The organism is Streptomyces sp. TSRI0107 (assembly GCF_001905845.1).
Classification (GTDB): domain Bacteria; phylum Actinomycetota; class Actinomycetes; order Streptomycetales; family Streptomycetaceae; genus Streptomyces.
The window spans coordinates 170913-226604 of sequence record NZ_LIVZ01000001.1; the positions used below are offsets into that span (position 1 = coordinate 170913).

At 70.3% G+C, this 55692-nt stretch carries 52 protein-coding genes, 3 tRNA genes and 2 pseudogenes (1 of these 57 cut by a window edge); 33 read left to right on the forward strand and 24 right to left on the reverse strand.

Annotated features, from left to right (window positions below; genetic code table 11):
• Positions 1 to 465 carry the end of a GlxA family transcriptional regulator gene (locus AMK31_RS00705; RefSeq protein WP_073938288.1) on the forward strand. The gene continues 486 nt to the left of window position 1, outside the view, so the window shows 465 of its 951 coding nt (coding positions 487-951); its start codon lies off the left edge, out of view; it ends in the stop codon at positions 463 to 465.
• 55 nt (positions 466 to 520) lie between these two features.
• Here AMK31_RS00705 and AMK31_RS00710 read toward each other — a convergent pair whose 3' ends face one another.
• Positions 521 to 832 (reverse strand): hypothetical protein, encoded by a 312-nt coding sequence (locus tag AMK31_RS00710; protein ID WP_073938289.1) that lies wholly within the window; start codon positions 830 to 832, stop codon positions 521 to 523.
• A gap of 136 nt (positions 833 to 968) precedes the next feature.
• On the opposite strand from AMK31_RS00710, the gene AMK31_RS00715 reads away from it, so the two are divergent.
• The 4 genes from AMK31_RS00715 (at position 969) to AMK31_RS00730 (ending at position 4145) form a co-directional block, all read left to right on the forward strand.
• Positions 969 to 1397: an Hsp20/alpha crystallin family protein gene (locus AMK31_RS00715; protein ID WP_198948389.1), complete on the forward strand. Its 429-nt coding sequence runs from the start codon at positions 969 to 971 to the stop codon at positions 1395 to 1397.
• 134 nt (positions 1398 to 1531) lie between these two features.
• Positions 1532 to 1996 carry a DUF2267 domain-containing protein gene (locus AMK31_RS00720; protein ID WP_073938291.1) on the forward strand — a complete coding sequence of 155 codons (465 nt, stop codon included), beginning with the start codon at positions 1532 to 1534 and terminating at the stop codon, positions 1994 to 1996.
• A 156-nt stretch (positions 1997 to 2152) separates the two neighbouring features.
• Positions 2153 to 2356: a cold-shock protein gene (locus AMK31_RS00725; protein WP_007502648.1), complete on the forward strand. Its 204-nt coding sequence runs from the start codon at positions 2153 to 2155 to the stop codon at positions 2354 to 2356.
• Positions 2357 to 2444: 88 nt separating this feature from the next.
• Positions 2445 to 4145, forward strand: a complete 1701-nt coding sequence (locus AMK31_RS00730; RefSeq protein WP_073938292.1) for a DEAD/DEAH box helicase — start codon at positions 2445 to 2447, stop codon at positions 4143 to 4145.
• Here the strand turns inward: AMK31_RS00730 and AMK31_RS00735 are convergent.
• A complete protein-coding gene (locus AMK31_RS00735) occupies positions 4142 to 4624 on the reverse strand; it encodes a hypothetical protein (RefSeq protein WP_073938293.1) in 483 nt (160 codons plus the stop codon). The genes AMK31_RS00730 and AMK31_RS00735 overlap by 4 nt on opposite strands.
• 107 nt (positions 4625 to 4731) lie before the next feature.
• Between AMK31_RS00735 and AMK31_RS00740 the strand changes: the two genes are divergently transcribed.
• A complete protein-coding gene (locus tag AMK31_RS00740; protein ID WP_241842496.1) occupies positions 4732 to 5520 on the forward strand; it encodes an alpha/beta fold hydrolase in 789 nt (262 codons plus the stop codon).
• A gap of 12 nt (positions 5521 to 5532) precedes the next feature.
• Here the strand turns inward: AMK31_RS00740 and AMK31_RS00745 are convergent, their stop codons facing one another.
• Both AMK31_RS00745 and AMK31_RS00750 read right to left on the reverse strand, forming a co-directional pair.
• A complete protein-coding gene (locus tag AMK31_RS00745) occupies positions 5533 to 6084 on the reverse strand; it encodes a GNAT family N-acetyltransferase (protein WP_073938295.1) in 552 nt (183 codons plus the stop codon).
• Positions 6081 to 7346: a helix-turn-helix domain-containing protein gene (locus AMK31_RS00750; RefSeq protein WP_143204193.1), complete on the reverse strand. Its 1266-nt coding sequence runs from the start codon at positions 7344 to 7346 to the stop codon at positions 6081 to 6083. The genes AMK31_RS00745 and AMK31_RS00750 overlap by 4 nt, the downstream gene beginning before the upstream one ends.
• Before the next feature lie 178 nt (positions 7347 to 7524).
• On the opposite strand from AMK31_RS00750, the gene AMK31_RS00755 reads away from it, so the two are divergent.
• The 4 genes from AMK31_RS00755 to tgmC all read left to right on the forward strand — a co-directional run bounded on the left by AMK31_RS00755 (position 7525) and on the right by tgmC (position 10440).
• On the forward strand, positions 7525 to 7848 hold the full coding sequence (locus AMK31_RS00755) for a hypothetical protein (protein ID WP_143204194.1): 324 nt from the start codon (positions 7525 to 7527) through the stop codon (positions 7846 to 7848).
• A 156-nt stretch (positions 7849 to 8004) separates the two neighbouring features.
• Complete coding sequence (gene tgmA, locus AMK31_RS00760; protein ID WP_073938297.1) at positions 8005 to 8274, forward strand: putative ATP-grasp-modified RiPP; 270 nt, start codon at positions 8005 to 8007, stop codon at positions 8272 to 8274.
• 5 nt (positions 8275 to 8279) lie between these two features.
• Complete coding sequence (gene tgmB, locus AMK31_RS00765) at positions 8280 to 9242, forward strand: ATP-grasp ribosomal peptide maturase (protein WP_073938922.1); 963 nt, start codon at positions 8280 to 8282, stop codon at positions 9240 to 9242.
• A complete protein-coding gene (gene tgmC, locus AMK31_RS00770; protein WP_079186627.1) occupies positions 9232 to 10440 on the forward strand; it encodes an ATP-grasp peptide maturase system methyltransferase in 1209 nt (402 codons plus the stop codon). Before tgmB ends, tgmC begins: the two co-directional genes overlap by 11 nt.
• A gap of 303 nt (positions 10441 to 10743) precedes the next feature.
• Here tgmC and AMK31_RS41245 read toward each other — a convergent pair.
• Positions 10744 to 10901 (reverse strand): annotated as a pseudogene (locus tag AMK31_RS41245) (IS5/IS1182 family transposase); the annotation flags it as partial.
• Between the two features lie 194 nt (positions 10902 to 11095).
• On the opposite strand from AMK31_RS41245, the gene AMK31_RS00775 reads away from it, so the two are divergent.
• The 5 genes from AMK31_RS00775 to AMK31_RS00795 all read left to right on the forward strand — a co-directional run bounded on the left by AMK31_RS00775 (position 11096) and on the right by AMK31_RS00795 (position 19110).
• A complete protein-coding gene (locus tag AMK31_RS00775; RefSeq protein WP_073938298.1) occupies positions 11096 to 12625 on the forward strand; it encodes an ATP-binding protein in 1530 nt (509 codons plus the stop codon).
• Entirely contained in the window at positions 12625 to 13653 is a 1029-nt protein-coding gene (locus tag AMK31_RS00780; RefSeq protein WP_079186628.1) for a PD-(D/E)XK motif protein, read from the forward strand. Before AMK31_RS00775 ends, AMK31_RS00780 begins: the two co-directional genes overlap by 1 nt.
• 53 nt (positions 13654 to 13706) lie before the next feature.
• Positions 13707 to 16688: a Z1 domain-containing protein gene (locus AMK31_RS00785; protein ID WP_073938299.1), complete on the forward strand. Its 2982-nt coding sequence runs from the start codon at positions 13707 to 13709 to the stop codon at positions 16686 to 16688.
• A gap of 125 nt (positions 16689 to 16813) precedes the next feature.
• Positions 16814 to 17872 carry a DNA cytosine methyltransferase gene (locus AMK31_RS00790; protein ID WP_079186629.1) on the forward strand — a complete coding sequence of 353 codons (1059 nt, stop codon included), beginning with the start codon at positions 16814 to 16816 and terminating at the stop codon, positions 17870 to 17872.
• Positions 17873 to 17913: 41 nt separating this feature from the next.
• Positions 17914 to 19110, forward strand: coding sequence for a DNA cytosine methyltransferase (locus AMK31_RS00795; RefSeq protein WP_073938925.1), 1197 nt, complete (start codon positions 17914 to 17916; stop codon positions 19108 to 19110).
• A gap of 28 nt (positions 19111 to 19138) precedes the next feature.
• Here the strand turns inward: AMK31_RS00795 and AMK31_RS00800 are convergent, their stop codons facing one another.
• From AMK31_RS00800 to AMK31_RS00820, 5 genes are all read right to left on the reverse strand, one after another.
• Positions 19139 to 20077 carry a DUF6339 family protein gene (locus tag AMK31_RS00800; RefSeq protein WP_073938300.1) on the reverse strand — a complete coding sequence of 313 codons (939 nt, stop codon included), beginning with the start codon at positions 20075 to 20077 and terminating at the stop codon, positions 19139 to 19141.
• Between the two features lie 11 nt (positions 20078 to 20088).
• On the reverse strand, positions 20089 to 21066 hold the full coding sequence (locus tag AMK31_RS00805; protein WP_073938301.1) for a hypothetical protein: 978 nt from the start codon (positions 21064 to 21066) through the stop codon (positions 20089 to 20091).
• Positions 21063 to 23177, reverse strand: coding sequence for a helix-turn-helix domain-containing protein (locus AMK31_RS00810; protein ID WP_073938302.1), 2115 nt, complete (start codon positions 23175 to 23177; stop codon positions 21063 to 21065). Before AMK31_RS00810 ends, AMK31_RS00805 begins: the two co-directional genes overlap by 4 nt.
• Positions 23178 to 23315: 138 nt before the next feature.
• Entirely contained in the window at positions 23316 to 23708 is a 393-nt protein-coding gene (locus tag AMK31_RS00815) for a very short patch repair endonuclease (protein WP_198948391.1), read from the reverse strand.
• A 113-nt stretch (positions 23709 to 23821) separates the two neighbouring features.
• Complete coding sequence (locus tag AMK31_RS00820; RefSeq protein ID WP_073938304.1) at positions 23822 to 24838, reverse strand: hypothetical protein; 1017 nt, start codon at positions 24836 to 24838, stop codon at positions 23822 to 23824.
• A gap of 336 nt (positions 24839 to 25174) precedes the next feature.
• Between AMK31_RS00820 and AMK31_RS00825 the strand changes: the two genes are divergently transcribed.
• The 4 genes from AMK31_RS00825 (at position 25175) to AMK31_RS00840 (ending at position 28182) form a co-directional block, all read left to right on the forward strand.
• On the forward strand, positions 25175 to 25858 hold the full coding sequence (locus AMK31_RS00825; protein WP_198948392.1) for a DUF899 family protein: 684 nt from the start codon (positions 25175 to 25177) through the stop codon (positions 25856 to 25858).
• A 160-nt stretch (positions 25859 to 26018) separates the two neighbouring features.
• Positions 26019 to 26330, forward strand: coding sequence for a DUF6412 domain-containing protein (locus AMK31_RS00830; protein WP_073938305.1), 312 nt, complete (start codon positions 26019 to 26021; stop codon positions 26328 to 26330).
• Positions 26331 to 26455: 125 nt separating this feature from the next.
• Positions 26456 to 27175, forward strand: coding sequence for a YidC/Oxa1 family membrane protein insertase (locus AMK31_RS00835; protein WP_073938306.1), 720 nt, complete (start codon positions 26456 to 26458; stop codon positions 27173 to 27175).
• Between the two features lie 149 nt (positions 27176 to 27324).
• Complete coding sequence (locus AMK31_RS00840; protein WP_073938927.1) at positions 27325 to 28182, forward strand: fumarylacetoacetate hydrolase family protein; 858 nt, start codon at positions 27325 to 27327, stop codon at positions 28180 to 28182.
• Between the two features lie 32 nt (positions 28183 to 28214).
• On the opposite strand, the gene AMK31_RS00845 is transcribed toward AMK31_RS00840, so the two are convergent.
• The 3 genes from AMK31_RS00845 to AMK31_RS00855 all read right to left on the reverse strand — a co-directional run bounded on the left by AMK31_RS00845 (position 28215) and on the right by AMK31_RS00855 (position 30810).
• On the reverse strand, positions 28215 to 29090 hold the full coding sequence (locus AMK31_RS00845; protein ID WP_073938307.1) for an LLM class F420-dependent oxidoreductase: 876 nt from the start codon (positions 29088 to 29090) through the stop codon (positions 28215 to 28217).
• 98 nt (positions 29091 to 29188) lie between these two features.
• Positions 29189 to 29674, reverse strand: a complete 486-nt coding sequence (locus AMK31_RS00850; protein ID WP_073938928.1) for a heme-degrading domain-containing protein — start codon at positions 29672 to 29674, stop codon at positions 29189 to 29191.
• Between the two features lie 38 nt (positions 29675 to 29712).
• Positions 29713 to 30810 (reverse strand): Gfo/Idh/MocA family protein, encoded by a 1098-nt coding sequence (locus tag AMK31_RS00855; RefSeq protein WP_073938308.1) that lies wholly within the window; start codon positions 30808 to 30810, stop codon positions 29713 to 29715.
• A 47-nt stretch (positions 30811 to 30857) separates the two neighbouring features.
• Between AMK31_RS00855 and AMK31_RS00860 the strand changes: the two genes are divergently transcribed.
• The 7 genes and pseudogenes from AMK31_RS00860 to AMK31_RS00890 all read left to right on the forward strand — a co-directional run bounded on the left by AMK31_RS00860 (position 30858) and on the right by AMK31_RS00890 (position 37566).
• Positions 30858 to 32147: an ROK family transcriptional regulator gene (locus AMK31_RS00860; protein WP_073938309.1), complete on the forward strand. Its 1290-nt coding sequence runs from the start codon at positions 30858 to 30860 to the stop codon at positions 32145 to 32147.
• Between the two features lie 95 nt (positions 32148 to 32242).
• Positions 32243 to 33145 carry a hypothetical protein gene (locus tag AMK31_RS00865; protein ID WP_073938310.1) on the forward strand — a complete coding sequence of 301 codons (903 nt, stop codon included), beginning with the start codon at positions 32243 to 32245 and terminating at the stop codon, positions 33143 to 33145.
• A gap of 70 nt (positions 33146 to 33215) precedes the next feature.
• Positions 33216 to 33989: pseudogene (locus AMK31_RS00870) on the forward strand (2-aminoethylphosphonate ABC transporter substrate-binding protein); the annotation flags it as partial.
• Between the two features lie 156 nt (positions 33990 to 34145).
• Positions 34146 to 34925, forward strand: a complete 780-nt coding sequence (locus AMK31_RS00875) for an HAD-IIA family hydrolase (protein ID WP_073938929.1) — start codon at positions 34146 to 34148, stop codon at positions 34923 to 34925.
• 133 nt (positions 34926 to 35058) lie between these two features.
• A complete protein-coding gene (locus AMK31_RS42035) occupies positions 35059 to 35799 on the forward strand; it encodes a hypothetical protein (RefSeq protein ID WP_073938311.1) in 741 nt (246 codons plus the stop codon).
• An 8-nt stretch (positions 35800 to 35807) separates the two neighbouring features.
• Entirely contained in the window at positions 35808 to 36473 is a 666-nt protein-coding gene (locus AMK31_RS00885) for a class F sortase (RefSeq protein ID WP_073938930.1), read from the forward strand.
• 64 nt (positions 36474 to 36537) lie between these two features.
• Positions 36538 to 37566 carry a glycoside hydrolase family 6 protein gene (locus AMK31_RS00890; RefSeq protein ID WP_073938312.1) on the forward strand — a complete coding sequence of 343 codons (1029 nt, stop codon included), beginning with the start codon at positions 36538 to 36540 and terminating at the stop codon, positions 37564 to 37566.
• A 227-nt stretch (positions 37567 to 37793) separates the two neighbouring features.
• On the opposite strand, the gene AMK31_RS00900 is transcribed toward AMK31_RS00890, so the two are convergent.
• The 3 genes from AMK31_RS00900 to AMK31_RS00910 form a co-directional block, all read right to left on the reverse strand.
• Positions 37794 to 39731 carry a kelch motif-containing protein gene (locus AMK31_RS00900; protein ID WP_073938313.1) on the reverse strand — a complete coding sequence of 646 codons (1938 nt, stop codon included), beginning with the start codon at positions 39729 to 39731 and terminating at the stop codon, positions 37794 to 37796.
• Positions 39728 to 41788, reverse strand: coding sequence for a glycosyltransferase family 2 protein (locus AMK31_RS00905; RefSeq protein WP_073938314.1), 2061 nt, complete (start codon positions 41786 to 41788; stop codon positions 39728 to 39730). Before AMK31_RS00905 ends, AMK31_RS00900 begins: the two co-directional genes overlap by 4 nt.
• A gap of 568 nt (positions 41789 to 42356) precedes the next feature.
• Positions 42357 to 42430, reverse strand: a tRNA-Lys gene (locus tag AMK31_RS00910).
• 185 nt (positions 42431 to 42615) lie between these two features.
• On the opposite strand from AMK31_RS00910, the gene AMK31_RS00915 reads away from it, so the two are divergent.
• From AMK31_RS00915 to AMK31_RS00925, 3 genes are all read left to right on the forward strand, one after another.
• Entirely contained in the window at positions 42616 to 43899 is a 1284-nt protein-coding gene (locus tag AMK31_RS00915) for a peptidoglycan-binding protein (RefSeq protein ID WP_073938315.1), read from the forward strand.
• Between the two features lie 123 nt (positions 43900 to 44022).
• Positions 44023 to 45168: an SPFH domain-containing protein gene (locus AMK31_RS00920; protein ID WP_073938316.1), complete on the forward strand. Its 1146-nt coding sequence runs from the start codon at positions 44023 to 44025 to the stop codon at positions 45166 to 45168.
• A gap of 109 nt (positions 45169 to 45277) precedes the next feature.
• Positions 45278 to 45883, forward strand: a complete 606-nt coding sequence (locus AMK31_RS00925; RefSeq protein WP_073938317.1) for a lytic polysaccharide monooxygenase auxiliary activity family 9 protein — start codon at positions 45278 to 45280, stop codon at positions 45881 to 45883.
• Positions 45884 to 45944: 61 nt separating this feature from the next.
• On the opposite strand, the gene AMK31_RS00930 is transcribed toward AMK31_RS00925, so the two are convergent.
• The 7 genes from AMK31_RS00930 to AMK31_RS00960 form a co-directional block, all read right to left on the reverse strand.
• A tRNA-Lys gene (locus tag AMK31_RS00930) sits at positions 45945 to 46018 on the reverse strand.
• Between the two features lie 135 nt (positions 46019 to 46153).
• Positions 46154 to 46912, reverse strand: coding sequence for an IclR family transcriptional regulator (locus AMK31_RS00935; RefSeq protein ID WP_073938318.1), 759 nt, complete (start codon positions 46910 to 46912; stop codon positions 46154 to 46156).
• A gap of 167 nt (positions 46913 to 47079) precedes the next feature.
• Positions 47080 to 47898, reverse strand: coding sequence for an ectoine/hydroxyectoine ABC transporter ATP-binding protein EhuA (gene ehuA, locus AMK31_RS00940; RefSeq protein WP_073938319.1), 819 nt, complete (start codon positions 47896 to 47898; stop codon positions 47080 to 47082).
• A complete protein-coding gene (gene ehuD / locus AMK31_RS00945; protein WP_073938320.1) occupies positions 47888 to 48532 on the reverse strand; it encodes an ectoine/hydroxyectoine ABC transporter permease subunit EhuD in 645 nt (214 codons plus the stop codon). Before ehuD ends, ehuA begins: the two co-directional genes overlap by 11 nt.
• Complete coding sequence (gene ehuC / locus AMK31_RS00950) at positions 48529 to 49275, reverse strand: ectoine/hydroxyectoine ABC transporter permease subunit EhuC (protein WP_073938321.1); 747 nt, start codon at positions 49273 to 49275, stop codon at positions 48529 to 48531. Before ehuC ends, ehuD begins: the two co-directional genes overlap by 4 nt.
• Before the next feature lie 4 nt (positions 49276 to 49279).
• The gene (ehuB, locus tag AMK31_RS00955; protein WP_073938322.1) at positions 49280 to 50173 is read right to left on the reverse strand and encodes an ectoine/hydroxyectoine ABC transporter substrate-binding protein EhuB; all 894 of its coding nucleotides are present in this window, start codon (positions 50171 to 50173) and stop codon (positions 49280 to 49282) included.
• Between the two features lie 431 nt (positions 50174 to 50604).
• Positions 50605 to 51552: a D-2-hydroxyacid dehydrogenase gene (locus AMK31_RS00960; protein ID WP_073938323.1), complete on the reverse strand. Its 948-nt coding sequence runs from the start codon at positions 51550 to 51552 to the stop codon at positions 50605 to 50607.
• A gap of 401 nt (positions 51553 to 51953) precedes the next feature.
• Between AMK31_RS00960 and AMK31_RS00965 the strand changes: the two genes are divergently transcribed.
• The 4 genes from AMK31_RS00965 to AMK31_RS00980 all read left to right on the forward strand — a co-directional run bounded on the left by AMK31_RS00965 (position 51954) and on the right by AMK31_RS00980 (position 54006).
• Entirely contained in the window at positions 51954 to 52685 is a 732-nt protein-coding gene (locus tag AMK31_RS00965; protein ID WP_073938324.1) for a maleate cis-trans isomerase family protein, read from the forward strand.
• A gap of 112 nt (positions 52686 to 52797) precedes the next feature.
• Positions 52798 to 53160, forward strand: a complete 363-nt coding sequence (locus AMK31_RS00970; RefSeq protein ID WP_073938325.1) for a hypothetical protein — start codon at positions 52798 to 52800, stop codon at positions 53158 to 53160.
• Between the two features lie 179 nt (positions 53161 to 53339).
• Positions 53340 to 53942: a bifunctional DNA primase/polymerase gene (locus AMK31_RS00975; protein ID WP_073938326.1), complete on the forward strand. Its 603-nt coding sequence runs from the start codon at positions 53340 to 53342 to the stop codon at positions 53940 to 53942.
• A tRNA-Lys gene (locus AMK31_RS00980) sits at positions 53933 to 54006 on the forward strand. Before AMK31_RS00975 ends, AMK31_RS00980 begins: the two co-directional genes overlap by 10 nt.
• A 98-nt stretch (positions 54007 to 54104) precedes the next feature.
• Here AMK31_RS00980 and AMK31_RS00985 read toward each other — a convergent pair.
• Complete coding sequence (locus tag AMK31_RS00985) at positions 54105 to 55415, reverse strand: M6 family metalloprotease domain-containing protein (RefSeq protein ID WP_107468485.1); 1311 nt, start codon at positions 55413 to 55415, stop codon at positions 54105 to 54107.
• Positions 55416 to 55692: the final 277 nt, after the last annotated feature.

A 55692-nucleotide genomic window follows, 5' to 3' on the forward strand; every position in this document is an offset into this window, starting at 1 on the left:
ATGTGCCTGCACATGATCCGCACGGACCACGGCTCGGCGGTCGCCGCGCACGCCGCCCGGATGTCCGTGATGCCGCTGGAGCGGGAGGGCGGCCAGGCCCAGTTCATCGTCCACGACCGCCCGCCGGCCCCGTCCGGCGCCACGTTCGAGCCGCTGCTGAACTGGCTGGAGGACAACTGCGACAAGGATCTGACGCTGGAGGACATCGCGGGCCGGGCGGGCATGAGCACCCGCACCCTGAACCGCCGGTTCCGCGAACAGACCGGGACGACGCCGCTGCAGTGGCTGCACCGGGCGCGGGTGCGGCGGGCCCAGTACCTGCTGGAGACGACGTCCCACCCGGTGGAACGCATCGCCGCCCAGGCGGGCTTCGGCTCCCCGACGGCCTTCCGGGAACGCTTCCGGCGGGTGGTGGGGACGAGCCCGCAGGGGTACCGGAAGGCGTTCAGGTCAGGGTCGGTGTAAGGGGCCCTGCAAAGGCGCGGCGTCAGGCGGCCGCGCCACGCGTTCGCGTACGGGCTCAGCCCTGCCGGTCGGCGACAGCCCAGGAGGCGAGGGCGACGGCCCCGGCCACCCCGAACACGGCCGGCCAGGCGCCCACCTTCTTGGCCAGCGGATGCGAACCGGCGAAGGCGGCGACGTACGCGGCCGTCAGCGCGCCCGCGGCCTTCCCGCCCGCCCGCTGCCGCCACTGCTGCGCGGCCGCGGCCCCCGCGACGGCCAGCACGGCCCCGCCGAGCGGTCGCTTCCTGGTCCAGCGGGCGACGCCGTAGCCACCGACGAGCCCGGACGCGGCGATGAGGGAGCTGGGAACTCTGGAGAGGTCGGCCATGCTCCGACCCTAACGCGGGGGCGGGGAACGGGCCCGAACATGAGCCGAGGCTTGTCAAGTTTCCTCTCCGGAGTTATATAAAAAGTCGTAGGGCATCGCACACCACGGACAGCGCCTGCGAAAGGAGTGACCTGTGATGCTCATGCGTACCGACCCCTTCCGCGACCTCGACCGCCTCGCGCAGCAGGTGTTCGGCAGCACCGCCCGCCCGGCCGTGATGCCGATGGACGCCTACCGGTCCGGGGACGACTTCATCGTCCACTTCGACCTCCCCGGCATCGACCCCGAGACGATCGAGCTGGACGTCGAACGCAACGTCCTCAGCGTCCGCGCCGAGCGCCGCTCCCCGGCCCCCGAGGACGCGGAGCTGATCGCCGCCGAGCGCCCCACGGGCACCTTCACCCGTCAGCTCTTCCTCGGCGACACCCTCGACACGGAACGCATCGACGCCTCGTACGAGGCCGGCGTGCTGACGCTGCGCATCCCGGTGGCCGAGACGGCCAAGCCGCGCCGCATCCCGATCGCGGGCGGCGACGGCGGCGGTCGCAAGCAGCTGAGCGGCTGAGCGGCTGAGCACCACCACTCGCTGAGCGGCCGAGCTGCTGAGCGCCACCACTCACCGGAAACGTCCCGCGGGCCGCGGACACCGCACGCCCGCGGGACGGCGGAACCCAGCAGGACAGGAGGAACAACGCGACGATGACCGTGACGACGACACTGGACCGAACCACGCCCACCACCACCCTCGCCGCGGGCACGGACGGCTGGCCGGAGCTGATCGACGCGGTGCGGGAGGCGGGCCAGTACCCCACCCGGGCGGAAGCGGAACGCGTCACCCGTACGGTCCTCTCGGCCCTGGGCGGCCACGTCGTCGGAGAGGAACGGGTGGAGCTGGCCCGGGCCCTCCCCGCGGAGGCGGCCAGAGTGATCGCCGCCCAGATCCCGGCGACCCGTCCGCTGACCGCCGCGGAGTTCGTGGACTCGGTGGCCGCCCGCATCGAGGGCGCGACCCCCGCGACGGCCCGCTGGGACGTCAGCTCGGTCCTGAGCGTCCTGCCGCCCCTGATCGGCGACGACCTGCTGACCCGCATCCTGTCCGAACTCCCGCCGGGCTACGCCCTGCTGTTCGGCCGCCCGCAACTGACACCGGCGCGGCCTCGATGATCCCCCTCGGGCGGCCGACCTGTGCTACGGTCTTGGTGTTGCAGTTGTGGTACCCATGAACCTATGTGCGCCTGACGGGAATGTTTCTCCTTCGGGCGCATTATTTGTTTTCCGGGCATCTCCGGATGGGGCCTCTGCCTACAGAAGGAGAATGTCATGGCACAGGGAACCGTGAAGTGGTTCAACTCTGAAAAGGGCTTCGGGTTCATCGAGCAGGACGGCGGCGGCCCCGACGTCTTCGCCCACTACTCGAACATCGCGACCCAGGGCTTCCGCGAGCTCCAGGAAGGCCAGCGGGTCAGCTTCGACGTCACGCAGGGCCAGAAGGGCCCGCAGGCGGAGAACATCGTCCCCGCCTGATCGCCGGACGCGTATTCCGCTCACCGGGGTCCGCACCGTCATGGTGCGGACCCCGGTTTGTGCTGTTTCCAGGAAGGCAGATAACGGCATGTCCCGCAGACCCCAGAAGTCGAACCGGCGCGCCTCGTCACCCCCACCGTCCGCGTCGTCGCCGAGGGAGTTCCGGCTGCCGGAGGGCACGACACCCGCACTCCCCGCCGTCGAGGAGTTCGCCGCGCTCGACATGCCCGCGGGGCTGCTGCAGACCCTCACCGCGCAGGGCGTCACCACCCCGTTCCCCATCCAGGCCGCCACGCTGCCCAACTCCCTCGCCGGCCGCGACCTGCTCGGACGGGGGCGCACCGGTTCGGGCAAGACCCTCGCGTTCGGGCTGGCGCTCCTCGCCCGGACGGCCGGACTGCGCGCGGAACCCAAGGCACCCCTCGCGCTCGTGCTGGTGCCCACCCGTGAACTCGCCCAGCAGGTGACCGACGCGCTGACCCCCTACGCGACGGCGGTGAACGTCCGCCTGGCCACCGTGGTCGGCGGACTCTCCATCACCAAGCAGGCCGGTGCGCTCCGGCGCGGCACCGAGGTGCTGGTGGCGACCCCCGGCAGGCTCAACGACCTCGTGGAACGCGGGGACTGCGTACTGGACGACGTACGCATCACGGTGCTGGACGAGGCCGACCAGATGACCGACATGGGCTTCCTGCCGCAGATCACCAAGCTGATCCAGCGCGTACGGCCCGACGGCCAGCGCATGCTCTTCTCGGCCACCCTGGACCGCAACATCGACCGCCTGGTGCAGCGGTTCCTGACCGACCCCGTGGTGCACTCCGTGGACCCGTCGGCGGGAGCGGTGACCACCATGGAGCACCACGTGCTCCACGTGCAGGACGAGACCGACAAGAAGGCCGTCACCACGCGCATCGCCGCCCGTGACGGCCGGGTCATCCTCTTCCTCGACACCAAGAGGTCCGCCGACCGGCTCGCCAAGCGGCTCCTGGCCGTCGGCGTCCGCGCGGCGGCACTGCACGGAGGCCGCTCCCAGCCGCAGCGCAACCGCACCCTGGAGCAGTTCAAGAACGGCCAGGTCACCGCCCTGGTGGCGACGAACGTCGCGGCCCGGGGCATACACGTCGACGACCTCGACCTCGTCGTGAACGTCGATCCGCCCACCGACCACAAGGACTACCTCCACCGGGGCGGCCGCACGGCCCGCGCCGGCGGCTCCGGCAGCGTGGTCACCCTGGTCCTGCCCGACCAGAAGCGGGACGTCACCCGGCTCATGTCGGACGCCGGCATCCGCCCCCGGGCGACCCGCGTCGCGTCGAGCGACGCGGAACTGGCCACCATCACCGGCGCCCGCGAGCCCTCCGGCGTGGCCGTCACCATCGAGGTGCCCCAGCAGGCGACGACGCCGAAGGCGTCCCGCCCGGACGGGAAGCCCGGCGGCAAGCCCGGAAGGCGATCGGGCCGCCGACGCGGCAACGCCGAGGGGGCTGAGACCGCGTCACGTACCGCTACCCGGAAGACGGCAGGGGCGACGCCGTCCGGTGACTCACCCAGCCGCTCATCTGGCGGTACCTCCGCGACCGGCGGGCGCGGCTCTGCCCGTCGGACGGGGTCCGGCGGTGCAACGGGCGCCGCTTCCGCCGGCACGGGCGGCCGCGGTTCCGACCGCCGGTCCGGGGCCCGCGCGGCGAACGGCACCGCCTCCGGCAAGGCCGCCCGCGGATCCGCGCGCCGGAAGCCGGCCAACGGAGCCACGGGCGGCGCCACCGGTACCCGGGGCGGCACGCGCTAGGACTGCTGCCGATGCCGCTGCCGGGCCCGCAACTCCACCACGTACGCGGAGGAGACGGCACTCCCGGCAGCGGCGAGCCCGAACCCGAAGACGACGGGATTGACGTACCCGGGCACGTCGTCGGTGCGGTACGTCCCCCCGTCACCGGTCCCACACACGAACCCGAGCGGCAGCAACCGCACCTCGTAGTCGACGATGCCGGCGGCCGACTGCTGCCAGTCGTCCGTACGGCAGGGCCGCACCGGCGCGGAATCGGTGCCCCCGTCCTCCGCCTCCATCAGCGCCCCGGTGACCCCGAGAAGCCCCCACCCGTACATCCCGAAGGCGACAGCCGCGGCGACCCCGGCGAACCCACGCAACACGGCCGGGGTGTTCTCGGGCTGCATCCCACTGCCGGCGAGGGTCTGCCCGCCGTACCCGAGAAACCCGAAGACGGCGATCACGCAGACCACGACGAACAGCAGACTCAGCAGGAACATCCCCGGAGTCCAACAGCCCGCTCGCCTGGCGGCAGTGGCGGAACCCACACCTCCGGCAACAGAATCGCCACAGCACACACCAGCAACCCGGAGGAACGGAGGCGAAGTTGCCCCACCTCACGATGCCGGACGGCACCCGGATCGCCTACCGCACCCACACCCCGGCCGAGGCCACCCGCCCACCCGTACTCCTCCTCCACGGCCTGGCAGGCCACATGTCCGAATGGGCAGCCCTGACGGATCTCCTCCTACGGGACGGCCACACGGTCGTCGAGTACGACGCCAGAGGCCACGGCGCGAGCACCCGCCGCCCGCCCACCATGACCCGAGCGGCCTGCGTGGCGGACACGGCGACTCTGATCACGGAACTCTCCCTGCCCCCGGTGACCCTGATCGGCCAGTCCCTGGGCGGCCACACCGCCATGCTGACGGCAGCCACCCACCCCCACCTGGTCGCCTCCCTGATCCTCATCGAGGCCGGCCCGGGCGGCCCGAACCCCAGACTCCCGGAGGAGATCTCGGCCTGGCTGTCCACCTGGCCGACCCCCTTCAAGTCCCTTTCCGTAGCGGAAGCCTTCCTGGGCCACGAGGCCTGGGCGAGGGGCCTGGAACACCGGGAGGACGGCTGGCACCCCCGCTTCGACCCAGACCAGATGATCGCAGCGGTAGAGGAACTGGCCACCCACTCCTATTGGCAGGAATGGGCCCGGCTCACCTGCCCGACCCTCGCCATCCGAGGCGAGAACGGCACCATCCCGGCTGCTGAGTTCACGAAGATGAAGACCCACCGTCCTGCCACACAAACCACGGTGATCCCTGCGGCGGCCCATGACGTCCACTTGGACCAGCCGAGGCTTCTGTACGAGGCGATCGCGGAGTTCCTGCTCACCACATGAGCAGGGGCGAGTTCATCCCCTGCGCAGAGGCTCCCGCATCATCGATGCGAACACAGGCGAGTCGGCAAACGGCTGCTGCTCACCGATCTTCTCGTACCCCCACCGCTCGTAAACGGCCTGAACCTTCCCATCACCCGCCCTGGGATTGACCAGCAGAGTGACGCGCTCCTCACCCCTCCCGCCGAGAAGCTCCTCATGAATGCGGTGAGCGAGCCCGGTACCCCGCCATGCCCGCCGCACCACGATCTCGTTCAGCGCGAGTGTCCGCTTGCCAGTCTCGACGGTGTACCCCTCGGGCAACGGCCCCGTCATGGCCGACCACCAGCGCGTACCGACCCCGAGCGGGGTGGCGTACGCGAACCCGGCGGGCTCACCGCCGTCGTACGCGACGACCGCCTCCCACCCCGCCACCGCACTGTGCGCCGAAAGCCGCTCATCGAATCGCTCGGCGGAATAGAAGGGACCGACGAGACCGAAATCGCGCTGACGGACCTCGACGTGGATGTCCACGATGGTCTGCCGCACCGGGTCGACGTCGGTGTAGTGCCGCAGCTCCAGGTTCACAGAAGCTCCTTTTCAAACCATTCGCGGGTGGCGGGCGCATGAGGTGCGAGGGTGTGGAGCCGGTGACCGAAGGTGTTGAGGAGGCGGGCCGTGCGTCCGTGTCGTGCCGCGTCAGGGATCTTGTGCGCGGTGGCAACGGCGAGCTCAGGCTCCCGCTGGCCCAGCTGGGCATGGGCGAGGTAGGCCAGTGTGAGGGCGCGGTTGCGCTTCATGTCGGGCCGCAGCTTCGCAAGTGTGTGATGCGCATGCGCCTCCGCTTCCTCCCACAAGCCGAGTGCGGTCGTGGCGGTCAGAGCGAGCAGATGGAGCTCGGCGGAGTCGTAGAAGCTCAGCCACGCCGGACGCGGTGCTTCGGTGTCCGCGCGGCTCAGCGCCGTCTCGGCGAGGCCCAGACACCGCAGAGTCGCCTGGCGGTCGTGCAGGTCTGCGTGATGTACGGCTGTGCGGGCGTGGACGAGGGAGGCGTAGAGCGGGTCCCGAGCCGCCCTGGTCCGCTTCGCCGCCTCGTCGGCTGCGAGAGCGCTGGTGTACTGACCCATGTGCCGGTACAGCGCTCCGGCATGTCCCCAGACCCGAAACTGCATCGAAGTGTCTCCGGACAGGCCGGCCAGGGCGACCGCTTCGTTCAGGTGCCGCAGGGCCTGGTCGAGACGTCCGCCGTCGATGGCGGCCCACAGCGCCGAGCCGGTGAATGCCGCTGCCAACCCATAGAGCCGGCCGCGCACTCGCTGGGAGGCAGGCCTGGTCTTCTGAAGATGCAACGCCCGCTGAGCCCAGCCGATCGCATCCTGCTCGACCTGATGAGTGCCACCGGACTTGTTGTCGTCGGCGATGATCAGCGCGAATTGGGCGGCGAGCATATTGACGTCCGACTGACCCACCCTGCCGGAGGAGCCGGCGGCGCCAAGAGCGGCTGGGCTGAGAGCGGCGATGGATGTGGCGGTCAGGAAGCTTCGGCGGAGCACAGGCTCCTCCTTGGTCTGCTGAGCTCTGGACATCGGGTTGTCAACCGCGGATCGTGCATGAGGCACGAACCCCAGCTCCATAGCGGAACACCCGAATACCGCCTCCAGCGCCATACGTTGCCTGGCCTGCGGCCACCGGGTCTTTCCGGATGTGAGGTTGTGGATCGTACGGGCGGAGACGGTGCCGGGCTTGCCCGTGACCTGTTCGATCGCCCTGTTCATGGCCTCGGCTAATTCCTCCTGCGTGAGGCCGACTTCACGCATCCGTTTCGTGAGCTGCTGATTGCTGGCCGCCACGCTGTCCACCGTAACGGCGAGATGGGCTGCGCCTCCTCCGCCGAGCAAAGAGCGGGTCAGTTTTTCCGGTCGCGCGCGGGCGGCTCGGCGACGGAATTTCCTGCCGATCACAGCGTTGCTGCCCGTTCACTGTGTGTCACAGGACGAACGCGCACTCTGGAGCCCAGTTGTGGAGACGGTGACTCAACCGACCAATGCCCATCAGCCCGACCGTACGCACATCCTCGCCGAGATCCGCCCCATCACCCGCCCTCGCCTCGACGTCCCCTCGCTCCCCAGCACACTCCAGCGGACCGAGGCCGTCTCCGCCATCCTCCGTCGCCTCCTCGCGGAGTACCGGGACGACGAGCGGGAGGCGGTGCGGGTGATGCGGCGCCTGGGCACGCGGCTCCTCTCCGAGGGGCCGAAGGGCGAGGCGACCGCGTACTCCGCCTGGCAGCACCTCGTGAACCTCGCGCGCTGCACGGAAGCGTTCATCGACGTCGAGGCCCGTAGCCGGTGAAAGCCGGCTGCCCCGACTGCGAGGCACTTCGCGAAGAGCGCTCGCTTCAGCTTCGTACCGGCGAGGGCGACTTGGGTGACCTCCTGACGCGGGTGGCCTTGCACGAAGCGACTGCTCACCGAACACCGAACACCGAAACCGAATGAAGGAGAAGCAATGCCCGCACCGACCACCCCGGCCGACGACCTCACCCCCGTACGCCCGTGGGGCATCGGCCGCCTCGCCCCGTACCCCACGACGGTGAAGCTGCCGTACGCCTCCGTCACCATCGATCCGACCACCCAGATCGGCATCTTCCGAGACCACCACGGCGAGGTCGTCGACATGGGCAAACACGGCACCAGTTCGGGCACGGAAACCGCCACGGCCACGAACCTCGACTCCCAGCCCGACCAGGGCCACGACCAGGACAGTCAGCAGGACTGACGACCGTGACGGAGAAAGGACCCGTGTTGGTGGTCACCGAGCCGCACGACGTCACGGCGGACATGGTGATCAGCCACCTGAACCGACGCGCCGTACCGGTGGTCCGTTTCAACCCGGCCGACATCGGTGCCGCCCTGACGCTGACGGCACGCTTCGGAGACGGCTCGACCGGTCTGCTCCGTACGTCGTCACGAAGCGTCGACCTGGACGACGTACGAGCGATCTATTGGCGTCGCCCCATGTGGCCGGGCTTCGAGAGTCTGTCGGACGTCGACGCCCGCTTCGCCGCCGCCCAGGTCCGCCACGGCCTCGGCGGGGCCCTTTACGCCTTACGTGGCTGCCGTTGGGTGAACCATCCACTCAGGAACGCCGCGGCCGACTACAAACCGGTGCAACTCGAGGTCGCCTGCCGTCTTGGCTTTCGGGTGCCGCCGACGCTCGTGACCAACAACCTCGACCAAGCGCGTCAGTTCATCCATCAACACGGACAGGTCGTCCACAAGACGCTGCGTTGGACCTCGTACGAGCGAGACGGCGTCGGCCTCACATCCTGGGCCGAACCAGTCCGGGAGGAGGAACTGGACGACACGGTGAGCATCACCCCGCACCTCTTTCAGGCCCGCGTCGACAAGGTCGCGGATCTGCGGGTGCTGATCGTCGGGCGCCGCGTCTTCGCCGTACGCATCACGTGCGACCTCCTGGACTGGCGCAAGGACTACAGCAGCCACACGTACGACGTGGTACATCTGCCGGACCGCTTGGCGGGAGCCCTACGCACCTACCTGGACCACTACGGCCTCAGCTCCGGCTCCTTCGACCTCGCTGTGGACCGCGACGGCGAGCCCCACTGGCTGGAGCTGAACCCGAACGGTCAGTGGGGCTGGTTGGAGGAAAGGACCGGACTCGAGATGGCAGCCGCGTTCGCCGACCTGCTCGCCGAAGGAGAAGCCGATGCTGATGCCCGATAGCGCCCCACAGCGGCGCGCACTCGCCGACCGGCTGGAGGCGGCCGGCGCGCTGAAAGACCCGAGGCTGCGAGCGGCGGTGGAGTCCGTGCCGCGCGAACTGTTCCTCAACCCGGGCGTGTTCCTGCCCGCTGAAGGTGGCCGTTGGCGCCCGGTCACCGCTCTGGGAACAGCTCCCGAGGAGTGGCTGGACATCGCGTACATCGACCGATCACTGGCCACGCAACTGGACGGCCACCGGACCGCGGATCAGGTGGCCGAGCCCGTCACGGGCACACCCACGTCCTCCTCCACCACACCGGTCACCGTGCTCGGCATGATCGAGGACCTCGACCTGACCGACGGACAGAAGGTTCTGGAGATCGGCACCGGCACCGGCTACTCCACCGCCCTGCTCTGTCACCGCCTCGGCGAGGACAACGTCACCACGATCGAGCTCGACCCGCAGGTCGCGGCCCGCGCGGACGCGGCCCTGGAGGAGATCGGCTTCTCCACCTGGACGGTGACGGGCGACGGCCTCCTGGGCCACCCGCCCCGTGCCCCGTACGACCGCGTCATCGCCACCTGCGCGGTACGCCGCATCCCGTACACCTGGGTCCGCCAGACCAAGCCGGGCGGCATCATCCTGGCCACCCTCGGCTCCTGGCCCTACGGCACCGGCCTCGCCAAAGTCACGGTGAACGAGGACGGCACCGCCGAAGGCCGCATCATCGGCCGCTCCTCCTTCATGCAGGCCCGCTCACAAGCCACGACTCCCGTGTCCGGCGACCTCTCCGCCCGCACCGCCTACGCCGACACCGAACGCCCCACCAAGCTCCCGCCGACCCTGCTGGAGGACTGGATGCCGGCGTTCCTGGCCCAGCTGTCAGCGCCCGGCACCCAACTCGTGCGAGCCAGGGCCGCCGACGGCACCCACCTTCTGTACCTGTTCGACATCGACCGTGAGTCCTTCGCCGCCTTCACCGAAGACGATGCCGGAGAGTGGGTCGTCCGACAGGGCGGGCCGGTCGCCCTGTGGGACACCGTCGAGCAGACGCTCACCGCTTGGCAGGAGGCCGGCCGTCCCGACATCGCCTCCGTTCGACTTCACATCACCGAAGGGGCGCACACCTACTGGATCGGCGGCGGGAGGGTCACCGCCAGGAATCGCTCACATCGGATCGGGGAGAAGAGCGAACTGCGGTGGGATCACCACATTTAGCCCTTCCCGACCTCCCACGCATGCTGGGCAGTTGACGCGATATACACCAAAAGCCTCTGGCAGACGGGTTTTCGACCAAGAGAACCGTGTCCACCAGAGGCTTTGTGGTTTTCGTTTACCCGTCCGGCATGGTTGCCGGCGTCTTCGGTTTCCTTGCAGCTGAGGCGGAGGAGGTGAACGGTGGCCGTCATGGCTCTCACTCCCGGTTTCCGCCATGGACCTTCACCTTTCTCAAATCTCCTCCCAATGGTGCGACTCGTCAAAATGAACATGGCCGTCAAGAGCGTGCCTTGATCAGCAGGGCTTGCGCAGGGAGCGCCAGGATTGTGGGTGGCGACGGGCTGTTCGACGAGTGCCCGGATCTTTGCGTGAGACATGACCGCCTGCCGGCCCGGACCGGTCCAGTAGGGGACACAGAGCGTGCCTACGGCACCGCAGTAGCCCTTGTCCGCCCAGCAGGTGGTATGTGGCGAGAGCGTCGACGACCTCCTCGAGACACCACGCGTCATGGGCTGCAAGGGGCATCGGCGCCGCTCGGGTCCGACCGACCGTTCCGCAGACCGCTGCCGCAGGGGTCGACTACCGTCATTCCGGCATCGCATCATGATGATGTTGAATTCGTCCCGGAACGGGCGCGCACCCCATAAGGCAGGTCATGGTCAGCGAGTGGCAGTTCGAGGTTCCCACGGCCGGCAGCAAGCGGCTGCCTCCCGATGGGCGCTACATGGAGGCGCTCAGCAGTCAGGGGTACGGGTTCGACGTCGCCATCGCCGACTTGGTCGACAACAGCATCGACGCCGGGGCGCAGAACGTCGTCATCCACTTCCTTCGCGACGGTGATCAGCTCGTCAGTCTGGTGATCGTCGACGACGGCAAGGGCATGGACGAGGATGAGCTCGACGTGGCCATGACCGTCGGTGGGCGTCGTGGCTACGACAAGAGGTCGCTGGGCATGTTCGGCACGGGCCTGAAGTCCGCGTCACTCAGCCACGCCAACTCCGTCACGGTCGTGAGTCGCACCAAGCGGACCAGGCCCGCAGGTCGGCGTTGGCTCATGGAGCGTGCCAAGCATGGCTTCGAGTGCGACATCATCGAACCGAAATACGCTCAAGACTTCATCGACTTCTACCAGGGGCGCCCGATCGCCTTCCAGGGAACGATCGTCCGCTGGGACGGAGTCAAGGACTTCCCCCAGAACGGCAGTGGTGGCCAAACGGATCGCTACCTGCACCGGACCGTCAACAAGCTCGGTCTGCACCTGGGGCTCCACCTGCATCGTTTTCTCGCGAGGGACGACTTCCACATCACCATCTCGATTCAGGATGTCCGCACCGGAATCGAATACGCGAACTACGGTGTGGAGTCGCTGGATCCCTTCGCATACCCGGTTTCCGGAGATCCGGCCTATCCGAGTGACTTCACCGTCGACCTTCCCTCTCTGGGGCAGGTGCGTCTGGATGCCCACATCTGGCCGCCGCGCTCCTCTCTCGACGAGTACAAGGCGTTCGGCGCGGTGGTGGAACGTGAAGGGTTCTACTTCTACCGCAACGACCGGCTGGTGCAGGCCGGCGGCTGGAACAACTTTCGCCAACCCGAACAGCACCTGGCCCTCGCGCGAGTGGCCGTGGACCTCCCGGACGACTCCGATGGCACGGTCTTCCGGTTGACCGTGAAGAAGGAGGGAGTGCAGGCGTCCCCCGAGTTCGTCGCCTCCCTGGAGGACGCCAAGGACGACCAAGGGCGTACTTTCGCGCAGTACCTGTCGGAAGCCGAACGCGTCTACCGGGAGGCCCGCAAGCGTGCCGGTGTCACGCGCAGGGCCGCCGTTCCGCCTGGGCGGGGCGTCGACCCGCAGGTCCGACAGGTGATCGAAGAGGAACTGCCGGTGCTGACCGGCGAGGAGCCGTTGCAGTTTCGTTGGCAGAAGCTGCCCAACGACAAGTTCTTCGAAATCGACCAGGACGGCCACCTCCTCCTGCTCAACCAGCACTACCGTGCTGCCCTTCTGGGAGGGCGCGGCGGATCCCTCAACGACGCTCCGATGGTCAAGTCCCTGATGTACCTCCTGATGCAGGACGCCTTCCAGCGAGAGCGGATGGGCAGTCGGCTCAAGGACAACATCGAGCTGTGGCAGTCGGTTCTCGTCGCCGCCGCTCGCGCGGAGTTGGACCGGGTGGCCGACTGATGGCGACGGGCGACGAACGTGCTCGAGAAAGGCCGGATGGTGCGGCAAAGGCCCCCGCCGCCCAACCGGTCGACCTGCCATGGACAACAGTCGAGCACTATCTGGGCCGGGGGCTCGCAGCGAGCTATCGGCTCTCCGTCGCGAACAAACCCCTCGTCTCGTATGAAATAGCCGATGGCGGGCGTGGCATCGCGCTTCATGTGGAGCTCACTGGCGGCCACCGCCTTCCTCGTTCACCGTTGCCCGCCGTGCGCATCGACCAGATCGCCCAGACCGGCCGGCGGATGGCGCGTTTCACGACGCCCGGTGCGGAGCTGCTTCGTGACTTCCACGACCTGCTGTTGGCCGTGGCCGACCGGATCGTCACCGACGGACGGAGTCTGGAGCAGGCTTTCGACGAGACGGTGCACGGCTGGAGCGCCTTGTTGGGCAGGCCTCGCGGGATGTCGCTGGAGAGACGGCTCGGGCTCCACGGGGAACTCGCCGTTCTCGGAAGGCTGGCCCGGAACGTCGGTTGGCAGGCGGCGCTCGACGCTTGGGTCGGACCGAGGGGCGAAGAGCACGACTTCGCTCTGGAGGGCGCCGACCTGGAGATCAAGACGACGGGATCCGAGCTGCGCAGGCACACCATCCATGGCCTCGGGCAGCTCTCCGCGACGCCAGGGCGCCCCTTGTGGTTCGCGTCCCTGCGCCTTACTCGCGGGGGCACCGGCGGACGCACCCTGAAGGACTCGGTCAAGGCGACTCGCGACGCCGCGGCCGCGGAGAACATCGCCTTGGGGCGGAGCGTGGACCGACTTCTCGAGGCAGCCGGGTGGGACTCGCAACAACCGGACGACGAACGCTGGACACCTCGCGACAGTCCCTTGGTGCTGCGAGCCGGTGACATGCCGCGTCTCACGGAAGGCGACTTGCCCGGCAACGCGGACGGGCGGATCGATCACGTGACGTATGTCGTCGACGTGACAGGGCTCCCACACGTCGAGAAGCCCCCGATAATCGACCTCTCCGACCTCTCGCTCCCCTGACGAACCAGCTCCCACACGCCGTTCGGCGGCCACTCGGCAACTCGAGGAAGAAGATGACCAGCAGCCCCACCGACCTCCTGCTTCTGCAACTGCACAGCGCCGCCCTCTCGGACATGCACACGAGCCGTCCCAAGAAGCTGGTGCGGGCGCTCGCCTACCAGGCGGAGGACCTGGGCCCCGAGGCCGAGGATCTGGCGACCGAGGAGGCTCTGCGCAGCGCGTTGGAGCGGGCCCTTTCGACGGATCAGCTTGTCGAGGTGTGGCGCAGGAGGCTCACGGACTGGGACTTCGCAGCCGATCCCGCGTGGTCGAAGAGCCCCGAGCGCACCGAGGCGCGGCGGGACGAGGTCTATGGCCTTCTCGGCCTCTCCGAGGACACCCGCAAGCTGCTGGACGGTCTCGTCCCCGTGTCCAAGGTCGAGGCGCCGGTCGTCATCACGGACGAGTTCACCCCTTGGTACACCCCGCAGTCCCGGCAGGGACGGCCTTGGTACTGGCCGTCGTACCGCACCCACCTAGAAGGGAAGGGGTGGGCCGCGGAGGCCGTCGCCGGCCTGGACGTCGCGACCGACGCCGTGGTCGAGCGGCTCGCAGATCCGACCCAACCGGCGGCCTACCAGTCGAAGGGGCTGGTCGTCGGGTATGTGCAGTCGGGCAAGACCGCCAACTTCACGGGAGTCATCGCCAAGGCCGTCGACGCGGGTTACCGACTGGTGATCGTTCTCGGTGGCACTCTCAACATGCTGCGGGCCCAGACCCAGCGGCGCCTCGACATGGAACTCGTGGGCCGGGAGAACATCCTGCGCGGAGCGAGCGAGTACGAGTGCGACTACGCCAACGACCCCGCCTGGAACCAGGGCAAGTTCGTGACGTTCGGCACCCTGCCGTCCACGCGTGGCGGCTTCGACATCGTGAGACTCACGACCCGCGACGACGACTACAAGAGCCTGCTTCAGGGCATTACGGCACTCGAGTTCGAGAAGCAGGAGCCCGCGCTGCCGCTTTACGACCCGCGCAACCTGCACCGGTCGATGGCCCGCCTCATGGTGGTCAAGAAGAACAAGAGCGTCCTCACCAAGCTGGTGAAGGACCTCAAGAAGATCAAGACGCCACTCGCCGAGATTCCCGTACTGATCATCGACGACGAGTCCGACGAGGCCTCGGTCAACACCACCGATCTCGCCAAGCCCGACGCCGAGCGCACCGCGATCAACCAGAAGATCTCCGAACTGCTCCGGATGCTGCCGCGTGCCCAGTACGTCGGTTACACGGCCACTCCGTTCGCCAACGTCTTCGTAGACCCCAGCGACGCCGAGGACATCTTCCCCAAGGACTTCATCGTCTCCCTGCCTCGCCCCGACGGATACATGGGCGCACGTGACTTCCACGATCTCGACTCCGCCGTCCCGGCCGAGGAACGCACCTTCGCGAACTCCAATGAGCGTGCTCACGTGCGAAACATCACCGTGGAGGCCGGCGAGGACTCGGAGGACGACGTCTGTCTCCAGCGGGCCATGGACATGTTCGTGCTGACCGCGGCCATGAAGCTGTATCGCGAGGACGAAGGGGGGCTCGGCGACAGGTACTTCCAGCATCACACGATGCTCATCCACGAGTCCGTGCGCACCGAGGTGCACCGGGAACTCCTGGGCAAGGTCACCAGGATGTGGTGGAACTCCGGCTACATGGGGCCGAGCGGTCACGAACGGCTGCGCGAGCTCTTCGAGACCGACATCGCCCCGGTCTCGGCCGCCCGCGCCGACGGCCACGCCGTTCCGCCGTCGTACGACGTCCTCTCGCGTTACGTCGGCCCGGCCGTGACCCGGATCGGTGGGGACGACAACCCGATCATCGTCGTCAACGGGGACAAGGACATCGAGACCGGCGAGGCCGACTTCGACAGGCGGCCCATCTGGAAGATCCTCATCGGCGGCCAGAAGCTCGCCCGAGGCTTCACGGTCGAAGGACTCACCGTCTCGTACTTCCGTCGCCGTGCCGGCAATGCCTCCACCCTGATGCAGATGGGGCGGTGGTTCGGTTTCCGCGAGGGCTACCGGGACCTCGTACGCCTCTTCCTCGGCCGGTCCGAGACCATGGGCACCAAGGAGATCGACCTGTATGCGGCGTTCGAGGCGATCTGCCTGGACGAGGAGAACTTCCGTGCCGAGCTGAAGCAGTACGCCACGACGGTCGACGGGATGCCCCAGGTCACGCCGGCCCAGGTGCCGCCGCTCGTCTCCCAGCACCTGCCCTGGCTCAAGCCGACGAGTCCCAACAAGATGTACAACGCGCGCCTCGTCGAACTCCGCTCGCCCGGGCATTGGCAGGAGCCCACGGCCTACCCGACCAAGGTTGCCGACCTGCGGCGGAACACCGAGCTCTGGACACCCGTCCTCGACGCGCTGTCCACCGACGTCACCTCTCTCGCCTACCACTTCACCGGTGACGACACCCGTGAAGGCGGTGTCCACCGTTTCGACGCACTCGTCGGAACGCTCCCGGCGGAGAGCTTCCTGGATCTGGTCCGCGAGCTGCGCTGGAGAGCGCCTTCCCAGTTCGCTCCCCACCTCGCGTACCTCGAGGAGATCACCGATGCCTCCTCGCGCGGGGTCGACGACTGGCTGGTCGTGGCTCCCCAACACAGCAAGCGCGGCCAGCGACTGGCGCTCGGCGGCAGCGGGCGAAGCCTCGCCTGGTTCAGCCGTGAACGTCGTCGCGATCCGCTCTTCGGCGCCATCAGTGAGCCCAAGCACCGTGCCGTTCCGCTGCGCATCGCCGGCGCCCTCGCCGACTCGGGCGACTTCGCCACCGAAAGCCTGGTGGCTCCGCGCAGGGGAGCGGTGGTCGTGTATCCCGTGGTCGAGGGCAAGCACCGCTCCGACATCACCGGGGACGGCCGACTCGCCCCGGAGAAGATCGTCATGACCTTCTCCTTCGTCGCCCCCTCCACCGCCCGCGGCTCGGACGGCCGAGTGCTGCGCTTCACCACGGTCGACCGGTCGAAGGAAGGACAGGCGATCATCGACGCCCAGTGACGCCGAGGCCCTGACGCGCCACCCGGCCGACGATTACCCTCATTTGGAGTGGATCTTGCACGTGGGTAGGGCAGAGGGCGTGCGAGCGTTCGTGCGCCGGGGGGCGACGGGAGGGTGGCAGAACCATGACCCGGGGAAATGGAGCGGCTTCCGCAGACCACGACGGCGGGCAGCCGGCGAGTCGCCTGAGATCACTCGAGATCTGCGCGGGTGCGGGCGGTCTCGCGCTGGGGCTGGAGCAGGCCGGATTCGATCCGGTCCTGCTCCTGGACGACCGCGGGATCGCCTGCCAGACGCTTCGCGCCAACCGCCCGCAGTGGGACGTCCGAGAAATCGACCTCCTCGACTTCGATCCCGCCGACGACGAGCAGGTGTACGACGTCGACCTGCTCTCGGGCGGCCTGCCCCGGGTCAAATCACCCGCCACCGCTGCTCGGACGCGGAGCGACGACCGGGAACTGTCCGTCCTCAGGGCGGCCGTCGATTTGATCTACGGCGTTCAGCCACGCGCCGTCCTGCTGGAGAACGTGCCGGATCTCGTGCGCAGGAGTGACTACGCACCGATCCGCGAGTTCGTCGCCGAAGAGCTCCGCCATCTCGGCTACAGGTACCTGTGGAACGTCCTGAACGCCAAGGACCACGGCGTTCCCCAGAGTCGCGAGGTGGGGCTTCTCGTCGCCTTCAAGGGCGACCTGATCGAACGATTCCGGTGGCCGCGACCGCATGCCGGGCCGCGTCGCACCGTGGGTGGGACGCTCCGCGACTCGATGGGCGTGCGGGGCTGGCCCGATGCCGACAAGTGGGCCGACCAAGCCGACGTGATCGCCCCGACCGTCGTCGGTGGTTCCTGGGACCGGGGCGGAGCCGACCTCGGCCCGACCGGGGCCAAGCAGAAGTGGGCGCGCATCGGGGTGGACGGCGGCACCGTCGCGGACGAGGTGCCGGCCGCGGACTTCTGTTGGAATCCCGCCCTCGGCCGTGCCGGCCTCGTGCCGCTCACCGTCGAACAGGTGGCGTTGGTACAGGGCTTCCCGCCGGAGTGGTGGATCGCCGGGCGGAAGACGGCCCGGTACCGACAAGTCGGCAACGCGACGCCGCCACCGCTCGCCCGGGCATTGGGGGAATCCATCGCCCGTGCCCTGCGTACCGAGCGTGAGAACCCGATACGGGTGACCGGACGATGACCGCGCCGTCCGCCTCCGATCGGCCGATAGAATGCCGCACCATGACCAGCACGCCGCCCGACCCGCCTCGTGGGCGTTTTCACATCGTCGATCTTTTCGCGGGGCCCGGCGGCCTGGATCTGGCGGCGAAAGTCCTGGACATCCCCTCGATCGGGATCGAGTGGGACGACGACGCAGTGGCCACGCGGCTCGCGGCCGGGCTGCCGACCGTACACGGGGACGTCAGGCGTTACGGGCCCGGCAACGCGGAATTCGCGGACTGCAACGTACTGGCCGGCGGACCGCCGTGCCAGACGTTCTCCATCGCGGGCAACGGCACCGGCCGCAAGGCCCTCGACTTGGTCACCGGATTCATCAGCCGTATGCACGCCTGGTACAAGCGGGAGATAGCGGACAAGACGGGCGAGACCTGGGAGGACATCCAGCGAGAGCTGGAGAAGCTCGACGACGAGCGTACGGGCCTGGTCCTCGAGCCACTGCGATGGGCGTTGGAGGCCATGCTGCGTCCTCGTCACGGCGAGGAGACCCCGAGGCCCTTCGAGGTGATCGTCCTGGAGCAGGTCCCGGCCGTGATCGAGGTGTGGCACGAGTACGAGAAGGTGCTGCAGGACATCGGTTACGAAACCGATGCCAGGGTCTTCCACACGGAGCAGTACGGCGTGCCTCAGACCCGCCGCCGTGCCGTGCTCGTGGCACGGCACGGAAGTCTGCCCGCGCGACTGCCCGCGCCGACGCATCAGCAGTACCGCAAGGGCACGGTACCTGCCGACATGTTGTTCGGCCGTGGTCCGTGGATCTCCATGGAGAACGCCCTCGACGACGTGTATCGGCAGGTACCGGAGGCCCGACGACGCCCCATGCCGTTCCGTGTCGTTTCCAATTACGGCAGCGGAGGCGACCCCAAGGCTCGAGGGCGTAGGGAGTCGGATCAGCCGTCGGCGACGATCACGGGCAAATGGAGCCGCAATCGCATCGTCAGCGCCGATCCCCGCGAGTCGGAGATGGATCGGTTCACCATCGAGGAAGCCGGTGTCTTCCAGAGCTTCCCCTACCGCTACCCGTGGCGTGGAAGTGACCAGGCTCAACAGATCGGAAACGCCGTGCCCCCGAGGTTCGGGGTACACGTCCTGAGCGCGGCGCTCGACCTCGGTGCTCCGGACGAGGGCGTCTGGGAGCGACTTCTGCGGTGGCCGCGGGGCGAGGCCGACAGCGCCGCCGTGCCCGACTCGCCGTCCTGACCTCGGACGAACCGCTACGGCCGCCGAGCTACCTCATCCAGGTCGGCAGGTCCTTGTCCAGACTCACGCCGGCGCGTTGGCCCGGTACGTCGGGCGTCTCGTCGCCCGAATCCTCCGTCGTCCGACCGCGGCGACGGATGGGAGCCTCGGCGAGCAGGTTCTCGAACAGGGGGAGCAGCGCCTCGACGGATGTAACGGGAACGCTGCCGTCGTTCGGGCCCTTGGGGAGGCTGTCCCAGGGAACGGCCGGTGCGTCCTCGGCGATCCAGTCCTGAAGTTCTTCGACGAGCTGGGGGGTGTCCGGCGCCAGGACGTCGTAGACGAGAGTGCTGCCCGCAGCGTTGACCGCGGACGAGAGCGCGTTGACATGGTCGCCGGGGCGGGGCTTGCCGGCGGCGATGAGATCGCCGAGAACGCGGACGAGAGCCTGAGCGGTGGGCCGATGATCGATGACGTCCAGGCGAAGCGTGGTGTTGAGCACATCCTGGACGCTGCAGGCGACCTCGACCGGCCGGTAGTCCGGTCCGTCCCGGAAGAGCTCGGCGACCCACCACAGCCGGGAGAAGCACTGGGTGTAGTGAGGGCCCGAGAAGCGGGAGCTCTGCGCGATCTCATTACCCTTGTGACGCCAGACCACATAGTCCGGGGCGACGAGCATGGCCAGATGGTTCCACAGCCTGGCGTCGCCGGCCTCGGCGCGCGTCATCCGAAGGGTGGCGTGCAGGCGGGGGGCGAGCCAACCGTCCGCGGCCGTCCGGTTGTCGTCGAACCGTTCCATCGCCTTGTCGAGGAGCTCGCGGATCGGCGCGGTGAGCCACCGGCTCTCGTGCCCCGGAGGTGAGGTGCTCGACTTGCGGAGAGCGACCTGGGGCGGGTTCTCCTGCCCGGACTGCATTCCGCGGCCCAAGTGCTTCGCGACGGCGGCATCGGGCAACAGACCGAGCACCGGCGGGATGTCGAAAGGCATACGGCGCGGCATCAGTCGGCGGTCCTCTCGGCGCGGTCGGCGGTGCGTACCGCGGTGGTCAACTTCTTGGTGATCTTGGCGCGGCGCCCCGCCGCGTACTGGACGTACGTCTGCAGCTCCGACCAGCCGAAGCCCTTCGTGCGCCGTTCGTTGATCTCGAACAAGGCGTCGGTCGGCTCACGGCCCGGCAGAACGTCGGGCAGCATCGCCCGCAGCACGGCCTCGCGCCAGCCGGTGGGCATGACCGGGGTGCCGTCCTCGTCGACGTCGAGATCGCTGATGGCGGTGTGGAACATCGCCGTCCAGGCGTCCTGCGCGGTTTGCGAGGCCGTCAGCTCCCGGATCACCCGCTCCGTCGCACTGCCCCCGGGGCTGCGCATCACGGCCATGAGTCCTTCGACCGCGCTGGTGTTGAGATAGACCCGTGGCATGTCGTCCGACGTCTCCACCACCCAGGCCGCATCCTCGAACTGACGCAGCCACGTAGGCGACTCTTCCCGGAAGTCGACCTCCACTATCTCGACATCGCGCTGGCGGACCGGGGTGGCCTCCTTCAGGTCGACGTACCAGTCCTGCTCGGTGGAACCGACAAGTCGTCCCGGAACCCCGTCCACCGTGGCGACGACCAGGACGGAGAGAGTGGCGCGTCGCATGTGGGACGCGCGGGACAGGGTGATCGAGCCGGTCCACGTGCCGTTCGCCCCCGGTAGGAGACGCACCGTCGTGCGTGCGTTGGTGGCCTTCTCGCCCAGCACGGCGAGGCAGGTCGTGTCCTGCCACGAGCCATCCCGCAGCTCCTCCTGCGGCAGCGTCGCCCTGAGGTCGATGACGGCTTCCTCCCACCCGGCGCGTCCCGACTCGTGGAGGGCGACCACCCGCTCGTCGGGCGACACCCTCGTGTAGGGCAATGGCCTGCCGTCGACACGCACCGAGACGACGTCGCACAGCACGTCGCCCAGGAGGGTGGGGTAGGGGAAAACCGGCTTCACGCCGCACCTCCGCGAGCCTTGGGCACGTCCACCGTCAGTCGGGCGTAGGCACCCCGGACGGGATGGGTCGCCGGGTCGGTGACACCGCTGAACACCGCCGCGCGCACGCCGGGTTCGACGATGATCAACCCGTTCTCCGCGCGGCACGTCTCGGAACCGACCAGCAGCTCCCAGTCAACGGACGGTCGACCGCCCGATCGCACGTCGAACTTGGCGATCGGGGCCAGGACCCAGGGGTCGGCGGCCTCCGGCAACCGCAGGTGGACGGTGACGTGCCAGGCGCCGCGGTCGTCGATGCGTGCGTCGACGTCTCGGACGGTCGGGAACGAATGAGCGCGACGGGCACCGGCGCCCGACCCCATGTCGAGCTTCAGCAACTCGCGGAGTACGGCCGGTCCTCCGGTCTTCGTGATCTCCCTCTTGCCCAGCAGTGATCGGACCGTCTTGTCGATCGCGGAACGGAACTCCTTCAGTCGGGACAGCGCACCACGCTCGTACGTGGTGGTCAGTTCCTGGGTCCGGTCCCATCGATCGTGCTCGGGCGGCTCCGAAGCGCGGAGGAACGCCTCGGCGAGCGCCACGTCCTCGCCCTCCCGCCCGGTCGCGTAACCCGCGAGCAGTACGGCCTGGAAGGCGGGGGTGCCCAGAGGCAGGTCCCGAGGACGCTGCTCGGTGATGGTCATGCGGTTGCCGCGCATGCAGACGACTCGGTTGAACTGCGCGTCGTTGCCATCGGCGGGCGTGAGCAGCAGCACCGCCGGGTGTTCGCGGCCCTTGTCGCGGGAGCGGCCTCGTCCCTTGACAGGGGTGACGATCAAGGGCACGTCGGCTCGGACCACTTGGTCCGCGGAGGTCAGTTCCTCGACGGTGTTCCCGTCGAGGTAGGCCTGCAAGGCCCGACTGGTCGCCGGGTGGCGGGTACGGGGATCGACCAGCTGCTCGGGGATGTAGACCTTTCCGTTGCGCAGCGTGGTGACGCGAGCCTCCAGAAGCGGACCGGCGGACCGCCCCCCGATCATCGCCGCCCAGAAGTCGTCGGCCAGCGACTCCACCAGCTTGTCGTGCATTTCCTGCAGGGACTCCGTGGCCCCCGAGGCGTCGTAGGCGCCGACGATGAGGAAGGACGTGCCCGGCTCGTCCTCCGACCGGGCGAGATACAGGCTGCGCAGGGTCTCGTCGTCGGCCCACCAGGACCGGGAGACGCCCTTGTGCTCGGCTTCGGTGTCCGGCTCGCCGAGCCAGGCGGGACCCGCGTACGACTCGCCGCCCACCTCGTGCCACGGAAGGTCGAGACGCCCGACCACCCGGCCGGTGGTGCGCCCCTCATGCGGCTCGGACAGGGTGGAATTGATCAGCACGAGCCCGAAGCGGCTCGTCGCCCACAGAGTGGCCTTGCCCAGTCCGTACGAGCCGCCGGCTCGTCCGCCTGTGACCTTGTGACTGTCGAGCTGGCGGCGGACCACCGCGGCGAACCGCCCGTCGCCGTACTCCGGGCCGGTCAGGCCTGCGGCGTTGTAGTCGTCCACCCGCAGGAGCAGCAGCCTGCGCTCCTGCGTCAGGTCGTCCAAAGCGGACCGGAGGCCACGAGAGACCTTCTGCCCGCCTCGGGAGGCCTCCTCGAAGTGCGGTAGGAGATCGTCCCAATGCAGTGCGGCCAGGAAGGCGTCGAGGTGGGTGCCGTCCAACTCGTGCAGCGTGTACTGCACTCGTACCGGCCGGTGGTCGTCGTAACGCTCGTCCAGGGAGTTCTGGGTCGCCTCGCGTGCGAGTACGGCCAGATCGGCGTCGAAGGCGAAGGCGGCGGCGTTGCCGTACTCCCGGCCGCCGTCGGCGTACGCGCGGCGGTGATGCCAGCGAACCGGCCGGCTGCCGGACACGTCGGTCGTACGGGTCACCACTGCGGCGAGATCGGTGCCGAGGATCTCGGCGATGCGCACTTTGGTCTCCTCCCGCGGCTCCGCCCGACCGGTGATCCAGGCGGAGACCGCAGCGCGGGTCTTGCCCACCTTGGTCGCCAGTTCGGCCTGTGACATGTCGGCTCGCTGCAGTTGACGGCGCAGCCAAGGGCCGAAGGCCTCGCCGGGAGAGGCGGGTGGCGCGGATTCGGACATCGTGCTCACGCCTCCTGGCGCAGGAAATCCCGGTCGGGATGCAGCCTTGGGCCACTTAGGCTAGCAGGCGTTTTTGACAGTGGATCATTCGTCAAAAAGCATCTGGCGCCGGTGCTTGGGCAGTCGACCGGCACACCCTCACGGCCGCGCGATCCCCGTGCGTCGGGCCTCGATCACACCGCGCACCCGAGCTGCGGCCTGAAGAGGATCTTCGTGCTCCCAGACCCGCACCGCCAACCAGCCGGCCGAGGCCAGGCGTTCGTCCGTGTCGCGATCCCGCCGCCGGTTTCCTTCGATCTTGGTACGCCAGAAGTCGGCGTTGGCCTTGGGCCACGTGGCGTGCTGCGGACATCCGTGCCAGAAGCACCCGTCCACGAAGACGGCGACCTTCGCCGGACCGAACAGGATGTCGGCCTCGCGCCTGACCCCCTTCAGAGGCCTGCGGTGAACGCGATACCGCAACCCTGCCGCGTGCAGGGCTCGCCGCAACGCCAGCTCGACTTCCGTGTTGCGGCTCTTCTGCCTGCTCATTCGTGCACGGGTCTGAGGCGTGGTCTCCACCGGTCGCCGTGCCTTTCCTTCGTCATGGGATTTGTTGCCTGGGTGCCGACGCCAGCCTCCGGCGGTGTGCCGGTCGACGCTTGCTACGCCTCCTGTCCGTGACACTCCCCATAAACCCGCCCCACCCCACACCAGCACTCAGCCCCCCGCTGCGGCGGCCAAGCCACCGCCCGCCCCCGGGCCGCCAGCGTCGTCGCGTACTGGGGCAGCAGGGTCGGGTCGGACGGGGACGAGCCCTCCGACGCGGCGAAGGCCTCGTATGACGGGACCGTCCCCGTCACGATGCCCAGGTTGGGGGTGCCGGAGAGGGCTAGTTCGCGTAGGGCGGACTCTATGGTCGCCAGGTGTTCGTCGTAGGAGGGGTACTCGGCGGACAGGGTCGGGTAGTCGGCAACCAGTTCCGCCAGTTCGTTCGCCGGCCAGTGGAGGATCGCGACCGGGAACGGGCGGGAGAGGGCCTCGCGGTAGGCGCCGAGTTCTGCCTGGAGGCGGGAGATCTCCGCCTGGAGTTCCGCGGGGTTCTCCGAGCCGAGGGACCAGACGCGCTTGGGGTCGTGGAGTTCGTCGAGGGAGACGGGGAGGGAGTGGAGGGTGTCCGCGAGGGTGTCCCAGTCGTCGTGGGGGAGGCCCTGCATGCGGCGGACGCGGTGGCGGGCGAAGAGGAGGGGGTGGGTGGAGTACGGGGGTTCCGTGCCGGGCGGCAGCAGCAGGGTCGCCGCCTCCGTCAGGGCTTCCTGCGCCGCTTCCAGCTCGTCGTGGGACTCCAGGGCCTCCGCGACGATCACCCAGGGGGCCGGGTCGCGCGGGGCGGCCACCCTGATTCCCTCGATGATCGCGCGGGCCTCCGCCTCGTGGCCGTACTCCCAGAGGTTCGCGGCCTTCAGGGCCCGGACCAGGTGGGGATGCTCCAGGGCGGCCGGGGCCGAGAGCAGGCGGTCGTAGAGCGCGGAGGCCGTGGGGCGGTCGCCGGCCAGTTCGCGATGGGCCGCGGCGCGCAGGAGAAGGGCCTCGGCGTCCTCGGGATACAGGCCTGCGGTTCGCTCCAGGCGGGCCGCTTCGGCGTGGTGGTCGACGTTTTCGGCGGGCGTGTCGGGGCGCATGGGTGACACCGTACTGCCCGGAACCGACAAGGGTGAGATATCTGCAGGTCGAGGCTGCACTGACGGGTTCAGGGCAGCGCTGTCCGCGCTGTCCCGTCTCGGATGGATCTGGCCCCTGCCTGGTCCAGTTCCGGTTCCAGTTCCAGTTCCAGTACACGAGGTCGGCCTCCTCCGTTTCCTCGGTCCGCTCGCGGATCAGCGGGCAGCGCCGGACTTCGGCTCGACTGTCGGCGGATCGTGGAGCGCCATAGACTCGGGGAGGCGGTTCGGGACGCGGGGCTGAGAGTTCCTGCTCCGGGCCGGGGACCGGGGGGACGGCCACCCCAGGAGGACGCGATGTTGCGGCACACCAGACTGGCCGCCGAATCGTCGGACTACCTCGACGCCCGCGAGCAGCTGCGCCTGGCGGAGATCGAGCTCATGCGCCACCGCGAGAAGGTCGCGGCCCAGCGGCGGGCGCTCCCCCCGGGGCCTCCCGTCGACGACTACGTCTTCATCGAGGGGCCCGCCGACCTCGACGCCGGCGACGCACCGGTCCGCGAGGTCGCTCTGAGCGAGTTGTTCACCGCCACGGACCGTCCGCTGATCGTCTACCACCTCATGTACGGCAAGCGGCAGACCGACCCCTGCCCGATGTGCACCCTCTGGATCGACGGCTTCAACGGCGTCGCCCACCACGTCGCCCGCAACGCCGACTTCGTCATCGCCGCGGCAGCCGACCTGCCCACCCTCCGGCAGCACGGCCGCAACCGGGGCTGGCACCGGCTACGGCTCCTGAGCTGCGGCGACAGTACGTTCAAGTACGACCTGGGCAGCGAGGACGAGGACGGCGAACAGGACTCCACCGTCTCCGTCTTCACGCGCGACGGCGACGGCACGGTCCGCCATTCCTATTCCGCCCATCCGCGCATGGCGGACGACATCGGCGAGCGCGGCATCGACCTCCTGGCCCCCGTCTGGCACCTCCTCGACCTGACCCCGCAGGGCCGCGGCGACTGGTACCCGAGCCTCGGGTACTGACCAGCGACGACCGGACCGGTGGGGCCGCCGGCGCCAAGCGTCCGCACGAGCCGGAACCTTCTGATCGTCTCGGGCGTCTTCCTCTACGTGCCGGTCCGCATCTACGTACCGGTCCTCATCTACGTACCGGTCCGCGCAACGTCGAAAGGAGGAGCCGCCCATGTTCCAGGCCCGGACGAATCTGCGTCCCGTCGCCGTGCTGCTCTTCCTCTTCCTCGAAGTGGTGCTGCTCGACGCGGGCAGCCTCTCGGCGACCGTCGCGCTCGCCGCGACCGCCGCTGCCGGGTCCGCGCTGGCCGTCTGTTCGCTGATCGCCGCCCGCAGCGCGCCCGCCGTGCCGCCTACCCGGGTGCGGACCGCGATACGGGACCGGGACAGACGTACGGCGTTCCTGCCGCAACGCGATCCCGACGCCCGGGGGCGAAGGCGTCCCCGAGCGCCCGGGCGTGCCCTCCCGGCGACCTTCGCGTAGGGCAGCGGGCAGCACAGGGCAGGCAGCACAGCACTCGTAGCACCCCTCCTGACCCCTGCGTGTGGGTCGTCATGCCGTTGTATTCCGCCCCGGCACGACGAGACCCCCGGAGGGCTCACCCACCCATGTCCGTTTTCGCCAACCTGGTCGAGCGGCTCGCCGACCTGCTTCAGCCGCTGTTCCACGGCTCCGCGGCCGCCGCCGCGATCGTCCTGTTCACCGCGTTGGTACGGCTGCTGGTGCATCCGCTGTCGCGGGCCGCCGCGCGTGGGCAGAAGGCCCGGACCCGGCTTCAGCCGCAGATCGCCGAGCTGCGGAAGCGGTACCGCAAGGACCCCGAGCGGCTGCAGCGGGCCGTGCTGGAGCTGCACCAGAAGGAGAAGGTGTCGCCGCTGGCCGGGTGTCTGCCCGGGCTGCTGCAGCTGCCTGCCTTCTTCCTGCTCTACCACCTCTTCTCCAGCTCGGAGATCGGCGGCGGCCCCAATGAGCTGCTGTCGCACCAGCTGCTGGCCGCGCCGCTCGGGGGCCGGTGGTTCGACGCCCTCGACGCCGGCGGCGTCTTCGGTGCGGCGGGGCTCGTGTACGCCGGGCTGTTTCTCCTGGTCACCGCCGTCGCCGCATTCAACTACCGGCGTACGAAGATCATGATGGCCGCCAATCCCATGGTGCCGGTGGCCGCGGGCGACGGGCAGCAGGTGCCCGGGATCGGGGCGGTCACCAAGGTCATGCCGTTCATGTCGTTCTTCACCCTCGTCACCGTGGCCGTCGTGCCGCTCGCCGCCGCGCTGTACGTCGTCACCAGTACGACCTGGAGTGCCGTCGAGCGGGCCGTGCTCTACCGCTGACGCCGAGGCGGGCGCCGGTCCAGTACGTGAACGGGGTATTGCGGACTGGACCTGCACCTTGGAGGATCGGCCAAGTCCTCCGATGGCTGCGAGCCGCCGCACCCGGTCGTCGTCTCGGCGGGCTGCCGCGATCGAGGGAGATTGTGATCATGAAGCTGCTGCGAGTCGGTACGGCCGGGGCCGAGCGGCCCGCGCTGCTCGACGCCGAGGGCACCCTGCGGGACCTGTCGGGTGTCGTGCCGGACATCGACGGCGCCCTGCTCGCCGACGACGCGGCGATGGGCCGTGTACGGGCCGCCGCCGACGCGGGGAACCTGCCGGTGCTGGACGCGGCCGGGGTGCGGATCGGGGCGCCGGTCGGCGGGATCGGCAAAGTCGTGTGCATCGGCCTGAACTACCACGACCACGCCCGCGAGACCGGAGCCGAGCCGCCGGCCGAGCCGGTCGTCTTCCTGAAGGCCGCGGACACCGTGGTCGGCCCGAACGACACCGTGCTGGTGCCGCGCGGCTCGACGCGGACCGACTGGGAGGTCGAGCTGGCGGTCGTCGTCGGACGTACGGCGCGGTACCTGGACTCCGCGGAGGACGGACTCGCGCATGTCGCGGGCTACGCGGTGGCGCACGACGTGTCCGAGCGGGAGTACCAGATGGACCGCGGCGGGACCTGGGACAAGGGGAAGAACTGCGAGACGTTCAACCCGCTCGGGCCCTGGCTGGTGACGGCCGACGAGGTGCCCGACCCGCAGAAGCTCGGGCTGAAACTGTGGGTCAACGGGGAGCTGAAGCAGGACGGGACGACCGCCGAGCAGATCTTCTCCGTGGGTGAGGTCGTGCGCTACCTGTCGCACTTCATGACTCTCTACCCCGGTGACGTCATCAACACCGGCACGCCCGCCGGAGTGGCCTTCGGGCAGCCCGAGCCCAAGCCCTATCTCCGGCCCGGTGACGTGGTCGAGCTGGAGGTCGAGGGGCTTGGGCGGCAGCGGCAGGAGCTGAAGGGGGCGTAGAGGGCGTAGGGGGCGTAGAGGCGTAGAGGGCTTCACGCCAGCAGGGACGCCAGCTTCCTCCACTCCTCCCTCGGGAGGGTTTCCCTGTCCCGGCCGTCGATCACCTGAAGCGCCACGTGGTCCGCGCCCGCCTCGACGAACGCGTCGATCCGGGCCCGGACGTCCTTCTCCTCGCCCCATGCGAACAGCGCGTCGATCAGCCGGTCGCTGCCGCCGTCCGCCAGGTCGGCCTCCGTGAAGCCGAGGCGGAGGAAGCTGTTGGTGTAGTTGGGGAGCGTGAGGTAGTAGGCGAGGGCTTCCCGGGCCAGGGTGCGGGCGCGCTCGGGGTCCGGTTCCAGGACGACCGCGAGCTCCGGTGCCAGCAGCGGCTCCTCGCCCAGGATCTCCCGCGCCCGCGCCGTGTGCTCCGGCGTCACCAGGTACGGGATCGCCCCCGCCGCCCGGTCGCGGGACAGCTCCAGGGCCTTCGGGCCGAGGGCCGCCAGGACCCGGCGCTCCGCCGGTACGCCCGCCTCGTCGAGCCCGTCCAGGTAGGCGACCAGCGACGAGTACGGCCGCCGGTACTGTTCGGTCCGCTGGGCATGGCTCACTCCGAGGCCCAGGACGAAGCGGCCGGGGTGGGCGGCCTCCAGCTCGGCGAAGGAGGCGGCGCTGCCGGCGGCCTCGTACTGCCAGATGCTCTGGATGCTGGTGCCGAAGGTGAGCGTCGAGGTGGCCGCGAGCAGCGGCGCGGCGTGGTGGGCGGCGCTGTTGCCGCCCAGCCAGACCGCGCCGTAGCCCAGCTCCTCCAGCTCGGCGGCGGCCTCGGCGAGTTCACCGGAGCGGGCCGGGTCCTCGGAGCGCAGGCCGACGCTCCAGACGCCGTACCGGCCGATCTGCTCCTTGAGAGGCTTCAGGGGCGTGCTCATGTGGATGGTCCCTCCGGCGTGCTGCGTCCTGTCACGGCTGTGCAACCGGAGGGGCCTGTCATCTGATTCCCGACCCGAGCAAACCTCTTGAGGGTTCCTCAGATCTTCAGGAACTCCTCCAGCGCCTCCACCACCAGCCGGTGGTCCTGCAGCTGCGGCAGCCCGGACACCGTCACCGCGCCGATCACGCCGACGCCCTCGACGTTGATCGGGAAGGAGCCGCCGTGCGCGGCGTACTCGTCCGGGTCGAGCCGGGAGGACTCCTCGAACGTGGTGCCCTTGGCGCGGAAGCGGGCGCCGACCAGGTAGGACGCCGAGCCGTAGCGCTCCACCACCCGGCGCTTGCGGGCGATCCAGGCGTCGTTGTCGGGGGTGGAGCCGGCGAGCGCCGCGTGGAAGAGCTGCTGGCCCGCGCGGTGGATGTCGACGGCGATCGGGGCCTGGCGCTCCCGGGCCAGCCGGACCAGGAGGGAGCCCAGCTCCCAGGCGTCGTCGTGGGTGAACTGGCGGAACACCAGGCGCCGTTCCTGTGCCTCCAGCTCCTCGATGCTCGGGGTCAGCTCGGGGGCGATCTTCGGGGTCATCGCGGGCGTGCTGTGCGTGGTGTGCTTGTGCGGGTGCGTCACAGGGTCACCGTCACTCCGTCTCGGGCCGAACGGCGGGCCGCTTCCAGTACGTCGAGGGCGGCGGCCGCCTCCAGCGCGGTCACCGGGTTGGGGCCATCCTCCAGCAGGGCGCGGGCGACGGCCGCGTAGTAGGCGGGGTAGTCGCCCGGCACGGTGGGCTCGGGGCGGCCGCCGCCGGTCAGCGGGGACTCTCCCCCAGAGGGGGGACCCCCAGCGCCGACGCGGCCCCACAGCGACTCGGGTTCCGTGCCCCAGCCGGGGCCGGGGCGCCGCCCCTCGCGCAGGGCCGCCTCCTGCGGGTCCAGGCCGTACTTCACATAGCCCGCCTGCGAGCCCAGTACGCGGAAGCGCGGGCCGAGTTGGGCGGTCGTCGCCGAGACGTACAGGTGGGATCGCACGCCGCCCGCGTGGGTGAGCGCGATGAAGGTGTCGTCGTCGGTCTCCGCGCCGGCGCGGCGGACGTCCGACTCGGCGTACACCTGGGTGGCGGGGCCGAACAGGGTCAGCGCCTGGTCGACGACGTGGCTGCCGAGGTCGTACAGCAGACCCCCGATCTCGGCGGGGTCGCCGGACTCCCGCCAGCCGCCCTTGAGCTGCGGGCGCCACCGCTCGAAACGGGACTCGAAGCGCCATACGTCGCCCAGTTCGCCGGCGTCGAGCAGCTTGCGGAGGGTCAGGAAGTCGTTGTCCCAGCGGCGGTTCTGGAAGACGGACAGCAGCAGACCGCGTTCGTCGGCGAGGGCGGCCAGTTCGCGGGCCTCGGCGGCGGTGCCCGCGACCGGCTTGTCGACGACGACCGGCAGACCGGCCTTCAGCGCGGTCGTCGCGAGCGGGACGTGCGTCTTGTTCGGGGACGCGATGACGATCAGGTCGAGCTCGTCGGCGCGCTCGAACAGTTCGTCCGGGGTGGCGGCGATCCGGACGCCCGGGTGTTCGGCGCGGGCCTGGTCCTGCCGCTCCGGGTTGGAGGTGACCACCGTGTCGAGGGCGAGGCCCTCGGTGGTGGAGATCAGCGGGGCGTGGAAGACGGAACCCGCGAGGCCGTAGCCGATGAGGCCCACGCGGAGAGGGGTGCCAGAGGTGCCTGTCGTCATGGCTCCACTTTCGCAACGCTGTTGCCAAAGTGCAAGCGGTGGGGAGAATGGGTGGCGTGAACAGGACGAACGCAGCGGCGGAGGGCGCGGGCGCCAACTTGCTGGCGCTGCGCAGCCACAACACCGCCCTCGTGCTGGACCTGCTGCGCACGGCCGGCGAGGAGGGCATCAGCCGGCTGGAGCTGGCCGAACGCACCGGGCTCACCCCGCAGGCCGTCAGCAAGATCACCGCCCGGCTGCGCGCCGACGGGCTGGCCGCGGAGGCCGGCCGCCGCGCCTCCACCGGCGGCAAGCCGCGCACCGTACTCCGGCTCGTGCCGGACGCGGGCCACGCGGTCGGCGTCCACCTGGACCGGGACGAGCTGCGGGCGGTGCTGGTGGATCTCACCGGGGCGGTGGTGGCGGAGCGCCGGGCTCCGCTGGACCTGGGGGCGGGGTCGGGGGCCGTCGTGGAGGGGGTGGCGCGGGAGGTCGCGGGGGTGTTGGGTGTGGCCGCCGGGGCCGCCGGGGCCGCCGGGGCCGCCGGGGCCGCCGGGGCCGCCGGGGCCGCCGGGGCCGCCGGGGCCGCTGGGGCTGCCGGGGCGAATGGGGCCGCTGCGGCTGCCGGGGCCGCCGGGGCGAACGGGGCCGCCGAGGCGGCTGGGGCTGCCACGGGGCCCGTCGCCGACGTCGTCCTCGGTGTCGGTGTGGCCCTCCCCGGCCCCCTCGACCACGCCCGCGGCGTACTGCACCGCGTCACCGGATTCCCCGAGTGGGACGGCTTTCCGCTGCGGGACGCGCTGGCGCGGCGGCTCGGCATGCCGGTCGTCGTCGACAAGGACACCAACGCGGCCGCGCTGGGGCTGGCGGTGGGGGAGGAGGCCGGTCCCGGGGTCGGGTCGTTCGCGTACCTCCACCTCGGTACGGGCCTGGGCGCCGGGCTGGTGATCGGCGGGGGCGTGCACCGGGGCGCGCGGACCGGCGCCGGGGAGTTCGGGCACCAGGTCGTCCAGCTCGACGGCCCGCCCTGCACCTGCGGCGGACGCGGCTGCATCGAGGCCCTCTGCCTGGCCGCCGTGGCAGGCGGCGACCTCGACGAGGCGGCGCGGGTGCTCGGCGCGGGCGCCGCCAACCTCGTCGGGCTGCTGGACATCGACCTCGTGCTCCTCGGCGGCCGTACGATCGCCGCCGCGCCGGACGCCTTCGTACGCGGCGTCACCACCGTCCTCGACGCCCGCGCCCGGCGCGAGGGCACGCCCACCGTCCCCGTCCGGGTCGCCCCCGGCGGCGAGCGGGGCGTCGCCGAGGGCGCGGCCCAGCTGCTGCTGGCACCGCTGTTCGGGCGGGCGGAGGCCTGAGCCGGGCGGAACCCTCCGCTGATCGAGCGGACTTCCCCCACCCGCCCGGAGCGTCGCCCCGCTCTCCCCGCCCCGCCCGGCATGGTCATGTGTTCATGGGACTGTTCACGAACTGTGCGAGACCGCGATCGCGCGCCCTCGTCCCGCTCTGCCTCGCAGCGGCCGCGGCTCTACTCGCCGTTCCGGCGCCGGCGCACGCGGATCCGGACTCCGTGCCCGCGTGCGTGGCGCCGGACGCGAAGGCGTTCCCGCTGACCACCCGGATCCACGGCGGCCCCGGCACCTATGTCGCCGGCGGCGGGTACGCCACCTGGTACCTGGACCTGACCAACACCACGGACCGCGCCTGCACCGGCATCCACCCGGTGGTCGTGCTGGTCGACGAGAAGCGCGCCCTCACGCCCGCGCAGCCCCGCCTGGAGTTCTTCGACGTCCCCGGCGACGCCTCACGTGAGGGACAGCCGCACCCGGTCCGATTCGAAGCCACCGACCGGGACGAGCTGGTCGGCGCCTTCGACGACGGCTTCCCGGGATTCACCGTCGCACCGGGCGAGACGCTGACGGTGAAGGTGCGTCTCGCGGTCACCTCCGACGCCGTGCCCAACCGGGTGACGGCCGCCGCCGCCGTCGTACAGCGCCGGGCGGACGACGGCGACTGGGTCGGGCAGTCGAACGAATACCGCTTCACGATCGACTCGGACACCGGCGCGTCTCCGGGCCGCAGCACCGGCCCAGAGGAGACGGAGGCCGACTCCGGGACCGGGACCGGGACCGGGACCGGGGCCGACACCAGTGCGTCCCCCGGAACCGGGACGGACACCGGCACCTCCCGCGAGCCGGCGGCCACCGCGTCCCCCGGGCGCGGGGACACCACGTTCCCCGGGCGCCCGGAGGAGCTGGCCGCCACCGGCTTCCCCCCGGTCGCCCGTGCCGCCTTCGCCGTCACCGCCCTGGTCCTCGCCGGCGCGGCGCTGATCGTCCTCCGCAGACGCCCGTAAGACCGGTCCCGCCCCCCGGGCCCTCGGCCCGCCCCACCTCCACCCCAGCCCGTAACTCCCGTCTGCGACGATCCCCCCGTGGACTACCCGAACGACCAGGCCCCCGGCGCCCCCGTCCGCTACGGCATCCCGGAGGGGCCTGCTCCAGAAGTACACGCCGAAGGGCGCCGACGAGGTGGGCGGCGCCGACAAGGCCGCGAACGGCACCTGGACCTCCGTCGTCAACAACTACTTCGGGTTCGTCTACAACAAGAAGGAGCTGAAGCAGGCCCCCACCACCTGGGAGGAACTGCTCGACGGCAGGTACGAGGACAAGCTCCAGTACTCCACCCCGGGCGTCGCCGGCGACGGCACCGCCGTCCTCATCAAGGCCATGCACGACTTCGGCGGCGAGCAGCCCGCCCTGGACTACCTGGCCGACCTCCAGGCCAACAACGTCGGCCCGTCCGCCTCCACCGGCAAGCTCGCCCCCAAGGTCGACAAGGGCGAACTGCTGGTGGCCAACGGCGACGTCCAGATGAACTTCGCCCAGTCCAGGACCATGCCCAACCTCGGCATCTGGTTCCCGGCCCGCGAGGGCGGCGAGCCCACCACCTTCGCCCTGCCGTACGCGGCGGGCCTGGTCACGGACGCCCCGCACTCCGAGAACGGCAGGAAGCTCCTCGACCACCTGCTCGGCCGGAAGGCGCAGCGGCAGGTCAGCGAGATCGGCGGCGGCTTCGCGGCCCGCCAGGACGTCAAGGCCACCGACGCCGACGCGATCGCCCTGGCGAGGCTGATGGACGGCGTGGAGATCGTCGAACCCGACTGGAACGACATCGACCGGAACCTGACCTCGTACGTCGACGCCTGGAAGTCGGCGACGGCAGCTGAGCGGCCGGCACGGGTACCCGGTGATCGACGGGGTCGGATCCGGCCGGTCCTGACTAGGCTGGGGACGTCGGTACGCCGTGGTTCCGGCGCCCCAGTACATCCGCACGTACGCCAGGAGTTGCAGCACATGGCAGACCGCAGGCCCATCGAGTCGTGGCTCACCGACATGGACGGTGTACTGATCCACGAGGGCGTACCGATCCCCGGCGCCGACGCGTTCATCAAGAAGCTGCGCGACTCCGGCAAGCCGTTCCTGGTCCTCACCAACAACTCGATCTACACCCCGCGCGACCTGCACGCCCGGCTGAACCGCATGGGCCTGGAAGTGCCGATCGAGAACATCTGGACCTCGGCCCTTGCCACCGCCAAGTTCCTCGACGACCAGCGCCCCGGCGGCTCCGCCTACGTCATCGGCGAGGCCGGTCTGACCACCGCGCTGCACGACATCGGCTACATCCTCACCGACCACGAGCCGGACTACGTCGTCCTCGGCGAGACCCGCACGTACTCCTTCGAGGCCATGACCAAGGCGGTCCGCCTGATCAACGGCGGCGCCCGGTTCATCTGCACCAACCCCGACGAGACCGGCCCGTCCACCGAGGGCCCGCTGCCCGCCACCGGCGCGGTCGCCGCGCTCATCACCAAGGCGACCGGCCGCAAGCCGTACTTCGCGGGCAAGCCGAACCCGCTGATGATGCGCACCGGCCTCAACGCGATCGGCGCCCACTCCGAGACCAGCGCGATGATCGGCGACCGCATGGACACCGACGTGCTCGCGGGCATCGAGGCCGGCATGCAGACGTTCCTCGTCCTCACCGGCCTGACCGCGCCGGAGCAGGTCGAGAACTTCCCGTACCGGCCGTCCAAGGTCGTGGACTCGATCGCGGATCTGGTGGACCGGGTCTAGGGGGTGTCTCGGGCGAAAGAGAGGCCCTAAACCACCCGGGCGGTGAAGCTCACCCGTTCGGAGCAGTCCGGGCCTCGCTGAGGATGCGGGACCCGGTCCTGCGGGGGAGTCTCCAGGTGTCTGGAGGTTCACGATGAGTTCACTGCGACTCACTCTCAGTACCGGAGTCCTCGCTGCCGCCACCGCGCTCACCCCGGCGGCGGCCCAGGCGGCGGACGGCGGCGGTGTGCAGGCCAGGCCCGCGTCACCCGCACCCGGCGGCGACATCGCGCTCCGGGTTCCCGGCTGCACCGGCAGGACCGGAACCGCCGTCTCGGACGCGTTCGTCAGCGACGCCCGCCTCACCGGCGCCGACGGCACCCTCAGCGGAGAGACCCGGGTCCGCTCGACGGCCCGGCCGGGCCCCTACGACGTCCGGATCAGCTGCGGCGACAAGTACCTGAGGACCCGCCTCACCATCGGCGGCGGCACCATCGCCCACCCGGCCGCCCCCGCCTCACCGAGCGCGCCGGCGGACGAGGCTGAGGCCGCCGAAGCCGCCGAAGCCGCTGAAGCCGCCGAAGCAGGCGAGGCCGCCGAGGTCGGCGGCGCGGCCGAGGTCAGCGGCACCGGCGAGGTCAGTGGCGCCGCCGAGGCCGGTGGCACCACCGAAGCCGCCCCCGCCCTGCCGACGGGCCTCGCCCTGCCCACGGCCCTCGCCTCACCGACCGCCCCGGTCAGCGCGGGCGGCGGCGGGACCGCGCGGCTCTCGGCGGTGGACGCCGGCTCGACCGGCCCCAACGCCGCCCACGCGGTCACCGGACTGCTCCTCGCGGCCGGCGCCGCCGTGGTCGTCGTGGCCCGCGGCGCCCGCCGGAGCCGCAGGACGGACTGACCATGACCATGTCCGACCGGGAACCCTCCTCCGGCAGCGGGCGGCTCGTCATGGGCGTGGCCTGGGCGGTGCTGCTGCTCGGGCTGTGGCTGTGGGGCCGTGAGGTGACCGACGTACGGCACGGGATATCCGGGCCGAAGACCGGCGACATGGCGGCGGTCGGGCGTCCCCCCGACGTCCGGCTACCGCCCGCCACCTCCCCGCTCGGCGCGGCGCGGCCCCAGCGCCTCGACATCCCCGGGCTCGGCATCACGGCGCCCGTGGTGGCGCGCGGCCTCGACGGCCAGGGCGCGGTCGACCCGCCGCCGTACGACCAGCCGGGCGTCGTCGGCTGGTACGCGGCGGGCACCGCCCCCGGCGCGGCCGGCACCGCCCTGCTGGTCGGCCATGTCGACACCGAGACCCGGCCGGCCGTCTTCTACAAGCTCAGCGCGCTGCGCGCCGGGCAGACGATCCGGGTGGTCCGCGCCGACGCCAAGGTCGCCGAGTTCACCGTCGACGACATCCAGGTCGTCACCCGGGACCGCTTCGACGCCCAACAGGCCTACGGGCCGCGCAAGGAGGGCCGCGCCGAACTCCGGCTGATCACCTGCGGCGGCAGCTTCGACCGGACCAGCCGCAGCTACACCGCCAACGTCATCGTCTCGGCCTACCTCACGGGAACGGGACTCTGACCCGGCTCGCCGACTTATGTCAGGATTGAACCCCGGTGGAACAGTGCACCCAAGGGGGAGTTGGATGTACGGCAGCAGGGGGGCGGCCGGAGCACGGGCGACCGCGGTGGTGCTGGGGGCGGCACTGCTGGTCGCGGGATGCTCGTCCGGCGACAAGGACGATCCGGAGCCGGACGGCGCGGCCGGCGCCGAGATCACTCAACAGCCCAAGAACATCGCCCCGTTCTGGGTCAACCCGGACGGCAACGCGGCCGAGCAGGTCGCCGACTACCAGGCGGCCGGCAAGGACTCCGAGGCCGAGCAGATCCGCAAGATAGCGCAGCAACCGACCGGCGAGTGGATCAGCCCGGAGAGCCCCGAGCAGGAGGCCCGCGGCTTCACCGAGGCCGCCGCGAAGGCCGACCGCACGGCGCTGCTCGTCCTCTACAACATCCCGCACCGCGACTGCGGTCAGTACTCCGGCGGCGGCGCCGCCGACGGAAACGCCTACCGGGCCTGGATCGACGGGGTCGCCCAGGGCATCGGCGACCGCGCGGCCACGGTCGTCCTGGAGCCGGACGCGGTGCTGCACCTGGTGGACGGCTGCACTCCGGGCGAGTTCCACGAGGAGCGCTACGACCTCCTCAAGTACGCCGTCGGCAAGCTGAAGTCCCTCAAGGCCACCAAGGTCTACCTGGACGCGGGCAACGCCGGCTGGGGCCACCCCGACCAGATCTTCGACCCCCTCCGGCGAGCGGGTATCGCCGAGGCCGACGGCTTCTCGGTGAACGTCTCCAACTTCTACTCCACCGAGGAGTCCATCGCCTACGGCAAGGCCCTCTCCACGAAGGTCGGCGGCAAGCCCTTCGTCATCGACACCAGCCGCAACGGCAACGGCCCCTACACCGAGGGCAACCCCGACGAGCGCTGGTGCAACCCGCCGGGCCGGGCCCTCGGCGAAACCCCGACGACGAAGACCGCCGACCCTCTCGTGGACGCCTACCTGTGGGTCAAGCGCCCGGGAGAGTCGGACGGAGAGTGCAAAGGCGGCCCGAAGGCGGGCGAGTGGTGGCCGGCCTACGCCCTGAAACTGGCGCAGGGGTCGACGCCCTAGCGGCGCGACCGGCCACACTCACCCGTCGGCCGCCGGCGACGCTAGGCCCTGTCGTTTGGATCACCCCGGCGTCGCGGGGTCTGGCACGCCCATCTGCCGCGTTGTCGTCGGTCCCCGACGCTCCGCGTCGACTCCCTCCTCCGCCTTGCAGCTGCACGCACCAGACCCCGCTCGACTCGGCCAAGACATACCGTTCCTCACAGCCGGCCTGATCCAAACGACAGGGCCTAGGGGACCCGGACCCACTGCGCCTCACTCGGCGTCCCCTGGTCGTCGTCGACGAACAGCATGTACCACCCCGCCTGCACCAGATTCCGGTTCTCCGGCACCGTCACGGTCACCTTGTTCCCGGACGTCTCGAAGTCCAGCGCGATGGACCGCTGATCCACGTCCGTCACATGCGTCGACGCGCTCGGCCGGATCAACCGCACCTTCTTGATCGACGACGCGTGCTGCGAGGTGAACGTCCCCGACTCGCCGCGTTCGATCGTCCGCGGCCCCCCGGACAGCGACGGCCGTGACCCCCGGAACAGGTACGGCGGCTTGTAGATCTCGATCCGCTGCTCGAACTCCCCCGGCTTGCTGTTCGCCTTGTCCGCGAACAGCGAGTCGGACCCGAAGAACATCACCGATCCGTCCGGCAGCAGGATCGACCCGGAGTGGTAGTTCCGGCCCACCAGCGGATCGGCGACCCGGTCGAACGTGTTGCTCTCGGGCCGGTACAGCCGGGCCTCCAGGATGTTGGAGTCACCCCGCCCCCGGTAGTCCTCCGATCCGCCGGACACCAGCACGCTGTCGTCGGGCAGCACCGAGGCCTGCGGGTACCGCGTCCCCTTGTCCATCGAGGGCCCGTCCACGAAACGGGGCTGATCGGCCTTCAGGTCGACGATCCGGGTCTTCTCGCTCGACAGCTTGGACTCGCCTACGCCGCCCCCGCCGATCACCATGTACTTCTCGTCCTGCGCCGGCGGCAGCAGCACCGTCCCCGAGGTCTCCATCCGGTCGGCGTGGCTCAGCCCGGGGATCTTGGTGAACTTGTTGCTGTCCACGTCCCAGACGCCCGGCTCACGCCCGACGTCGTCGGGCCCGTAGCCGGCGTTCGAACCCGAGTAGAACACCTTGCCGTTCTGCATCAGGAACAGCGCCGGGTACGTCGGGAACTGCCGGACCTTCTCGGTGTACGTCCACTTCTTGGTCTTCGGGTCGTAGACCTCGTTCTTGCCCGGCACCAGCTGGCCGATGTCGTCGAGACCGGAGACGCTGAGGATCTTCCCGTCGCTCAGCGTGGTGAGCGTCGGATACCAGCGGGCCTCCTTCATCGGGTCGACCTTGATGTACTTCTCGGCGACGACGTCGAACTCGTAGGCATCCCGGATGCCCTGGAAGTCCTTCTTGTCCAGGGCGAGTTTCTGCGCGATACCGTAGGTGTTGCGGGCGTCCACCCCGGTAAGGCCCTGCACGCGGTAATTGTCCTGCGTGCCCGTCTCGTACTTGGCGCCGCTCTTCTCCGCCTCGACGTAGATCCGGCCGAGGCCGGGGTCGTTGCGCAGGAACCTGCCGGTCTCCTTGTCGAAGACCTTCTTCGCGCGCGGCACCAGCACCGGGTCCTTGGAGACGAATGTCCTGCCGTTCTCCTTGCCGGTGAATTCGGTCCCGGCGGGCAGCGTGATCGGCTTGTCCGGGTTCTCGTTGTGGACGATCATCAGGCCGCCGGCCTTGGTGACGTCACCCTTCAGTTTCTCGTACCGCTTGGTCCCGCCCGCGATCAGCAGATTTCCGTCGGCCAGCTGGGTGTGTCCGGTGCAGAACAGATCGCTCGGCGTTGGCACCTTTTTGATGGTGTTCTTGACCGGGTCCCAGATTCGGGTGTCGAACTTCTTTTCGTCGAAGTTGTCCTGGTTGTTTCCGGAGCCCGCGACGAGCAGCACCTTTCCGGTGCGCAGCAGCGCCGCGTGAATGGTGTTCTGCCGGTATTCCTCGGGAAATTCGACGATCTTCCAGTGGCCGTTCTCCGCTTTGTACTCGGGTCTGTTGATCTGGTACTGGTGATACTTCTCGGTCCCGAAGCGGTACAGCCACGGCCCGTTCATCCCGGCCAGCGCGACTACCACCGCCGTGCCTATCGCGAGTCGACGGGCACGGCGGTGGCCGGCACGGTCGTTCATTCCTTACGTCCCCCAAGTCCACCAAGGGCGATCTGCATGGTCTGGTCTCCGCCCCCGCCCGTCGCCGTCCCGTCCCCGTGCGCCGCGGCCCAGCTGGGCCGTTGCTGCGGGGCATGCGGGGCCCGCGGGCTGTGCGGGCTGTGCGGGCTGTGCGGGGTGTGCGAGGCATGCGAGGCGTAGTGCGAGGTCAGCGACGGTGCGGCGGCCGCCGGGACCGCGTCCTGCGGCTGAGCCGGCTGCGGCTCGGCGAGCGCGTCGGGCCGCTTCCTCTCCCGCCGCAGACCGTGCCGCCACGCGAAGATGGGGGTGGCGGTGATCAGCAGGGCGAACGTGGCCCAGATGATCATCGCGGGGTGGGAGTTGCCGAAGGCGAAACCGGCGGTGATCGACGCGCCGAAGATCAGGATGAAGTACCAGTGGTACCTGAAGGTGCCGAACCAGCGGTCCGGGCTCGCCGAGTCGCCCTTGGGCGTGACCACGAACTTGCTCTTGCGGCGCAGCACGGAGTCGATCAGCGCCTTCGCGTAGAGCGGCGCCGACAGCGCGGACATCACCATGCCGGCGACCCCGCCGGAGCCCTCCGGCTCGTGCGGGGAGACGTTGTGGCGGCGGTTCCAGACGTACAGGCCGATCTGGAGCGCGGACGCGTTGCCGTACAGCATCAGCCAGACCGTCGGGTCGATGTTCACACCCGAGGCGCCCAGGCCCAGGAAGAGCGCGCAGCTCAGGGCGGCCAGGATCCAGTTGAGGGCGGACATCGGGTAGAAGATGATCATCATCGTGTAGTTGAAGAGCTTGCTCGGCGGCAGCGAGTACCAGCCCTTCCAGTACTGCTTGAGGATCGTCTCGTACGTCCCCCGTGACCAGCGCATCTGCTGGGTGAAGAAGTCCGTCCAGGCGCTGGGGCCCTCACCGACGGCGAGCACGTCCGGGGTGTAGACCGAGCGCCACTTCCTGCCCGTCGCCGGGTTCTTGTGGCGGTGGATCTCGAAGCCGGTCGCCATGTCCTCGGTGATCGAGTCGTACAGGCCGCCGATCTGCTTGAGCGCCCTGATCCGTACGGCGTTCGAGGTGCCGACGAACATCGGCGCGCCGTACCGGTTGCCCGCCCGCTGGATCAGCGCGTGGAAGAGGAACTGCTGCGACTCGGCGGCCTTGGTGACGAAGTTGTCGTAGTTGCCGTACACCTGCGGGCCGATGACGAAGCCGACGTCCGGGTCGCGGAAGAAGCCGAGCATCCGCTCCAGGTAGTTCGGCAGCGGCACGTGGTCGGTGTCGACGGAGGCGAAGAAGTCGTAGTCGTCGCCGTGCGCGTCGAGCCAGGCGTTGTAGTTGCCGTGCTTGGTCCTGGCGCGGTGCGGGCCCTTGGGCTGGTTCCACTTCTCGACACCCTTGCGGGAGAAGTGGTGGACGCCGAGCCGGGCGCAGACCTCCTTCACCTCGGGGTCGTCGCCCTCGTCGAGCAGCCAGACGTGCAGCAGGCCCCGGTGGCGCAGCTTCACGGCCGCCTCCAGGGTCTTCGTCACCATCTCCAGCGGCTCCTTGCCGGGCACGAAGGAGGTGAGGAAGGCGACCCGGGTGCCGGCCTCCGGGATCACCGGGACCGGGTCGCGGGCGACCAGCGTGGCGTGCGCGTTCGACACCACGTTCATGCAGCGGAAGAACTCGATCAGCCCGATCGACACCAGCATCACGACGTCGAGGGCCGGCAGGAAGTCGTACGCCGGGTAGTCCCGCTGCGTCCAGTGCTCCGGCTGGAGCAGCCAGAACAGCAGTACCAGGGACAGCACCGGCGCCGCCATCAGCATCAGGGCGACTCGTATACGGTGCGGCTCCTGGGAGATCAGGGAGCGGTACTGCACCTTGTACGGCTTGTTCGGATCGGGCTGGGTGAGGGGACCCGCCAGCCGGCTGTAGTGCTCGTAGTCGTACCTCGGCAGCGTCCTCTTGATCCGGCGGAAGGTCCCCGTGGTGCTCATCGCGTGTCCGGACACCCTGAGCTGGGTGGTTTGTGACGGGTCGGAATTCTGCCGGGCGCCCGTCGGCGTCGACGTCATGAGTCATCCCCCCACACGCGGGTCATCGCGTGTATGTCGTTTCCTTCGCCTGGTCAGGTCCCCCACGACCGTCACAGACGTATCAGTGGTGCGCCGCAGTCACCACGTCGTCCATTCCCTATAGACATGGAACTGCGCGCTTCCGGTTGCAGCATGCCCCCCTCGGCATTGCTTCATGAACGAGGCCCCCATCTCCCCGCTACATCCGGCAACCGGTTCCGTGCCCCCCAATTGGCGCGTATCCGCAGCCTCTTGAAAACCAGGGTTGTACGCCGTTCAGCATGATCGCAAGACGCGATACACGGTATTTACCGGTTATGCGCGCGCACTGGGACGAGAGTTGATTTCTGATGTTGCGCTTGAGATCACTCGTGCACGAATGTTGCCGAAGTGCTTTCTTATCGCTTCCCCCGCCCGCGGCGACTCCATGGTCCCGGCGAGGCCGGCGCCGCGCGCGGCCTCCTGCTCCATACGGACGACGAGGGCAGCCCGTTCAGCGGCGGCCCCGAGGGAGTCCGGGCGCACGACTAGAAGGCCCCCGCCTGAGGCGGGGGCCTTCTCATGTCTGTGCGCCGCCAGGGACTCGAACCCCGGACCCGCTGATTAAGAGTCAGCTGCTCTAACCAACTGAGCTAGCGGCGCCTGCTGACATCGTTAACTCTACATGACCTCCGGGGGTGCTCCCGACCACCCGGCTCCGGCGGGGCGGACGTCCGGCGGCGCCGTACATCATTCGGACCGTCAACATGCGCGCCCTCGGGTCGGTTGTGAAACTGATCAATGTGGACAAGCGTGGACATGTGCACCAGGAGTGTGAGGGGCGTCGCATGGAGACTCCGGTTTTCACCGAACTGGATCCCCCCGGCGACTGCGACTGTCCCGGCTGCGTCATGGGACGCCGCGCCCGTCCGTCGGCCCCCGCCGCCGCCCACCGGGCCCTGGTGATCACCGCCGTGGCCTCCGCGGCCCTCGCCGCCGGTCATGCGGCACCGGCTCTCGCCGTCTCTCACGCCCCCGAGCGGCCCGGCGTTCCCGCAGGTGACGAGCCCGACACCCCTCAGGGCGGCCAGACCCCGCTGCACGGCCCAGAAGGCCTGCCGACCCCGGCGGACACCCCCGTCAAGGCGCCCCCGACCAGCCGGGCGGAGATCATCCGGCGGGCCAGGGCATGGGTCACGGAGAAGGTGCCGTACAGCATGACGGGGTACTGGTCGGACGGGTACCGGCAGGACTGCTCGGGCTTCGTCTCCATGGCCTGGGGGCTGCCGGGCAACGAATGGACCGGCAGTCTCCACGAGTACGGGGAGCGGATCGGCAAGGACGACCTGGAGCCCGGCGACATCCTGCTGTTCCACAACCCGGACGACCCCGAGAACGGCTCACACGTCGTGATCTTCGGCGGCTGGACGGACCACACCCGCTCCTCCTACACCGCCTACGAGGCCACCCGCCCGTACGCCCGCAGGCAGGCCACTCCCTTCGCCTACTGGGCCCACTCCGACCAGTACGTCGCCTACCGCTACAAGGGGCTCGGGACGACCGCCCCGGGCGCCCGCCCGGCCGGGGCCACCACGGCGGCCGGGTTCCCCGGGACGGCCTACTTCGGCCCCGGTGCCAACAACAAGCACGTCGCCCGGCTCGGCCGGATGCTGGTCGAGCGCGGTGCCGGCCGCTTCTACAAGTCGGGCCCCGGCCCGCGCTGGACCGACGCCGACCGCCGGGCCACGCGGGCGTTCCAGCTCGCGCAGGGCTGGTCGGGCCGCAGCGCGGACGGGGTGCCCGGGCCGCAGACCTGGGAACTGCTGGTCACCGGCAAGGGCAAGGACATTCCGCCGGAGGCGGCCGCCGGGCCCGCGTCCGGCGCGCCGCGGGTCCCGCCGTACCCGGGGCGGGCGATGTTCCGGCTGGGTGCGGACAACGAGCACGTCGAGCGGCTCGGGCGGCAGCTGGTGAAGAAGGGGTTCGGCAGGTACTACCCGAGCGCGCCGGGACCGCTATGGGACGAGCTGGACCGGCGAGCCGTCGAGGCGTTCCAGCGCGCCCAGGGCTGGCGGGGCGGCGCCGCGGACGGCTACCCGGGACCGGAGACCTGGCGGCGCCTCTTCTCCTGACGGCGCGCGACCCACCGACGGCCGTACGACCCTTCTCGACCGTACGACCCGTACGACCCCTACAACCCGTACGACCCGTACGACCCTTCTGTGACGCATCTGGCGCGGAGGCTGGAGGCACGTATGAGTACCACCCCTTCCACCACCCCCTCACCGTCGCCGGAACCCGGCGGCACCGACGGCGGCTCGCCCCGCCCGGCCCACCAGGCCCGCCTCATCCAGAACGAGGTGACCACCGAGATCCCCGTCCACCTGCTGTTCCGGGACGAGCCCAACCCCTCGCCGGTGCCGCTGCGGCCCGCCGTGGTCGGCCGCCGGCAGGGCACCGGCGAGCAGCCCCGCTTCCGGCCGGCCTCCGCGCGGACCCGGCCGGTGCCGGAGGCCGACCCGGAGCTGTGCGAGCGGCCCGCGCGGGTGCTGCCCGGCGCGGTGGGGGTGCTCGCGGGCGTGGCGGGGGCGGCCGGTGCGGTGGCCGCCTCCTGGTGGGCGGGGACGCTGCCGCCGCTCGCGGAGGAGGCGCTGGGGCTGCCCGCCTCGGCGGCGGCCGGACTCGGTCCGGCGCAGTGGGCGGCGTACGCCGGGGCCGCGGCGCTGGGGCTGTTCGGGGTGGGCGGGCTGGCCCGGGGGCGGACCGGCCGGGCATGGGTGCTGGGGCTGTTCGGGCGGTACCGGGGGACCGTACGGCGGACCGGTCTGATGTGGGTGAATCCGCTGCTGCGGCGCCGCCAGGTCGACGTGCGGCTGCGGCACTGGCGCAGCGAGCCGATGCCGGCGGCGGACGGGAGCGGGGTGGCGCTGCGGGTGGTGGTGCTGGTGGTGTGGCGGGTGCGGGACACCGCGCGGGCCCTGCTCGGGGTGGAGGACCACGAGACCTATCTGCGCGAGTGCGTGGAGGCGGCGCTGGCGCGGGTGCCGGTGGAGATGCCGGGCGGCGCGCACGGTCCGGCTCCGGTGGGGGTGGCCGCGGAGACGCTGACCCGGCTGGTCACGGCCGACGCGGCACCGGTGGGGCTGGAGGTGTTCTCGGTGCAGCCGGTGCGGATCGAGTACGCCCCCGAGGTCGCCGCCGCGATGCACCGCCGCCGGATCGCCGCGCTGGACGCCCAGCAGCGGGCGACCGTGCTGACCTCGGTGGTGGACTCGGTGGAGGACACGGTGACCCGGCTGACCATGCGGGGGCTGGTGGAGCTGGACGACTACGAGCGCAAGGCGCTGGTGAAGGACCTGACGGTGGCGTTCTGCGCCGGGCGGAACGAATCGGGCTCGTGATTGGTATGGACATGTTCAACTAGCGCCCATAACCTGAACTTGGTCTAGACCTACTCCGCACCACTGCACGGCTCACCGAACCTCCCCACGTTCACCCAGGAGCGGCAGCATGCGCACGAAGACCAAGTTGTCCGCGGCCGCGGTGGGACTGGCGACGACCGGAGCACTCATGCTCTCCTCCGGCGGTGCCAGCGGCCACGGCTACACCGACCTCCCCATCAGCAGGCAGAAACTGTGCCAGAACGGCACGGTGACCAACTGCGGCGCCATCCAGTGGGAGCCGCAGAGCGTCGAGGGACCCAAGGGCTTCCCCGCCTCCGGCCCCGCCGACGGGCAGATCTGCTCCGGCAACAACACCCGGTTCGCCCAGCTGGACAGCCCGCGCACCCCGTCCGGCGGCGCCTGGCCGGCCACCAAGGTCAACGGCGGGCAGAGCTACACCTTCCGCTGGCAGTTCACGGCGATGCACGCCACGAGCGACTTCAAGTACTACGTCACCAAGCCGGGCTGGAACCAGAACCACAACCTGTCCCGGTCCGACCTCAACCTGACCCCGTTCCTCACGGTCCCGTACGGCGGCCAGCGCCCGCCGCAGACCCTCTCGCACAGCGGCACGCTGCCGTCCGGGCTCAGCGGACGGCACGTGATCGTGGCGGTGTGGACGGTCGCGGACACGACGAACGCGTTCTACGCGTGCTCGGACGTCACGTTCTAGTCCGGGGGTGACGCCCGGACACGAACAAGGGCCCCTCGCTCTCGCGAGGGGCCCTCTTCTGTGCGCCGCCAGGGACTCGAACCCCGGACCCGCTGATTAAGAGTCAGCTGCTCTAACCAACTGAGCTAGCGGCGCGTGACTCTCGCCTTCCGCTTCTCGCGGCCGGCGACGAAGAAAATACTACCTGGTCCTCGGGGGTGCTTCCGACCACCCGGGACCAGGCTCAGGATCAGGCGGCGGCCCGGACCGGGGACCGGACCGCGGACCGGGTCAGATCGCCAGGGACAGGAGCACCGGCGCCGCGTTCCGGTTCAGGGTGTCCGCGGCCTGGCGCAGCCGGTGCGCGTGCTCGACCGGCAGGGACAGGGCGAGGCAGCCCACCGAGGACCCGGCGGTGATCGGGACGGCGGCGCAGACCGTGCCGACCGCGTACTCCTGGAGGTCGAGGACCGGCACCGTCGGCGGCTGTGACTCCAGCCGGGACAGGAGCAGCTTGTCGCTGGTGATCGTGCGCGAGGTGAGGCGGGCCATCTTGTGCCGGGCCAGATGGTCGCGCCGCCCGGCGTGGTCGAGCTGGCCGAGAAGGCTCTTGCCGATCGCGGTGGCGTGTGCCGAGTGGCGGAAGTCCACCCACTCGTTCACCGCCGGGGTGGCCGGTCCGGCGGCGTACTGGGTGATGCTGATCTCGCCGTCGACGTACCGGCTGACGTAGACCGCGGCGCCCACCGAGTCGCGCAGCCGGTCCAGGGTGCGCTGGAGCTGGTCGCGCAGGGCCTGGTCCCTGCCGTGCGCGGAACCGAGGCGGGCGAGGGCCGCCCCGGTGACGTACGCCCCGTCGGCGGTCTGCTCGACGTAGCCCTCACGGCGCAGCATCCGCAGGAGGGTGGTCAGCCGCTCCGTGCCGAGGCCGGTGTGTCGGGCGATCTCGGTGTCGGTGACACCGGAGGAGTGCCGTGCCACCGTCTCCAGGACGCGGAGGGCGTCCTGGGTCGAGTGGTACGGCGCGGTCGGCTCGTGCTTCAGCGCCACGGTGTCCCCCTGTGCGCTCAGTCAATGTGCCGTGGCCCGGGGATCGGGCCTCCTCCACGATAACCGGCAAGAGGCCGGTAGTGAGCGGCAGTTGACGAGATTGTGCCCCTCCCGCCTGCGGCTTGAGTCACTGGCATATGTCAACGGCAGGAGCCGACCCTCCGTCCTCACAGCACCGCGCTCAGGAACTCCCGCGTGCGCTCCTGCTCCGGCGCCCCGAAGATCTGCTCCGGCGGCCCCGACTCGATCACCCGGCCCGAGTCGAACATCATCACGCGCTCCGAGATGTCCCGGGCGAAGCTCATCTCGTGGGTCACGCACAGCAGGGTGATGTCCGTGGAGCGGGCGATGTCCCGCAGCACGTCCAGGACGCCCGCCACCAGCTCCGGGTCCAGCGCCGACGTCACCTCGTCCAGCAGCAGGATCTCCGGCCGCATCGCCAGCGCCCGGGCGATCGCCACCCGCTGCTGCTGGCCGCCGGACAGCCGGGTCGGATGTGCGTCGGCCTTGTCGCGCAGGCCCACCAGGTCCAGCAGCTCCCGGGCCCGCTCCTCGGCCTCGTCCCGGTCCATGCCGAGCACGCTGACCGGCGCCTCGGTGATGTTCCGCAGCACGCTCATGTTGGGGAACAGGTTGAACTGCTGGAACACCATGCCGATCTTCTTGCGGATCTCCCGCCGGTGCTTCTCGTCGGCGGGCCTCACCCTGCCGTTCGCCGTCGTCATATGGGTCAGCGGGACGCCGTCCACCAGGATCGTGCCCTCGTTGACCTGCTCCAGCGTCATCAGCAGCCGCAGGATCGTGGTCTTGCCGGAACCGCTCGGCCCGATCAGGGTGACGTGCCGGCCGCGCTCGACGGTGAGGTCCAGGTGGTCGAGGACGACATGGTCGCCGTAGCGCTTGACCACCTGGTCGAAGGCCACCAGGTGGGCCGGGGCGAGGTGCTTCCGCTTCGGCTTCTGCTTCTGCAGGGGATCAGTGGCCAAGGCGCTTCTCCAGCTTTCTCATCAGCAGCGAGGTCGGGTAGCTCGCCAGCAGGAAGATCAGGCCGGCGAGGGTGAAGGTCTCGACGTAGGCGAAGTCGTACGCGCCGTACTCCCGGGCCTCGGCGACCATCTCCGTGACCGTGATCACGGCCAGGAACGGGGTTTCCTTGAACATGGCGATCGCGTAGTTGCCCAGCGCGGGCAGCACCTTGCGCACCGCCTGCGGCAGGATCACCGCCTGCCAGGTCCGGCGCGGCGACAGCGACAGCGCCCGGCAGGCCTCCCACTGGCCCTTCGGCACGGCGTCGATCCCGGCCCGGTACACCTCCGACAGGTACGAGGCGTAGTGGATGCCCAGCACCGCGATGCCGATGGTCAGCGGCTCCACCGTGTCGAACACCGCGTACGCGCCGACCAGCTGCACCAGCAGCGGCGTCGACCGCACGAACTCGGTGACCGCCCGCACCGGCACGGTGACCAGCCGGGTCGGCGCCCGGCCCGCCACCGCCACGACCAGCCCGAGCACCGCGGCGACCAGCGTGCCGAGCACGGTGGCCAGCACGGTGGTGAGGAAGCCGTCCCACAGCAGCGGCAGCGACTCGCGGACGGCGCCCCAGTCCCACTGGTAGTTCACCGCACGCCTCCCGCGGTCAGGCCGGTCTTCTCCACGCCCGCCGCGCTGCGGAACCGCAGCAGCCCGCCCGCTGCCGCGCGCCGGCCGAGTCTGGCCTGGGCGTGCCGCTCCAGCGCGTTCATCACCAGGGTCAGCGCGTAGGCCAGGACGAAGTAGATGACCAGCAGGGTCAGATACGCGGCCGTGGACTCGCCGGTGCGGTCCCGCATCTGCTGCACCACCGTCGTCAGGTCGGCGGCGGAGATCAGCCACAGCAGCGGGGTGCACTTCAGCAGCTGGATCAGCTGGTTGGTGAACGGCGGGATCATCTGCGGCCACGCCTGCGGCAGGATCACCCGCCGCATCCGCGTCACCGGCGTCATGTTCAGCGCGACGGCCGCCTCCCACTGGGCCTTCGGTACGGCGTTCAGGGCGCCGCGCACCACTTCCGAGCCGTAGGCGCCGAAGTTCATGCCGAACGCCACGACCCCGCAGAACAGGGGGGACAGCTCGTAGCCGGTGACCAGCGGGAGGGCGTAGTAGAGCCAGAACAGCTGGACGTACAGCGAGGTTCCGCGGAAGAACTCCACGAAGACCCGTGACACCCCCCGCACGAGCACGGGCCCGCCGTGCGCCATGAAGCCGAGGACGAAGGCCAGGACGAGCGCGACGGCCGCGCCGAGCGCGGTCGCCGCGACGGTCACCCCGAGGCCCGACCACACCTGCGGCAGATGCCCGAGGAAGTAGCTGAGGAAGTCGCCCATCGCCTCAGGCCTTGCAGAGGTCGGCCGTCTTCAGGGACGCCGGCGGGATGGTGTCCTCCCCGAAGCCGTACCGCCCGATGAGCCGCACATAGCGTGCCGGGTCCGAGGTGATCTTCTTCAGCTCGGCGTCGAACGCGTCCCGCAGCTCCTCGCTGCCCCGCCGGAAGACGGCACCGCCCGGGCTGTACTGCTTCACCCCGTCGATCTCCGGCACGAACGAGTCGGTGACCTCCAGGCCGCTGTTGTTCTTCGCCAGCCAGTTCAGCGAGATTCCGGTCAGCAGGAACGCGTCGACCCGCCCGTTCTTGACCGCGTCCGCGCCGTCCTGCGGCTTCTGCAGGGTGCGGATGTCGCCCTCGGAGATCCCGGCGGCGGTGGCGTAGCTCTTCTCCACCGCGCCCGACATCACCCCGATGACCGCCCCGGCCCTCTTCGCCGCCGCGAGACCGGTGATCTTCTTGGGGTTGCCCGCCTTCACCATCAGCGCGGTCGGCGAGATGAACTCGGGCTGCGAGAACAGGGTCTTCTCGCAGCGCTCCGGCGTGATGGCCATGCCCGCGCTGATCACGTCGTACTTCCCGGCCTGCAGGCCCGGTATCAGCCCGTCCCACTCGGAGAAGGCCGGGCGCAGCTCGGGGACGCCCAGCGCCTTGAAGATCTCCCGGTGCAGGGTCGGTGCCTCGCCCTTGAGTTCGCCGTTCTCCTCGTAGCCGTACGGGGCCTCGTTGGCGTAGGCGACCCGGACGTAACCCTGCTTCCTCAGCTTCTCCAGCGTCGAGCCCTCACCGCCGGCTCCGCCCTCGGCCTTGCTGCACGCGGCGAGCAGCCCGGGGACGGTGAGCAGGCCGCCGACGGCCGCCGTTCTGCCGAGGAAACCCCTACGGGACAGATCTGACATGGACGAGCAACCTCCCGAATGCGGACGAGCCGTTCCAGCCGCGCCGGGCGTGCCGGTCGCGGACAGGTGGGGGCGCCTGCCCGATGCCCGGGGGGTATGCCCGAAGAGCGGTCGATGTGATGCAACGGTGATGGGAGCGATGCCGCTTCGTTGCGTGGGAGGACTGGGAGGCACTGCCGCTCGGCGGGGGCGTGTACCACGCCGAGTACGCCCGAAACGAGATCTGCCCCGATGCGGATACCGCTAGGCTCTGTCGTTTGGATCAGCCCGGCTGTGAGGGACGGTGCGTCCTGGCCGAGTCGAGCGGGATCTGGCACGCACATCTGCCGCGTTGTCGTCAGTCGCCGACGCGCCGGCATCGGGGAGCGACGACAACGCGGCGAGGCGCGGTGCCAGGCGCCGCGAGCCCGGCATGATCGACGAGACACCCCCTAGTGCCCCGGCACGTAGCCCCGCTGCTTGTCGACCACGTTGAACAGTGGCCGGCCCGCCGCCCAGCGCTCGAACAGCTCCACGAACTGGGCGCCCAGCTCGTCCCGCCAGCCCACCGTGTCCCCGCTCATGTGCGGCGACACGATCAGTCCCGGCTGCCGCCACAACGGGCTGTCCTCGCCGAGCGGTTCGGACGTGAACACGTCCAGCGCCGCCCCCGCGATCCACCGCTTGGCCAGCGCCGCCGCCAGCGCGTCCTCGTCCACCAGCGCGCCCCGGCCGACGTTCACGAACCGCGCCGACGGCTGGAACACACCGAAGCGGCGGGCGTCGAACATGCCGCGCGTGTCGTCGGTGAGCGGCGCCGCCGCGACCACCCAGTCGGCACGCGCCAGCAGCCGGTCCAGGTCCTCCGGGCCGTGGATGCCGGTGCGCGGGACGCGGCCGACGATCGCCGTACGGATGTCCAGGGCCTTCAGCACCCGGGCGACCGCCCGGCCGACCGGGCCGGAGCCGACCACGACCGCGCGGGTGCCGGCCACCCGCTGCGACTCCCGGTGCCGCCACTCGCCCCGCTGCTGCAACTCCCAGGTGCGGGGCAGATCCTTCGCCATCGCCAGCACCAGCGCGGCCACGTACTCGGCGATCGGCTGCTCGAACACCCCGCGCGCGTTGGTCACCACCGTGTCCGACGCGGCCAGCTCCGGGCCCATCAGATGGTCCACGCCCGCGCTCGCCGTGTGCACCCAGCGCGGTCGCGGCCCCTCACCCGGCCATGCCCGCCGGACCGCGTGCGAGGCGAAGTCCCAGACCAGCAGGACGTCGGCCGACGGCAGCGCGGCCGCGAGCCCCGCCTCGTCCGTGTGCACGATCCGCGCCCGCCCGGTGAGCCGGCCGAGCCGGGGGAGGGGGTCGGCGTCCAGGACGAGCAGAGTGGGGGCGGTCATGGGCGGGCGTCTCTCCCGTCTCGCCGGCGCCTCCGAGCGGTTCGACTGCGCCGACGGCGTCTGACATGCGCGGATTGACCACGCTCGCACCCGAACCTACCGCCGTCAACACGGGCGCCCACGCGGTGCGTTGTTCCCCGGTTTCCCCGGTTTCCCTGGTTTCCGCGTTCCCGCCCCTCGCCCCGTGCCTCCCGGAAGGCCGGTGCCGCCATGGAGCTCTCCGATCTCGGCGGACCCTGCGCGCGGCTCACCCGGCACACCTCATCTCGGCCAACCAAGTGACGATGTGGGCGGCGCTGCGCCGGTGGGTACCCGGGCTGTGGGGCCGTATCAGGCTTGCTGGACGAGACGGCGCGCGCGTGGCCCCCCGCACTGCCGGAAGAACAGCAGGAAGGCTGGACATGACCGCACTCGGATTCCTCTACCCGGGCCACTCGGCCGAGGACGACTATCCCCGTATCGAGCAGCTGCTGGGCAGTGACATCCGGGTGGACCTGGTCCACACGGACATCGGTGAGGACGCCCCCCGCGAGGACGCGCTGCGCGAGATGGGCTCCCCCGAGCGGCTGGAGGCGGGTGTGCGGGAGCTCCGGCTCGCGGGCGTCGAGGCGGTGGTGTGGGCGTGCACCGGCGGCAGCTTCGTGCACGGCTGGGACGGCGCCCACGAACAGGTCCGCGCCCTCGCCCGCGCCGCCGGGACGCCGGCCTCGTCCACATCCTTCGGCTTCGTGCACGCCGCCGGGGAGATCGGGGCGCGCCGGGTCGCGATCGGCGCCACCTACCCCGACGGCATCGCCGGGCTCTTCGCGGAGTTCCTGCGCGCGGGCGGCCTGGACGTGGTCGCGGTGCGCGGCTCCGGGATCATCACCGCCGCCGAGGTCGGCACCTGGGGCGAGGCCGAGCTGTTCGCGCTGGCCCGCGCCGCCGACCACGCGGACGCCGACGCGGTCCTGCTGCCGGACACCGCCCTGCACACCGCCTCGCACCTCACCGCCCTGGAGAAGGAGCTGGGCAAGCCGGTCCTCACCGCGAACCAGGTCACCGTCTGGGAGGCGCTGCGCCTGACCGACCGCCGGGTGAACGCCCCGGCCCTCGGCGCCCTCTTCACCCGGGAACCGATCGTCCAGGTCTGATCGGCGGCTGCCCGGGGGTTACGGCCTCCTTGCGCGGGCGGGGGACAATGGAGGGTGGCCCGGCCGGATGTGTGTCGGGGGCGGGCCGCGGAACCCACGAGGAGGACAGGACATGGCGGAGCCCACGCCGCGTCGGAACGAACCGCGGCTACGCCCCGCGCCCCTGCTGTTCGAGCCCGCGGAAGCGGCCGGTGACCCGGAGCACTTCTTCGACCTGGAGTCCATCGACGACCCGCGCGCGCTGCTCGCCCGGGCGACCGAGCTGACGCAGGCTTTCCGGGCGGCGGCGGACCGGGCCGTGGAGTTCCAGGCGATCGCGGCGGCCCAGCTCGCCGACCCCCGGAAGTTCGACCGGCTGACGACGGCGGACATCGCCGAGCAGGCCGAGTGGACCGAGGACTACGCCAAGAAGATGGTCGAGTTCGGGCGGGACCTGATGCGGGGGGCGGATGGGCGAGGGCCCGATCCGATCTGATCCGACCCGGCACCGGCCGGATTGTGACCCGATCCGCCGTGAGAGGCCCGCGGGGCCCTTGGGAATGCTGAGGCACTTGGCATATGCCAGCCGGGCAAGATACTCCGTCCCGGTCCTTCGTGTCCCGGTTTCCGGCAACCCAGTGAAACGGGACGTTCACACCCGGTAAAAGAGGGTGCATGAGCAGCAGTACAGTCACCCCTGCCGGAGCCGCCTGGCTCGCCTCGGCAGGAACGTATCCGCGAAGCACCCTCGCGCTCTGGGAGGAGCGGCCGGACGCCCCGGTCGTCCTGCCCTGCGGCACCGCCTTCGACGTGGTGAGCGCCCCCGCGGTGTTCGGGCGCCGGATGCTGGACCGGCTGTGGGAGGAGGGGCCCGGCTCGGGGCCGGTGGCGCTGCACCGCGGCCGCACCCTGCTGTTCGCGGCGCCCGGCACGGCCCAGCGGCTGCCCTCGCTGATGGAGTGGGAGGAGTGGGGCTGCCGGGGACGCACCGGCTCCCAGGGCGGGACGGGCTCCGGGCGGACCGACGAGATCCCGCCACTTCTCTGCCACGGCAACGGCGACGCCGTGACCGTCCCGCCGCCGGTCGGCCCCACCGTGGCGGCCCCCGCGTCCGGGTCCCGCTGGATCGTCGCGCCGGACACCCGTCACCCCTGGCTGCCGGGCCCCGAGGTGCTGCTCTGGGCGGCCGTCCGGGCCGCTCGGGCGGCGGTGCGGATATCGATTTCGCCTCCCGCCGAGCAGGATGCTAAGGTCTACGACGTCAGCAGGCGCCGCTAGCTCAGTTGGTTAGAGCAGCTGACTCTTAATCAGCGGGTCCGGGGTTCGAGTCCCTGGCGGCGCACTAGCGATTAGGTCGCTGACCTGGGCGTTCTCGGTTCCGAGAACGCCCTTTCGCTTGTCTGCGAACAGATCGCCCCAGGCGGCCCGCCGCCAGCCGGATCACCCCGTCCTCGCCGGCGAGATCTCGACGGTCCACGCCCCCGACAGCGTGCGCCCCTCCACCTCGACCCGGACGTCGTCCTCCGGCAGTGTGAAGCGCTCGCCGACACCGACCGGGGCGTCGGCGAGGGCCGGGTAGACCGAGTTCTCCCAGCAGGCCTCGGTCCGCGGATGGGAGTCGATCACCTGGATCGGGCCGCCCCCGGACTCGGCGCCGCTGTGCACCCGGTACACCAGGACCCCCTGCCGGCAGGTGGCGTGATCGTTGCCGACCGCGCCCCGCGCCTCGAAGGCGAGCACGCTCTCGGGGCCGGTGCGCACCACGGCCAGCTTGGTCCCGAGCCCGGTGCCGAACAGCGGCGCCCCGGCCGCCCCCGTCATCGGCGTGCCGGGGCCGACCGACAGCGACTCCAGGGTGAGCCGGATCGGCCCGTTGCCCGGCACGCACACCACCTGGTGCTCCTCCAGCCAGCCCAGCTTCCACTTGTGCCAGCCGAACAGGTCGGGAGCCAGCCCGAACTGGCTGCCCATCAGGTCCCAGTCCCCGACGTGGGTGTCCCATTCGCCCTTGCCGTCCGTCGGGCGGTGGTAGAGATCCGGGAGGTCGAACACATGGCCGGTCTCGTGGGCGAGGACCAGCCGGTCCGGCGGATGGTTCTCGAACACGGTGACGATCCTGCGGATGTCGGTGTCGTCGGCCCGCAGCGGGGTGTCCAGATTGACCACCTTCGTGGCGTCCGAGTCCACGCCGGGCGCGTGCGGATCGGCGACGAAGTAGACGACGTCGTACCGCGAGAAGTCCACGTGCCTGTCGGCGGCGGCGAGCGCGTCGCGCAGATAGGCGGCCCGGTGCGAGGTGTTCCAGTCGCGCTTTATGGCGTACGAGGTCGACGGGCGCGGCATCCGGAGCCACTTCGACAGTGTGTGCGGGCGCAGCCGGAACCGGCCGTACGAGGCCTGCTCGAAGTACTGGCTGGTGGCCGGGAAGTGGTCGGCCGTCAGGTCCTCCGGGGTGGTCAGCGGCTCGGAGTCCGGGAAGGACAGGAAGATCATCACTGCGTCGAGCGAGCGGGTCGGCCGAGGGTAGTTGGCGTTCCAGGTGTCCAGGCCCTCCGAGTGGTGTGCCTCGGTGCGCTCGAGGGCGCAGGGGGCCGCCGCGAAGGATTCGGCGACCGAGGGGCCGGTGATGAGCGAGGTCGCGGCGAGTGCCGCCAGAGTGGTGAACACGGCCGCCGTGGTGCGCAACAGGGGGCGCGGGAGCGGACGCGGCACAGGAACCTCCGGATGCGCTGGGGGTGGCCCCACGCCCATGGGGCGGTGGGGGAGGGACACCGAATCCAGCCTGTGGGAGATTGTCGTACTACGCCCTGTTTGTCTGACCCGGACGAGTGAGGCGGGGGCGTGATGCGGACGGCGACACCCCCGGGTTGCTCACGGAACGTCACCAGTGGTCGTGAGGTTGGGAACCCGTCCAGCTGCGGGCAGAAACGATCCGCCTGCAAAGTGGGTATGTCTTGAGTGGCGAGCAGTGGCTGGAAGGGCCGGAGGACACCCTCTATGATCGGCACACTTTCCTGCGCGGACGACG

Bases quoted from the DNA above. Each gene is read 5' to 3' on its own strand.
- AMK31_RS00710 (WP_073938289.1), bottom strand. From the start codon at position 832: ATGGCCGACCTCTCCAGAGTTCCCAGCTCCCTCATCGCCGCGTCCGGG.
- AMK31_RS00715 (WP_198948389.1), top strand. From the start codon at position 969: ATGCTCATGCGTACCGACCCCTTCCGCGACCTCGACCGCCTCGCGCAG.
- AMK31_RS00720 (WP_073938291.1), top strand. From the start codon at position 1,532: ATGACCGTGACGACGACACTGGACCGAACCACGCCCACCACCACCCTC.
- AMK31_RS00725 (WP_007502648.1), top strand. From the start codon at position 2,153: ATGGCACAGGGAACCGTGAAGTGGTTCAACTCTGAAAAGGGCTTCGGG.
- AMK31_RS00730 (WP_073938292.1), top strand. From the start codon at position 2,445: ATGTCCCGCAGACCCCAGAAGTCGAACCGGCGCGCCTCGTCACCCCCA.
- AMK31_RS00735 (WP_073938293.1), bottom strand. From the start codon at position 4,624: ATGTTCCTGCTGAGTCTGCTGTTCGTCGTGGTCTGCGTGATCGCCGTC.
- tgmA (WP_073938297.1), top strand. From the start codon at position 8,005: ATGCCCGCACCGACCACCCCGGCCGACGACCTCACCCCCGTACGCCCG.
- tgmC (WP_079186627.1), top strand. From the start codon at position 9,232: ATGCCCGATAGCGCCCCACAGCGGCGCGCACTCGCCGACCGGCTGGAG.
- AMK31_RS00775 (WP_073938298.1), top strand. From the start codon at position 11,096: ATGGTCAGCGAGTGGCAGTTCGAGGTTCCCACGGCCGGCAGCAAGCGG.
- AMK31_RS00780 (WP_079186628.1), top strand. From the start codon at position 12,625: ATGGCGACGGGCGACGAACGTGCTCGAGAAAGGCCGGATGGTGCGGCA.
- AMK31_RS00785 (WP_073938299.1), top strand. From the start codon at position 13,707: ATGACCAGCAGCCCCACCGACCTCCTGCTTCTGCAACTGCACAGCGCC.
- AMK31_RS00790 (WP_079186629.1), top strand. From the start codon at position 16,814: ATGACCCGGGGAAATGGAGCGGCTTCCGCAGACCACGACGGCGGGCAG.
- AMK31_RS00795 (WP_073938925.1), top strand. From the start codon at position 17,914: ATGACCAGCACGCCGCCCGACCCGCCTCGTGGGCGTTTTCACATCGTC.
- AMK31_RS00800 (WP_073938300.1), bottom strand. From the start codon at position 20,077: ATGCCTTTCGACATCCCGCCGGTGCTCGGTCTGTTGCCCGATGCCGCC.
- AMK31_RS00810 (WP_073938302.1), bottom strand. From the start codon at position 23,177: ATGTCCGAATCCGCGCCACCCGCCTCTCCCGGCGAGGCCTTCGGCCCT.
- AMK31_RS00815 (WP_198948391.1), bottom strand. From the start codon at position 23,708: ATGAGCAGGCAGAAGAGCCGCAACACGGAAGTCGAGCTGGCGTTGCGG.
- AMK31_RS00820 (WP_073938304.1), bottom strand. From the start codon at position 24,838: ATGCGCCCCGACACGCCCGCCGAAAACGTCGACCACCACGCCGAAGCG.
- AMK31_RS00825 (WP_198948392.1), top strand. From the start codon at position 25,175: ATGTTGCGGCACACCAGACTGGCCGCCGAATCGTCGGACTACCTCGAC.
- AMK31_RS00830 (WP_073938305.1), top strand. From the start codon at position 26,019: ATGTTCCAGGCCCGGACGAATCTGCGTCCCGTCGCCGTGCTGCTCTTC.
- AMK31_RS00835 (WP_073938306.1), top strand. From the start codon at position 26,456: ATGTCCGTTTTCGCCAACCTGGTCGAGCGGCTCGCCGACCTGCTTCAG.
- AMK31_RS00840 (WP_073938927.1), top strand. From the start codon at position 27,325: ATGAAGCTGCTGCGAGTCGGTACGGCCGGGGCCGAGCGGCCCGCGCTG.
- AMK31_RS00845 (WP_073938307.1), bottom strand. From the start codon at position 29,090: ATGAGCACGCCCCTGAAGCCTCTCAAGGAGCAGATCGGCCGGTACGGC.
- AMK31_RS00850 (WP_073938928.1), bottom strand. From the start codon at position 29,674: ATGACCCCGAAGATCGCCCCCGAGCTGACCCCGAGCATCGAGGAGCTG.
- AMK31_RS00855 (WP_073938308.1), bottom strand. From the start codon at position 30,810: ATGACGACAGGCACCTCTGGCACCCCTCTCCGCGTGGGCCTCATCGGC.
- AMK31_RS00860 (WP_073938309.1), top strand. From the start codon at position 30,858: ATGGGTGGCGTGAACAGGACGAACGCAGCGGCGGAGGGCGCGGGCGCC.
- AMK31_RS00865 (WP_073938310.1), top strand. From the start codon at position 32,243: ATGGGACTGTTCACGAACTGTGCGAGACCGCGATCGCGCGCCCTCGTC.
- AMK31_RS00875 (WP_073938929.1), top strand. From the start codon at position 34,146: ATGGCAGACCGCAGGCCCATCGAGTCGTGGCTCACCGACATGGACGGT.
- AMK31_RS42035 (WP_073938311.1), top strand. From the start codon at position 35,059: ATGAGTTCACTGCGACTCACTCTCAGTACCGGAGTCCTCGCTGCCGCC.
- AMK31_RS00885 (WP_073938930.1), top strand. From the start codon at position 35,808: ATGTCCGACCGGGAACCCTCCTCCGGCAGCGGGCGGCTCGTCATGGGC.
- AMK31_RS00890 (WP_073938312.1), top strand. From the start codon at position 36,538: ATGTACGGCAGCAGGGGGGCGGCCGGAGCACGGGCGACCGCGGTGGTG.
- AMK31_RS00900 (WP_073938313.1), bottom strand. From the start codon at position 39,731: ATGAACGACCGTGCCGGCCACCGCCGTGCCCGTCGACTCGCGATAGGC.
- AMK31_RS00905 (WP_073938314.1), bottom strand. From the start codon at position 41,788: ATGACGTCGACGCCGACGGGCGCCCGGCAGAATTCCGACCCGTCACAA.
- AMK31_RS00915 (WP_073938315.1), top strand. From the start codon at position 42,616: ATGGAGACTCCGGTTTTCACCGAACTGGATCCCCCCGGCGACTGCGAC.
- AMK31_RS00920 (WP_073938316.1), top strand. From the start codon at position 44,023: ATGAGTACCACCCCTTCCACCACCCCCTCACCGTCGCCGGAACCCGGC.
- AMK31_RS00925 (WP_073938317.1), top strand. From the start codon at position 45,278: ATGCGCACGAAGACCAAGTTGTCCGCGGCCGCGGTGGGACTGGCGACG.
- ehuC (WP_073938321.1), bottom strand. From the start codon at position 49,275: ATGGGCGACTTCCTCAGCTACTTCCTCGGGCATCTGCCGCAGGTGTGG.
- ehuB (WP_073938322.1), bottom strand. From the start codon at position 50,173: ATGTCAGATCTGTCCCGTAGGGGTTTCCTCGGCAGAACGGCGGCCGTC.
- AMK31_RS00960 (WP_073938323.1), bottom strand. From the start codon at position 51,552: ATGACCGCCCCCACTCTGCTCGTCCTGGACGCCGACCCCCTCCCCCGG.
- AMK31_RS00965 (WP_073938324.1), top strand. From the start codon at position 51,954: ATGACCGCACTCGGATTCCTCTACCCGGGCCACTCGGCCGAGGACGAC.
- AMK31_RS00970 (WP_073938325.1), top strand. From the start codon at position 52,798: ATGGCGGAGCCCACGCCGCGTCGGAACGAACCGCGGCTACGCCCCGCG.
- AMK31_RS00975 (WP_073938326.1), top strand. From the start codon at position 53,340: ATGAGCAGCAGTACAGTCACCCCTGCCGGAGCCGCCTGGCTCGCCTCG.
- AMK31_RS00985 (WP_107468485.1), bottom strand. From the start codon at position 55,415: ATGGGCGTGGGGCCACCCCCAGCGCATCCGGAGGTTCCTGTGCCGCGT.